Origin of the sequence: Micromonospora sp. A3M-1-15 (assembly GCF_024213425.1) — a bacterium.
In the GTDB taxonomy this organism is placed as follows: domain Bacteria; phylum Actinomycetota; class Actinomycetes; order Mycobacteriales; family Micromonosporaceae; genus Micromonospora; species Micromonospora chersina.
This window is the reverse complement of record NZ_JANAVK010000004.1, coordinates 750,074-804,243: the sequence shown is the minus strand read 5'-3', so window position 1 is coordinate 804,243 and position 54,170 is coordinate 750,074. Positions and strand designations below refer to the sequence as shown.

Genomic DNA, 54,170 nt, shown 5'->3' with positions numbered 1-54,170 from the left:
CGGGCCGGTCGACAAGGCGTCGACCGGCCCGCTCTGGGGTGCTCGCTTCAGGCGTTCGGGTAGCCCTGCTGCTGCGGCTGGCCGTACTGGCCCTGGGGCTGGCCGTACGGCTGCTGCGGCGCCGGGTGGCCGGGCTGCTGCGGGGGCTGGCCGTACTGGCCCTGCGGGGCCTGGCCGTAAGGCGCCTGCGGGGTCTGGCCGTAGGGGGCGGGCTGGCCCTGCGGGGCCGGCCAACCCTGGGCCGGCTGGCCGGGGGCGGACGGGGGGAGCTGACCGGACTGGGGGGCGCCGGCGAACTGGTGCGCCGCGGCCTGCTCGCGGGCCTCCTTGCGCGCCTTCACCGCGCGCACGATCAGCAGGATCGGCAGGATGAAGACGTAGATGAAGATCCGGTACGAGCCGCCCTCGAAGAGGAACATCAGGTAGAAGCCGTAGGCGAAGAAGGCCAGGCCCACGACGACGTTGAGGATCCGGGCACCGGTGCCCTGCTCCTTGATGGCGATGCCGATGGCGACCATCGCGATGCCGCCGAGCAGCAGCAGGAGGTCGTAGATGAGGAAGAACATGCGATTCCTGTCGATCGGTGAAGGTGCCGGCCCACGATAAGGGAGCCCTCAGCGGTCCCGCTGCCCCGTTGCCTGTGGCAACCAACACCTCACTTGAGCTGCCCCGCGGTGAGGCCCGCCTGGATCTGCCGCTGGAAGGCCACGTAGACCACCAGCACCGGCAGCACCGCGATGGTGAGGCCGGCGAAGAGCTGCGCGTAGTCGCCGGCGTAGCCCTGGTTGACGGCCAGCGCGTTGAGCCCCTGGGCGAGCATCCACTTCGACTCGTCGCCCTGCATGAGCACCTGCGGCAGCAGGAACTGGTTCCAGTGGCTGAGGAGGTTGAAGATCCCGACGCTGATCAGTCCCGGACGCGCCATCGGCAGCATCACCCGGAAGAACAGCCGGAAGTGGCCGCAGCCGTCGATCAGCGCCGCCTCGGCGATCGTGGTCGGCAGGGTGCGGAAGAAGGCGGTCAGGAAGAACACCGTGAACGGCAGCGAGTAGGCGGTGTAGACCAGGATCAGGCCGGTCCAGGTGCCGAAGAGGCCGGCGTTGCGGACCACGAAGAAGAGCGGCACCAGGGCGAGGAAGACCGGGAACATCATCCCGCCGACGAACAGGTAGTAGACCACCTGCCGGCCGCGGAAGTCGTAGCGGGCGAAGACGTACGCGGCGGCGGCGCCGAGGAGCATGGTGAGGGTCAGCGAGCCGGCCACCACCACGGCGCTGTTGAGGAAGTAGCGCCCGATGTGTGCCTTGGTCCAGGCCCGCGTCCAGTTGTCCAGGTGCAGCGCCTCGGGCAGCCCCCACGGGTCCGCGAGGATCTCGCCGTTGCTCTTCAGCGAGCTGAGCACCATCCAGGCCAGCGGCAGCACGGTCATGGCCGCCCAGAGGAGCAGGAAGCTGTGCGAGAAGACGTTCGCCACGCCCAGTTCGCGGCGCGGCGGCCGGCCGGTCGTCGGCTCGGCGAGCTCCGCCGGGGCCCGCCGGGTGCCGGAGTCCACACTGGTCATGAGTACTCGATCCGATCGCGCCGGGCGGCCCGCAGCGCCAGCACCGCCACCGAGAGGGTCAGGAAGAACATCACCACGCCGATCGCCGAGGCGTATCCGAACTTGGTCTCGCTGCCGAACGCCGTGTCGTACATCCGGTTGCCGATCACGTCGGAGGAGAAGTTCGGGCCGCCGTTGGTCATGAGCTGGACCAGGATGAACCCGTCCAGGGCGGCGATGGCCAGGTAGATCCAGGCCACCTGGATGGTGTCCCACAGCAGCGGGATGGTGATCTTCCGCAGCATCACGGCCCGGGACGCCCCGTCGAGCATCACGGCCTCGTAGATGTCGCGCGGGATGGCCTGCATGGCGGCGCCGAAGAGCACCACGTAGAAGCCGACGTTGCTCCACACCATCACGGCCAGCACGCACCAGAAGGCGAACCGGGGGTCGCCCAACCACGCCGGGGTGGGCAGGCCGAGCGCGTGCAGGGCGCCGTTGAGCAGGCCGCTGCGCGGGTTGTAGATCTCCTTCCACAGCAGCGCGATGATCACCACCGAGAGCACCTGCGGGAAGAAGTAGACCAGCCGGTAGACCGCCGTGCCCCGGACACCGGTCACGCCGGCCTGGCCCTTGCGGCCGCCCATGGTCAGCATGGTGGCGAAGAACAGGCCGAGCGCGATCGTCAGCACCGGCACCACGAGCAGCAGGACCGCGTTGTTCTCCAACGCGTTCCAGACGTAACCGTCGTGCAGCAGGGTGCGGAAGTTCGCCATGCCCACCGGGTCGGCCTGCGCGGAGTAGCCCAGCCAGTTGGTGGTCGAGATCTGAAAGGCCTGAAGGTACGGCGAGAGCACGAAGACGCCGTACAGCACCAGCGGCGGCAGCAGGAAGCTGACGATCAGCGGGTATCTGCCATGTCGCACCTGGCGACCCCTCCCTGGTTCGATCGGTGGGGGCGGGCGGACCCACCCCCACCGGGGCACGTCACGCGGCGCGCTTGTACTTCTTGATCGAGCTGTCCTGGGCGATCGAGTCGGCGCCCTTCTGGCACTGGTCGAGGAACTCGGCCGGCCCGATCCGGCCGCTGAAGAACTCGCCGCAGGCGGCGTCGACCAGGTTGCGCTCGAGCTTGCGGTAGTAGTTGTTGTAGACCCAGTTGAAGCCGTTGGACCCGGACGCCTCCAGCGACTTGACCACGGTGTTCAGCCCGAACGGCAGCTCGACGCCCTCGGTGGCGCCGGCGACCACGGTGAGGCTGGCGACCTTCTTGGTGAAGTCCTGGGCGCCCTTCTTGGAGAGCATGGTCCGGAAGTACTCCAGCCCACCGGCCACGTTCTTGGCCTTGGCCGGGACCATGAACGGCTCGCCGGCGGTGCCCCGGACCGCCTCGAACGGCAGCTTGTCGCCGCTGCCCAGGCTCGGGGTCGGCTGGACGGTCATGTTGAACCCGGCCGGGGTGACGTCCTTCTGCTCACTCTCCAGCCAGGAGCCGCAGGAGATGAACGCGGCCTTGCCCTGGCACCAGGCGGTCTGCGACTGCTTGTGGTCGAGGCCGGGCGAACCCTCCAGGATGTACTTGTCCTTGACGATCTGGTGCCACGCGTCCGCGGCGGACTTCATGGCGTCGGACTTCCAGGCGTTCGGCTCCAGGTTGTCGATGGCCAGCGCCACCGACGGGCCGCCGAGCTTGATCGCCGTGGAGATCAGCGGCCAGCTCATGTAGCGCGGGTGGATGCCGGCGTACGTCCAGGGGGCGATGCCGGCGGCCTTGATCTGCTTGCAGAGCGCGATGTGCTCGTCCCAGGTCTTGGCGTACTGCCAGCCCCGGTCGGCGAAGAGCTTGGTGGAGTGCCAGATGCCGTACACCGTGTAGGTGTAGTTCATCACGAGGAACTTGCCGTCGTACGAGCCGACCTCGACGGCACCCGGGAGCAGGGTGTCCTTGACCGTCTTGCCGGGGATGTCGAGGCTGGGCGCGGCGAGCAGGTCGCCGAGGTCGGCAAGGGCGTTCTGCGAGACCAGGCCGTTGAAGTCGATCTGCCCGGCGCCGGAGTTGTTCACCACGTCCGGCGGGGTGCCGTCGACGAAGCGCGGCTGGAGGGTCTTGCTGATCTCCTGGGTGGCCGAGTGGTTGATCTTGGCCTTCGGGTACTTCTCCTTGTACATGGCCTCGTGGGACTTGGCGTACTCCTCGCCGAAGCCGCCGTTGAAGATCACCACCTCGAGCGGGGCGTCCTCCTTGACACCGAGCGGGTTCTGCTCGCTCTTGGTGCCCTTGTAGGCGCCGGAGTCGCCCTTGTCGTCGTCGCCACCGGAGGTGGCGCAGCCGGCGAGCAGGCCGGCGGCGGGGGTGGCCAGCAGACCGGCGGCAGCGGTCCGCCGGAGGATCTCACGCCTGTTCATCGCATCTCCTCGGTCCGGGTAAACATCGAGGCTCGGGGGTGCCATCTGTCGCTTGTCTTCAGTTCAGTTGATGTTGCTGAAGAATTTCTACGGCAGCGGGCCCCGGACCACAAGACCTCAGGACCGAACCGTTATCCGTACCTGTCGGCGCCGGCTGGCATAGCCTGGGCCCATGCGCCGCCTGCGGCAGCTCGCCGAGCGCACGCCGGCCGCCCGGGAGCGCTACGTCGACCTGCTCCGGGCGCTCGCCATCACGATGGTCGTGCTCGGCCACTGGGGCGTGACCGTCATCGGGTACGACCGGGCCGGCCGACCCGCCGGCCACTCCGCCCTCGGCGACCTGCCCTGGGCCTGGCCGCTGACCTGGGTGGCTCAGGTGATTCCGGTGTTCTTCCTGGTCGGCGGCTATGCCAACGCGGCCTCGCTGGCCGCCCGCCGCGGGCGGGGAGGAACCCCCACCGGCTGGCTGGTCGATCGCAGCGCGCGGCTGGCCCGGCCCACCACCGCGCTGCTCGTGGTGCTGGCGGCCGGCGCCGCGGTGGCCACGCTGCGCGGCGCCGACCCCACCCAGGTCCGCACGGTGGTCTGGTTCGCCACCATCCCGCTCTGGTTCCTGGTGGCCTACCTCGTGGTGGTGCCGCTGACCCCACCCATGTACGCGCTGCACCGCCGTTTCGGGCTCGCCGTGCCGCTGGTGCTGGTCGCCCTGGTCGCGCTCGGCGACCTGGGCCGGCTGCTCGGCCCGGCCGGGCTGGCCACCGGCAACTACCTGTTCGGCTGGCTGGCCGTGCACCAGCTCGGCTTCGCCTGGTACGACGCCCGCACCGGGCCGCCCGAGAGCCGGCCGGCCGGCCCGGTCACGCCGGAGCCACGCGGTCTGCGCCGGCGCCGGCTGCCGCTCTCCCGCCGGGCCGGGGCGGCCCTGCTCGGCGGCGGGCTGGCCGCGCTGCTGCTGCTCACCGTCGTCGGGCCGTACCCGGTGGTGCTGCTCAACGTGCCCGGCGAGCGGCTGGACAACGCGGCCCCGCCGAGCCTGGCGTTGCTCGCCGCGGCCACCGCGCAGCTCGGCCTGATCCTGCTGCTGCGCGAGCCGGCGCAACGCTGGCTGCGGCGCTCCCGCCCGTGGCAGGCGGTGATCGCGGTGAACGCCGTGGTGCTCACGGTCTTCCTCTGGCACCTGACCGCGGCGGTGCTCCTGGTCGGGCTGCTGGACGCGCTCGGCGTGCTGCCCACTCCCCCGGTCGGCACGGCGGCCTGGTACGCCTGGCGGGTCCCGTGGCTGCTCGCCCTCGCCGTGGTGCTGGCCGCCCTGGTCGCCGTCTTCGGCCCGATCGAGGCCCGCACCCGCCGCCCGCCCGACACCCGTCCGGCCCGCGAGGGCGCCCGCCGGCTCCGCACCGCGCTGGCCGTCCTCGGGTACGTCGGACTCGTCGCCGGGCTGCTGCTGAACAGCCTCACCCGCAAGGCCGCACCCGAGCCGTTGGGGCTGCCCGCCCCGGCGCTGGTGGCGTACCTGGCCGGGGCGGGGGTGCTGCGGCTGCTCAGGTCTGGGTGGGGAAGCCGAGGTTGACCCCGCCGTGGCGCGGGTCGAGCCAGCGGCTGGTGACCACCTTGCCCCGGGTGAAGAAGGCGACCCCGTCGGCGCCGTGCGCGTGCAGGTCGCCGAAGAGGGACGCCTTCCAGCCGCCGAACGAGTAGTAGGCCATCGGCACCGGGATGGGCACGTTGACGCCGACCATGCCGACCTCCACCTCGTGCTGGTAGCGCCGGGCGGCCCCGCCGTCGTTGGTGAAGATCGCCGTGCCGTTGCCGTACGGGTTGGCGTTGACCAGCTCGACCGCCTCGTCGTACGAGCCGACCCGGACCACGCTGAGCACCGGGCCGAAGATCTCGTCGGTGTAGATCGACATCTCCGGGGTGACGTGGTCGAAGAGCGTCGGGCCGAGCCAGAACCCGTCGGCGTCCCCGTCCGGGGTCACCTCGCGCCCGTCCACCACCGGCACGGCGCCGGCCGCGATGCCGGACTCCACGTAGGAGCGGACCCGCTCGGCGTGCGCGGCGGTGACCAGCGGGCCCATGTCGCAGCCCCGCCGGCCGTCCCCGGTGCGCAGCCCGCCCATCCGCTCGGCGATCCGCGCGACCAGGGCGTCGGCCACCGGCTCCACCGCGACCAGCGCGGAGATCGCCATGCACCGCTCACCCGCCGAGCCGAAGCCGGCGTTGACCGCCGCGTCGGCTGCCAGGTCCAGGTCGGCGTCGGGGAGCACCACCATGTGGTTCTTCGCCCCGCCCAGCGCCTGCACGCGCTTGCCGGCCAGCGAGCCGCGCTGGTGCACGTACCGGGCCACCGGGGTGGAGCCGACGAACGACACCGCCTTGACGCCGGGGTGGTCGAGCAGCGCGTCGACCGCCTCCTTGTCGCCGTTGACCACGTTCAGCACGCCGTCCGGCAGCCCGGCCTCGGTGAACCACTCGGCCAGCAGCAGCGCCGCGCTCGGGTCCTTCTCGCTGGGCTTGAGCACCACGGCGTTGCCGCAGGCGACGGCGACCGGCACGAACCAGAGCGGCACCATCACCGGGAAGTTGAACGGGGAGATCACCGCCACCACGCCCAGCGGCTGCCGCAGGCTGTACGAGTCGACCTCGGTGGAGACGTTCTCGCTGAAGCCGCCACGCAGCGCCGAGGGGATGCCGCAGGCGTACTCGATCACCTCCAGGCCACGCTGCACCTCGCCGGCGGCGTCCGCGAGCACCTTGCCGTGCTCGGCGGTGATCACCTCGGCGAGCCGGTCGCGCCGGGCGTTGACCAGCTCGCGGAAGGCGAACATGACCGCCGTCCGCTTGGCCAGCGAGGCGTCCCGCCAGGACCGGGCGGCCCGCTCGGCGGCCTCGACCGCGCCCGCCACGTCGGCGGCGGAGGCCAGCGCCACCCGCCCGGTACGCCGCCCGGTGGCCGGGTCGAAGACGTCCCCGCGCCGCTCGGAGTCCCCGCTGACCCGCTTCCCGTCGACGAAGTGCCCGATCGTGGTCATGCGGTCACCTCCTCGGCGACGGACGAGCGGATGGCCTCGACCAGGATGGCCAGCCCCTCGCGGGCCTCGTCCTCGGTCAGGGTCAGCGGCGGCCCCATCCGCACCACGTTGCCGAGCAGGCCGCCCTTGCCGACCAGCAGGCCGCCCTCCCGGCAGGCCTCGAAGACCCGGGTGGTGAGCGAGGGGTCCGGTTCGGTGGTGCCGGGCCGGACGAACTCGACGCCGAGCATGAGGCCCTTGCCGCGGACCTCGGCGACGCAGTCGAGGTCCGCGGTGGCGGCCCGCAGGCCGTCGCCGAGGATCGCGCCCACCCGCGCCGCGTTCGCCTGGAGGTCGTGGTCGAGCAGGTAGTCGAGAACCGCGTTGCCGGCCGCCGTGGAGACCGGGTTGCCGCCGAAGGTGGAGAAGCTGATCGCCGGCACCGACTCCAGGACGTCGGCCCGGCCGACCACGCCGGCCAGGGCGAAGCCGTTGCCGATGCCCTTGGCGAAGGTGAGCAGGTCCGGGGTGATCCCGTGCGCCTGGTAGCCCCAGAAGTGCTCGCCCGTGCGGCCCCAGCCGGTCTGCACCTCGTCGGAGACGAGCAGGATGCCGTGCTCGTCGAGCACCTTCTTCCAGGCGGCGAAGAGCCCGTCCGGGCCGTGCACGAAGCCGCCGACGCCCTGGATCGGCTCGGCGATCAGGCAGGCCACGTCGCCGGCGGTCTGGGTGGCGAGCACCTCGCGCAGGTCCTCCACGGCGGCGTCGATCCGGTCGCCCTCGTCGAGCCGGGCCAGCAGCCCGCGCAGCCGCTCGCCGGAGTGCAGCCACGCCACCTGGAGCGGGTTGAGCGCGCTGGCCGACCAGCCCCGGTTGCCGGTGACGCCCATGGCCGCGTACGACCGGCCGTGGTAGCTGTTGCGCACCGCGAGGATCTGGTGCGAGCGGCGGTAGTTGGTGGCGACCAGCAGGGCCGCCTCGTTGGCCTCGGTGCCGGAGTTGGTGAAGAAGACCCGGGCGTCCGGGATGCCGGAGACCCGGGTGATCTTCTCGGCCAGCTCGACCTGCTGCCGGATCAGGTAGAGCGTCGAGCTGTGCACGATGCCGGTGCGCAGCTGCCGTTCGACCGCCTCGCGGATCTCCGGGATGTCGTAGCCGATCATGTTGGTCAGCACGCCGCCGAAGAAGTCCAGGTAGCTGCGTCCGGCCGCGTCGGTCACCCGGCGGCCGGAGCCGGCGACCAGTTCCAGCGGTTCGGCGTAGTAGAGCGGCATCCAGGACGGGAGCACGGCCCGGTGCCGGGCCAGCAGGTCGTCGGAGGTCATCGGCGCACCCTTCAGCGGCGGTTGGTCCCCCGCACGCTCTCACCACCGGGTGGCAGGGACAACTGTCACTGTGTAGCGCAGGGGGCCCGTCCGCCTGACACCACGTCAACCATCTCGTTGCGGTTTCCGGAGCAGAACCCGGCCACCGCCCACCCTTCCGCTGCCCGGACGGCTCATCGGCCACTCGATCCGCAGCAGCGGGCCGCGGCGGGGCAGGTGCAGGGCAGCGGCGACCAGCGCGAAGGCGGCCCAGCCGGCGGCCAGGGCGAGGGCCGGCGAGGTGTCCTCCAGGTAGTGGTGGCCGGCGAGGAAGCCGATCAGGGCCAGGCTGTTGCGGGCGAAGTGCCGGCTGAACTCGGCGAGCTGGCGGCGGGCCTCGACGGCGACCAGCACCCCGGAGTACGGGAAGGTGACCACCATGCCGCGCAGCAGCCCGCCGAGCAGCCCGGAGAGCAGCGCGCCGACGAAGATGACCACCAGCTTGACCGGCGCGGCGAGGCCGTCCCGCCGGGCGTCCGCCGGCCCCGGTGGCGGCGCGGCGGCGGGCCGGCGGCGCAACAGCACCATGGCCAGCGCCCAGAGCGCCACGGTGCCGGCCAGCGCCGCCTCGAACGGCACCGGCACCGCCAGCACCCCGGCGCTGAGCGCCACGTAGACCGCGATGCCGGCCAGGTCGGCCAGGAGGATCGGCCAGCGCAGCCGGCGGTGGGTGACCGCCACCGTGAGGAAGAAGAGGTTCAGGCCGACCACGCCGAGCAGCTGCGCCCCCTCCACCGGGTGGCCGGTGGTGACCAGGGCGAGGGTCATCGGCAGCGGCAGGCTGTAGACGAACGCGCGCAGCCGGACCGAGCGGAGCACGCTGACCGCCCAGACCACGGCCGTCACCAGCAGCACGGCGCTCCAGGTCACGGCGGTCAGCCCGCGAAGGTGGCGACGTCGGCGCAGCTCCGGAAGACGCGGGTGAGCCGCTCCACGTCGGCCGGGTGGACGGAGAACTCGTTCTCGCTGATCTCGCCGTGGGCGGTCATCCTCCCCTCCCAGCAGCTCGACCCGTCCCACACCGCCAGGTTGACGTGCAGGTGCGGGCTGACCGCGCCGATCGGCAGCAGACCCACCCGCACGCCGGCCCGCCGTTGCGCCTCCACCAGCTCGGACAGTTCGGGGCTGAGGGTGGCGTAGACGAAGACGCGGGTGATCCGTACGCCCCGGGCCAGGGCGGCCACGTTCGCCTCCCAGTAGCGCCGGCCGACGTCACCGCGCCACCAGCTCAGCTCGCCGCTCACCCGGGGCATCACGTTTGTCAGCCCGAACATCTCCCGCGCGCAGTCCCGGGTGGCCCCGACGAGGTCCTCGCCGTCGTCGCCGGGGCGGATGATCCGGCCGGCCGCGAGCTGCTCCGCCTGCCGGCGGAACTCCTCGAAGCGCCGCTGCGCCTCGGCCGCGACCCGGGTGCCGGCGTGCCGCTCGGCCGCCTCGCGCAGCGCGCCGGCGACCTGCGGGGTGGCGCGGACCAGCCAGGGCGGCCCGTCCAGCAGCGTCCGGAGGTGGAACCGGCGCTCGGCCCGGGCCAGCGAGTCGAGCACCAGCGAGATGGTGATGCCCATCAGCCCGGCCAGCAGCGACTCGACGCCGGTGGCCGCGTTGGTCAGGTCGAGCGTCACGGACAGCAGGATGGAGAGGCTGATGCCGACCAGGGCCACCGGGTCGGTGTGGGCGACCAGCCGCACCAGGTTCTCCGCCGGGCCGGTCCGGCCCCGCGTGCGTCGCCGCATCGCCTCACCCGCCATCGGCCACCCCCGACCACTCGTGCGCTCAGCGTAGCCACGATCCACAACGGTCGGTCGGCGCCCGCCCACCGCCGGTAGCATCCGCCGGGTGCGGACGACGGAGGTGGCGCTGCCGGCCGGCGCGGTGGGGACGACCCGGGCGGAACTCACGGCGGGGGTACGGGCGTGGGTGGACTCGCCGCCCATGCGGGCCCTGGTCGGGCACTTCGGCGGCGACTGGCCGGCCGGCGGCCTGAGCGCGGTGCTGGCCGGGCTGGACGACTTCTCCGCCCGGCACTGGGACTTCCGCGGCGGGCGGGAACGCCCCGAGGCGCGGGAGCCGGCGTTCGACCCGGCCACGGTCGGGCTGGTGCTCGACGCGGCGACGGCGCTGGGCCTGGTCCGGGCCGTCCCGCCGACCCTGCCCCGCTACGCGCACCTGCTGGTCCTGGGCGGCCTGGCGCACGCCTGCCTGCGGCGCACCGCGTACGCCGCGCACCTGGCCCGGACGGTCGCCGGGGTCGACGGCGAGGTGGCGGTGCTGGGCAGCTTCCGGGCCCTCTCCCCGGTCGAGTCGCGGATGCTCGCCGACCTCGGGGTGCGCGGCTGCGCCACCGAGGTCGACGCCCTGGACGCCGGGGTGCGCGTGGCGTTCGGGGTTGACGCGCCGAGCGAGGAGATCGGCGAGAGCGCGGACCACCCGCACCGGGCCTGGTCGTCGCGCACCTACCGGCCCGCCGGGCTGCCTCCGGTCCGGGTGCTCGCCGCCCCGTCCGGCGAGCCGGACCGCCGCCGGGCGCACACCGCCGACACGCAGCGGTTCTGGGCCGGGCACGTCCGGCTGCGGGAGGGGGATCCGGTGCTCATGGTGACCGCCCCCATCTACGTGCCGTTCCAGCACTGCGACGCGCTGCGCACGCTCGCCGTGCCGTTCGGCTGCGGGATCGACACGGTCGGGGTGGACCCGGCGCTGGCCACGCCGGTCCGGGTGCCGGAGCCCACCCTCACGGCGGGGCGCTACCTCCAGGAGGTCCGCTCGGCGGTCCGCTCGATGCGCGCCCTGCACGGGGTGCTGGCGGCCGGCTGACCGGCGCGCGGCGGGGCCGGCGCCCGGCGAATCGCCGCGCACCGGCCCGTGGACGGTGGGTCAGTTGACGTAGACCGCCGGGCTGCCGGTCTTGCTGGTGTCCAGCACCGGCGCGTAACGCGCGGAGAAGTAGGCGGTGGTGAAGCAGGTGCTGGGCCCGGAGGACTTCGTCAGCACCTGGTTGGTGAAGGTGATCGAGTTGGTGCTGTTGACGGCGGCGCCGGTGAGGCTGGTCGTCCGGTAGACGCAGGTGGTCGGGCCGAGCAGGGTGTTCAGCACCACGGTGCTCTGGATCGAGCCGGAGATGGTGACCACGCCGGCGCTGGTCACCGAGGTGGCGTACGGCAGGTTGTTCACCGTGACGCTCTGCACGCCGATGGTGCCGAACACGTTGCTGGTGCAGCTGGTGAAGGTCTGCGCGGTGAGGCTCTCGGTGGCCGTGCCGGGGGCGGCGGGATTGGTCAGGACCTTGGCGCTGAAGGTGGACGCGGCGCACTTCACGCCGGTGGTGCCGGTGGTGGACGAGTAGAAGGTGGCGCTGGTGCCGCTGGCCAGGCTGGCCTTGACGACGTCGCCGACGGTGACGGCGCTACCGCCGACGCTGCCGTAGGTCAGCACCGGGGAGGCGAGCGAGGACGACGGGGAGGCCGCCGCAGGCGCGGCGCCGATCAGGCCGGCGAGCAGTGCCGTGGCGGCGAGGGCCGCGCCGATTCGTCCGTACCTGGGCATGGTTTCTTCCTTCCGTGTGGGGACGGGGATGTGGACCGCGCGCCGCATGGGGTCGGGGGCGCGATCACCGTCCGGACCTGCGGGCCGGACGGTGGGCACCATCCACGAGGGACGGTGGCGGACGTCCCGACGCGAGCCGTCGAGGACCGGGCCGGGCGGTGGCGGGAGCTGCCGCGACGTCAGCGGGCGGGCCGGCGTGGCGCACTGCGGCGAAGCCGCGTCACCTGCGCCTTTCCGGTCTTGGGAGGGCACTCGTGCTCGGCGATAATGGCAGCCATCGAGCCCTCCTTCGACGAGCCAGGGGTGACCATCCGGGGAGATCACCAACGGTGACGGGGCGTCAACTCAGCGTGCAGACAGTTGTAAACCCCGGAGGGTCGTAAAGTCAATGCATCCAGGGAGGTCGATAAGTTGACCACACAGCGCCGCCCGCAACCGGCGCCGGTCCCATTGCCCGGCGCGCGCCCCGGCCGCGACCCGGACCGCGCCATCAAGCGTGGTCCGCGCCGGGTCTCCGCCGAGGTGGTGGCGGCGACGCAGCGCGACCGCCTCTTCGACGGCCTGGTGCAGGAGGTGGCCACGAGGGGCTACGACAACGCCCGGGTCAGCGACATCTGTCACGCCGCCGGCGTGACCCGGCCGGCCTTCTACGCCCTGTTCACCGGCAAGGAGGACGCGTTCCTGGCCGCCTACCGGCACGGCATCGCCGTGGTGTCACAGCTGATGGAGAGCGCCTACCGGGACGCGGGCCCGGCCTGGCCGGACGCCGCCCGCGCCGCGCTGCGCACCCTGCTGGAGGTGCTCGCCAGCGTGCCGGCGTTCGCCCGGATGGCGCTGGTCGAGGTGGACGCCGCCGGCCCGGACGCGCGCCGGGAACGGGACGCGCTGCTGGGCAGCTTCCGCCGGTTCTTCGCCGACGCCGGCCCCGGGCCGGTCGCCGAAGGCGTGGACCGGGAGACGCTGGTGTCCACGGTGGTCGGCGGCATCCACGCGACCATCCGCGGCCGGGTCTCGCAGGGCCGGGCGGAGGAACTGCCGCTGCTGCTTCCGGTGCTCACCTATGCGGCCACGGCCCCCTTCCTGGGCACCGACGGCGCGACCCGGGCGACCCGGCCGGTGCGCCCGGACGACGGCCCCAGCACGGCCGCGCCCTGCGCGCCGACCACCCACCCCTGAGCTGCGCCGCGGTCGAAAACCGCAGCGGTTTTTCACTTTGGCCGCATTTGGCAAATGCCGCCGAACTGGCTGCTACACGCTGTTGACCCGACCTTTACCCAGCGGTAACTTCGGCCTGCACCCCCAGCGCGGGAAACGTCGCGAAGCCAATTCAGATCCATTCCGCATCGTCGCCGATGAATTGATCTCGAAAAGGAGCCGCCATGTCGGAGCAGATCGCACCGCACGAGTCCGAGCCGCCGCGCAGCGGCGTGCGCTGGCGCCGGTTCGCCGTCACGCTGGGCACCGTCGCGGTGGGCGCGGCCGGCATGGTGGTGCTGACCGCACAGGGCGTGCTCGGCGCCCAGTTCGCCATCTCGGGCATGCCGTTCACCGTCACCGCCGACAAGCTCACCGGCACCGGGTTCGAGCAGTTCGCCACGATCGACCAGATGATTCCGGACAGCCCCAACCAGGGTGACACCGGCGGGCAGGTCGTGGTGATCGTCTCGGCGATCGACAAGGCCGAACTGACAAACCTCTGCCAGAGCATCAGCCTGGGCGGGATCAACCTGCGGATCACCGCCGGCGACGAGGGCGAGCCGGTAACCGCCCGGACCCTGGTCGTCGACGGCGACGAGGTCGCCGGCAACGCCTCGTTCAAGAACATCAACGTCGGCCAGGACGCCAGCACCGTCGACCAGGTGCCCGGCGTACGCGGAAACCCGGGCGTCTTCGCCCAGCAGGCCGACACGGTGACCATCACGAACCTGCGGCAGAACAACTACGCCACGACGGCCGCCGTCTTCACCCTGCCCAACCTGCACATGGCGTTCAGCTCCGACGGGTGCTGAGATGACCACCGCGAGACACGAGGCTGCGCCTGCCGCCCGCCGGTCCGGCGGGCGCTGGCGCCGCTGGCGGCGGGGCCGCCCCTTCACCGCCGGGGTGCTGGTCGCGCTCGGCGGCGCGGAGATGCTGGTGACCCTGCGTGCGCCGCTCGGCGTGCTGCTGCACATCGGGCCGCAGGGGCTGGCCGCCTACCTGGTGCCGATCATCCTGGTGATCTGCGGGGCGCTGCTGATCGCCACGCCGCAGCAGCGGGTCTTCTACGCGCTGGTCTCCCTGGTGCTCGGGCTGGTCTCCTGGCTGACGTCGAACCTGGGCGGCTTCCTGGTGGGGATGCTGCTGGCCCTGGTGGGCGGCGCGCTCGCCTTCGCCTGGACCCCGGACCGGCAACGCCGGCCGGCCGCCGCGGAGGCGCCCGGACCGCCGGCGCCCCGGGAGCCGGCGGACGACGCCGACACCGCGCCGCTGCCCGGCGCCGAGACGCCGGACCCGGCCGCGGCCGACCGGGGTTGAGTCAGCGGGCGGTGTCGGCGACCGCCTGCGCGAAGACCTCCGAACGGTGCTCGAAGTTGCGGAACCGGCCGTAGCTGGGCGCGGCCGGCGAGAGCAGCACCACCCCGCCGGCCGGGGTGAGCTTGCGGGCCAGCCCCACGGCGGCCACCAGGTCGTCGGCGAGTTCGGTGCGCACCGCCGGCAGCCCCGCCAGCGCCTCCACGATCCGGGGGCCGCTGTCCGGGATGCCGATCACGGTGATCTCCCGCTCGGCCAGGTGGTCGCGGAGCGGGGTGTAGTCCAGCCCCCGATCCGTGCCGCCGACGATCACGGTCAACGGCCGCCCCTCGTACGCGTCGATCGCGTGCATGGCCGCGTACGGGCTGGTGGCCAGGGTGTCGTCGACGAAGGTGAGCCCGGACGGGTCGGCGATCTCGGTGAGCCGGTGGGCGAGGCCCTGGAACCCGGCCACCGCGATGGCGAGGCTGTCCTTGCGCGCCACCACGTCGACGCCGAGCGCGTCGAGCACGGCGACGGCGACGCAGAGGTTGCCCTCGTTGTGCCGCCCGACCAGGGGCAGCACGGCGCGCGGGAAGAGCGGGGTGTCCCGCAGGTGGAACCAGGGGGTGCCGTCCGGGCCGGTGGCCACGTGGGTGGTGTCCGGCGAGCCGGCCCGGACCGCCGCCCGGTCCCCCAGTTCGAGCGCCAGCCGCGGGTCGGCGCCGTTGACCACCACGGTGTGCGGGCCGTGCGCCAGCAGGTTGAGCTTGTCCCGGTAGTACTCCCGCTCGCCGCCGTGCGCGTCGAGGTGCTCGGGGAACAGCGCCGTCACCACGGCCACCCGCGGCGAGTCGGTCAGGTCGGCGCACTGGTAGCTGGAGAGTTCCAGCACGTACAGCTCCGCCTCGGGCAGGTCGAGCAGCGGCACGCCGATGTTGCCGCCGAAGACGTTCGGCCGGTCCATGGCGGTGAGCAGGTGGCTGATCAGGCTGGAGGTGGTGCTCTTGCCCTTGCTGCCGGTCACCCCGACGGTCCGGTCCGCGTGGTCGGCCATCCACAGCGCGCTGCCCTGCGTGACCGGGACGGCCCGGCGGCGCAGCTCCACCATCCACGGGTGGGTGTTCGGCACCCCGGGGGACCGGACCACCACGTCGGCGGCGGCCAGCCGGGCGAAGCCGTCCTCCCCGGTCACCAGCGGCGCGGCCGCGGCGAGCGGACCCTCCCAGGGCAGGGTGAGGAAGTTCGCGCTGTCGTCGACGGCCACCAGGTCGGCCGGGCCGTGCGCGGCGATCGCGGTCACCGCTGCCCGGCCCTCCCGGCCGGCGCCCCAGACGGCGACATGACGTCCGCGCAGATCAGACAGGCGCACGGGCTCTCCTCGGGGGTCGGGTCGGCGGGTCGGCGGGTGCGGTCCGGCACAGCCGGACACGGCGGACGAACCAGGGCCTAGTATGGCGTGTGCCCAACGAGCAGCTGCGGCGGATGGACGCCTTCACCTTCCCGTCCTACTCGATCGACTTCGCCACCGGCGAGGTGTTGTTCGACTACGCCCTGACCGGCCCCGACGGCGAACAGCGGTTCACCGAGGTGGTCACCCTTCCCCTGCCGGCGGAGCCGGTGTCCGACGAGACCGCGGCCACCCTGGCCCGGGTCCTCGAACTGCTGCACGTGGTCGCCGGGGTCAGCTACTACAAGGCCGCCGCGCCGCCCCGGCTGGTGCTGCCGGCGCCGCTGGGCGCGGCCGCCGCCGACCTCGTGACCGCCGTCTACACCAAGGGCCTCGCCGAGTACGCGTACCGCAACCAGCTGCCGCACGTGCTGGAGCTGCGCCCGGAGGTGCCGGCCGGTTCGGTGGAGGCGGCCGCGCCGCTGGACAACTCCGACCGCCGGCCGCTGTCGGCCGTCGGCGGCGGCAAGGACTCCATCGTCACGCTGGAGGCGCTGCGCCGGGCCGGCTTCGACCCGGTGCCCTTCTCGGTCAACCCGAACCACGTCATCGTCTCGGTCAACGAGGCGTCCGACCTGGTGCCGCTCGCCGCCCGGCGGCGGATCGACCCGGTGCTGTTCGACCTCAACGCGGCCGGCGCGCGCAACGGGCACATCCCGGTCACCGCGGTCAACTCGCTGATCGCGGTCGCCACGGCCGTGCTGCACGGGCTCGGGCCGGTGGTGATGTCCAACGAGCGCTCGGCGTCCGACCCGAACCTGGTCTGGCAGGGCCACGAGATCAACCACCAGTGGTCCAAGGGTGTCGAGGCGGAGGGGCTGCTGCGGGCGGCGCTGGCCGAGCACGCCGGCCTCACCGAGCCGTACTTCTCGCTGCTGCGGTCGCTGTCCGAGCTGCACATCGCGCGGCTGTTCGCCGACACCGACCGCTACGACGCCGTGGTGACCAGCTGCAACGCGGCGTTCAAGCTGCGCGACGCGAGCGAGCGCTGGTGCCGCGACTGCCCGAAGTGCCGGTTCGTCTTCCTGGCCATGGCCCCGTTCATGCCGCGGGAGCGGATCACCGCGATCTTCGGCGGCGACCTGCTGGCCGACGAGTCCCAGATCCCCGGCTACCGGGAGCTGCTTGGGGTGGACGGGCACAAGCCGTTCGAGTGCGTCGGCGAGGTGGAGGAGTCGGTGGTCGCGCTGAGCCTGCTCGCCGAGCAGGAGCAGTGGCGCGACGCCCCGGTGATCCGCGCCCTCGTGGAAGCGGTCCCCGCCACAGCCTGGTCGGCGGCCGCCACCTCAGACGTCTTCACCCCCGGCGGCCCCACCTACATCCCCACCCCCTACGCCAAGGCCCTAACGGCCCTAACCTGACCCCCCGCCCCGCCCCGCCCCGCCCACCCCCGCCCCCCGGGCGGTGATCATGAAGTTATCGCCCCGACACGCCGACGCGGAGGGCGATAACTTCATGATCACCGTGGGCGGTCAGGGGGTGCGGACGGCGTCCAGGGCCAGCAGGGCCACGTGGAGGGACAGGCACTGCTCGACCGAGTCGAGGTCGACGTCGAGGATCCGGCCGATGCGGGCCAGGCGTTCGTAGAAGGCGGGCCTCGACAGGTGGGCGGCGGCGGCCGCCGCGGACTTGTTCCGGCCCTGCTCCAGGTACGCCCGGAGGGTGCCGAGCAGCTGCTCCCGGGGGTGCTGGGCGTCGTACGCCAGCAGCCCGCCCAGCTCCCGCTCGACGAAGGTCTGCAGGCGCGGCTCGTCCCGGAGCAGGTGCAGCAGGCCGGCGAGCCCGACGTGCGGCAGCCGGAAGTAGGGCAGGTCGCGCCGGTCCCGGCGGGCCGCCTCGGCGACCTGCCGCGCCTCGACCAGCGAGCGGCGCGCCTCCCGCAGGCTGCCCACCCCGGAGCCGGCCGCCACGATCACGGCCGGGCCGGCCGGGCGCGGGCGGGAGGCGGGATCCGCGGTGCGCTGGGCGCCGACCGCCACGGTACGGGCGGCCGGGTCGACGGGACGGGCGGCGCGCGGCGCCGGTGGACGGGCCGGGTCGGCGTCGAGGCGTACCCGGCGCAGCGCGGCGGCGAACGCGGCGAGCGCCTTCTCCTCGGCGGCCGGATCGGGCAGCGCGAGCAGCGCCCCGACCGCCTGGTCGTCGACGGCGCTGGTCAGGGCGGTCAGCTTGGCCTCCCGCAGCGCCTGGCCGACCGCCTCGGCGAGGTCGCGCAGCCGGGCCGGGCCGGCCTCCGGGCCGGCGTCGGGGCCCGGCCCGCCGCCCTCGGCCGGATCGTCGGCCCGGTGCCGCACCACCACGCCGACGAGGTGCCGGCGGTCCAGGGTGACGCCGAGGGCCTTGGCGCGCAGCGCCACCTCGTCCACCGGGCGGGAGTGGTCGATCAGGGCGGTGAGCAGGGTGCGGTGGATCTGCCGTTCCAGCCCCTCGGCGTCGCGCCGGATCAGCCGGCCCAGGGCGAGGGTGGAGGCGGCCCGCTCGATCAGGATGGTGAGCCGCGTGGGCGGGGTCGCGCCCGATCCCGCGCCGGGATCCCGACGCGGATGCGGTGGCGCCCAACGGCCGACGGGCGCGCCGTCGACCGGCGTGGCGCCGACGGGCGTGGCGCCGACCGGCGTGGCGGTGCCGGCCGCCCCGCCCTCGTACCCGTCGGACGAGCCGGCGGTCCCTCCGCCGGCGGGGGCGGCGGTCCCTTCGCCGGCAGGGGCGACCGGGACCGCGTCGTCGGGCACCGGCCGGTCCTCCGGGGCGGCCGGCGGCGTCCGGTCGGGACCGCCGGTGGTCAGCCCGCCGTCGGCCGGCCAGCGCAGGAGCAGCCGCCCCCAGTCCTGGCCGCGGGCGCCGACGGTGGTCACCAGCCACCCGCTGTCCGGGTCGTACGCGGTCCGCCCGGCCGGCCGGATCCGCCGCGAGTGCTGCTCCCAGCCGTCCAGCAGCAGCTCGGCGCTCTCCCCCGCCGGGTCGTACGCGAGCACCTGCCGGGACAGGTTCTCCAGCACCACCGGGCAGCCGGCCAGCTCGGCCGCCTGACGGACCACCTCGGCCGGCTCGGCGCCCTCCACGGACAGCTCGGTGAACCGCTGGTGGATCTCCTCGGTGGCGCGCAGCTCGGTGAGCTGGGCGTCCACGATCAGCGCGTGCACCGCCTCGGTGATCCGCACGAACGGGGTGGCCCGGCGCAGCTCGACCAGGGGCAGCCCGCGCCGCTCGGCGGCGGCCGCCATGACCCGGGGCACCCCGCTGACGTAGCGGCGGCCCAGCTCCACCACGAGCCCGGAGACCCCGACGTCGGCCAGGTCGCCGATGAACGCGCGCAGGCCGGCGTCGTCGGCCGGCAGCCCGATCCCGGTGGTGAGCACCAGCTCGCCGCCGCCGAGCAGGGTGGCGATGTCGGGCACCTCGGCCACGTGCACCCAGCGCACCGGACGGTCCAGGCCCGCGTCCCCCGCGACCAGGCGCGGGGCGCCGTGGCGCACCGGCACCAGGGCGAGCACCTCACGGACGGTAGGGAACACGGGCGACACGCTACCCTGCGTCACCGCCGATTCCGAGTGCGCCGGGCGGCCCCTCGCCCGTCGATCACGTCCAGTAGCGTGCCGAAGATCGTGATCAATCGGAAGGGGAGGCATGGACGGGACGACGGTCAGCCGACGGGCGTTCGCGAAGCTGGTCACCGCCGCGGGGGCGGGGGCGCTCGGCGCGGGCGCGGTGGCGGCGCCGGCAACGGCCGCGGTGGACACCTGGACGACCACCGGGACCACGGTGAGCGCCCTCAGCGCGTTCGACGACACGATGAAGAGCTTCATGCAGGCCCGGCACATCGACGCCGGCCAGCTGGCGGTGACCTACCAGGGCCGGCTCGTGCTGGCCCGCGGCTACGGCAACAACTCACCGATGCTCATCCAGCCCACCTCGCTGTTCCGGGTGGCCAGCCTGTCCAAGTCGCTGACCGCGGCGGCGCTGGTCCGGCTGGCCCAGGACGGCAAGCTCAGCCTCGGTGACCCGATCACCAGGTTCCTCGACCTGACCCCGCCGGCCGGGCAGAGCGCCGATCCCCGGCTCGCCAAGGTCACGCTGTGGCGGCTGCTCCAGCACACCGGCGGCTGGGACAAGGACCTCACCGCGTTCGACCCGGTCTTCAAGGACCGGATCATCGCCAACGCGCTGGGCGTGCCGATGGAGCTGACCCACGCCGACGTCATCCGGTTCATGTCGGGCCAGCCGCTCATGCACGAGCCCGGCTCGACGGTCTCCTACAGCAACTAAGCCTACCTGCTCGCCGGCCGGATCGTCGAGAAGGTCAGCGGCCTGCCCTACGAGACGTACGTGAAGCAGAAGCTGTTCGCCCCGCTCGGCATCACCCGGATGGGGCTGGGGTGGACGGTCAGCCGGCACGCCGGCGAGGTCGGCTACCGGTCGCAGTACACCGGCCCCACGGTGCTGGACAACTCCGGCACCGTCGTGGACGCCCCGTACGGCACGTTCAGCATGCGCATCCACGACGCCAACGGCGGCTGGCTGGCCTCGGCCGTGGACCTGGTCCGCTGGGCGACCGCGTTCGACAGCGGCAGCCCGGTGCTGAACAGCACCTCGACCGGCCGGGTCTTCGCGGTGCCGAACCCGACCGGGGTCAACGCCGACGGCTGGTACTACGGCCTCGGCTGGGCGGTCCGCCCGGTCACCGGCGGCACCGGCCGCAACACCTGGCACACCGGCAGCTTCGCCGGGACGTACAGCATCCTGGTGCGCACCTACCAGGGGATGAGCTGGGCGGCGGTGTTCAACCAGCGCGACGACGAGTCCGGGCTGAGCTACGCCCCGATCGACTCCGCGCTCTGGACCGCGTCCCGCGCGGTGAGCAGCTGGCCGACGCACAACCTCTGGTCGAAGTACTTCGCCTGATCGCGCTGCGCCGGGGCGGCACGGGCCGCCCCGGCGTCACAGCGGGTCGTCGCGGCCCAGCTCCCAGCAGGCCACCGCGGTGGCGGCGGCCACGTTGAGCGAGTCCACCCCGCGCCGCATGGGGATCACCACCCGGACGTCGCTGGCGTCCATGGCGGCCCGGGTCAGGCCGGCGCCCTCGGCGCCCATGAGCAGGGCGGCGCGGGCCCGCTGCCCGGCGTCCAGCCGCTGGATCGGCACCGCGTCCGGCGCGGGCGTCATGGCCAGCACCGTGAAGCCCGCCGCCCGGACCTGGCCGACCGCGTCCGGCCAGGGCTCCAGCTTCGCGTACGGGATGGCGAACACCTCGCCCATGCTGACCCGGACGCTGCGCCGGTAGAGCGGGTCGGCGCAGGTCGGTGAGAGCAGCACGGCGTCCACCCCGAGCGCCGCCACGGCCCGGAAGATCGCGCCCAGGTTGGTGTGGTTGTTGACGTCCTCCAGGATCACCACCCGCCGCGCGGTGGCCAGCACCTCGGCGGCGGACGGCAGCGGCTTGCGGCGGAACGAGGCGAGCACGCCCCGGTGCACGTGGAAGCCGGTGGCCCGCTGGAGCACGTCCGGGGTGGCCGCGTAGACCGGGGTGTCGCCGGTGTCGAGGTCGGCGAGCTGGTCCACGCGCTTGGCGTCGACCAGGTACGACCGGGCCGGGTAGCCGGCCCGCAGCGCCCGCCGCAGCACCAGCTCCCCCTCGGCGATGAACAGCCCGTGCGGGGGCTCCCAGCGGGTCCGCAGCTCCACGTCGGTCAGCGCGCGGTAGTCGGCGATCCGGTCGTCGTCGGGGTCGGTGATCTCGTGGACGGGCACCGGACGATTCTGCCTGGTCCGTCCGGCCGGTCCGGCGCGGCCCGGGTTTCCGCCGGCCGGGGCGGGGAACGGAGCCCGGGAAAGCGGACAGCGACGAAGGGACCACCCTGATGAGCGCGGACCCCAGCGGCGACGGCCGGCTGCCCCGGAACGCCACGGTCGCCGACTTCATCGTGGCCCGGCTGGCCGAGTGGGGCGTGCACCGCTACTACGGCTATCCCGGTGACGGCATCAACGGGATGACCTCCGCGCTGCAACGGGCCGCCGACCGGACGCAGTTCGTCCAGGTCCGGCACGAGGAGACGGCCGGCTTCGCGGCCAGCGCCCACGTCAAGTACGGCGGCGGCCCGCTCGGCTGCGTGGTGGTGACCAGCGGCCCCGGCGCGATCCACGTGCTCAACGGCCTGTACGACGCCAAGCTCGACCACCAGCCGGTGGTGGCGCTGCTCGGGCACACCGCGCTGCCCGCCGAGGGCGGCGGCTACTACCAGGAGGTCGACCTGCTCGCCCTGTACAAGGACGTGGCGTCGGCCTTCCTCGCCCAGCTCGACGACCCGTCCCAGGCGCGGCACCTGGTCGACCGGGCCTGCCGGACCGCGCTGGCCCGGCGTACGGTGACCGCCCTGGTGCTCCCCTCCGACGTGCAGGACGAGCCGGCGGTGCCGGAGCCCCCGCACGCGCACGGCTACTACCACACCAGCGCGGTGCCGAGCAGCATGCCGACCGTGCCGCCGGATGAGGAGGTACGCCGGGCGGCCGAGGTGCTGCGCGGCGGCGAGAAGGTCGCCATGCTCGTCGGTCAGGGCGCCCTCGGCGCGGAGGACGAGGTCCGCCGCGTCGCCGACCGGCTCGGCGCCGGGGTGTCCACGGCCCTGCTCGGCTTCGCCGCCGTCGACCACCGGGAGCCCTGGGTGACCGGCGCGATCGGCCTGCTGGGCAGCCGCCCGAGCTGGCAGCTCATGCAGGAGTGCGACCGGCTGCTGATCGTGGGCAGCAACATGCCGTACTCGGAGTTCTACCCGCCGCAGGGGCGGGCCCGGGCGGTGCAGGTCGACCTGGACGGCAGCCGGATGGGGCTGCGCTACCCCACCGAGGTGAACCTGACCGGGGACGCCGCGCCGACCCTGCGGGCGCTGCTGCGGGAGCTGGGCACCGGACCGGCGCCGGCCGCCTGGCGGGCCACCCTGGCCGACGCCACCGGGAAGTGGCGGCGGGCCCAGCGGGAGCTGGCGGAGCAGCCGGCCGACCCGGTGAACCCGCAGCTGCTCTTCGCCACCCTGGACGACGCCCTGCCCGACGACGCGATGCTGGCCGTGGACTGCGGCACCGCGACCGCCTGGTACGCCCGCCACGTCCGGGTCCGCCCCGGCATGCTGGCCAGCCTCTCCGGCACCCTGCTCTCGATGGGCGGGGCCATGCCGTACGCGATCGCCGCGAAGTTCGCCCACCCGGACCGTCCGCTGGTCGCGCTGATCGGCGACGGCGCCATGCAGATGAACGGTGTCAACGAGCTGATCACCGTGGCGAAGTACTGGCGGGAGTGGGCCGACCCGCGGTTCGTGGTGCTGGTGCTCAACAACCGCGACCTGTCCTTCGTGAGCTGGGAGCAGCGCTCCGGCGAGGGGACGCCCATGTTCCCGGCCAGCCAGGACCTGCCGGACGTGGCGTACGACAAGTGGGCCGAGGTGCTGGGGCTCGACGGCGTGCTGGTCGACTCCCCCGACCAGGTGCCCGACCTGTGGCGGCGGGCGCTGAGCGCCGACCGGCCGGTGGTGGTGAACGCGGTCGTCGACCCGGCGGAGCTGATGCTGCCGCCGCACTTCACCGTCGAGCAGGCCCGCAAGACCGCCGCCGCGGTGCTGCGCGGGGACAGCGACCGGACCGAGATCCTCCGACGCGGGCTGCCGTCGGTCGTCGCCACGTACCGTCCCCGCCGCCGCGGGCGGTGAGGCGTCACGCCCGCTCGTAGCGCAGCTGCACCGAGCGGCCGTCGAAGCCGCGGGTCCCGGTCAGCCGCAGGTCGAGGCGGTCCTTGCCGGGGAAGACCGGCGTGCCGCCGCCCAGCACCACCGGGTGCACCACCACCTGGTACTCGTCGACCAGCCCCAGCTCGGTCAGCGCCGCCGCCGCGCCGGAGCCGCCGGTGAGCAGCAGGTCCTTGCCCGGCTGCGCCTTCAGCTCCGCGACCTCGGCGGCCAGGTCGCGGCCGATCACCCGAGCGCCGTACTCGGCGCTCTCCAGCGTGCGGGAGATGACGATCTTCGGGGTGCGGGCCCAGATCGGGGCGAACTGCAGGTCGTGCTGGTCCTGGGACATCTGCTCCGCCCGCGGCCAGTACCAGGACATCAACCCCCACACCTTGCGGCCGTAGAGGAAGGCGTCGGCCCGGTCGGTCAGCTCGATGGAGTACGCGGACAGCTCCGGCCCCATCTCCGCCCAGTCGAACTCCCCGTTCGGCCCCTCGATGAAGCCGTCGACCGACTGGTGCACCCAGTAGACGAGCTTGCGCATGGTGTCCTCCGCTTCCGGCGGCGCCCCCGGCGGGCGCGCTCACCGGTGGGTCGGAGCCGGCCGACCCGATCCGACACCCGGCCGGACTTTTTCTCCGGGAGATTTGCGCGGGGCGGCTAGCGTCCGGATCCATGGCCCGCTCCGTGATGATCGCTCTGGTCGGTGTCGACGGCTCCGGCAAGAGCACCCAGGCCCGCGCCCTCGCGCGCCGGCTGACGGCCCGGGGCGTCCCGGCGACCTACTTCGAGAACGCCGGTGGGCGGCCGCTGTGGAACCGGCTGGCGCGGGCGCTCGGCCGGGCGGACGGGCCGGCGCTGTTCGGCCGTACCCTCTATCCGGCGCTGGAGGCGACGGTCCGCGCGCTGGCGATGGCCCGCACCGTGCTGGTGGCGCGGTTGACCGGACGCACGGCGGTGCTGGACCGGTGGACCTGGTGCCAGGAGGTCGTCATGGCCGCCCGCGGCGACCGGGGCCGGCGGGCGGTCCGGGCGGGGTACGCGATCTTCCCGCGCCCCGCGGTGGTCTGCTTCCTGGCGACCTCGCCCGAGGTCGCGCAGCGGCGGGTCGCCGCACGGGGCATCGACACCGAGGAGTTGGCGCACCTGCGCGCGCTGGACGCCGCCTACCGGGCGCTGCCCGACTTCCCCTCGTTCGTGCTCCTCGACGGCAACGCCGACCCCGACGAGGTGGCCGCCGCCCTGGACCGCGCGGTGTCACCCCTCGTGGCGGGGTGACCGCCCGGTCGGGGTCAGCCGCGGTGTCACCCGGTCACCCCGGGTGTGGCGGGGTGACACCGCGGATCGGGGTCAGCCGCGGCCGCGGCCCTGGAGCCAGCGGAGCAGGTCCGAGGGGAGGTTGTCGCGCTCCTGCCGGCGCTGCTCGGGCTGCGGGGTGGGTCGGGGCTGCGGGCGCTGCGGGTCGCCGGCCAGCTCACGGCTCGGCGCGGTGAAGTCCTTCACGGGCTTGCCGTCCACCGCCGTCCTGATCACCCGGGCGACCGCGTCGATCACCTTGGCCTGCACCGCCGAGCCGACCAGGTCGGTCGAGTCGTCGGGGTTGGCCGCGATGCCGGCCACGGCCACCTGCGGGGTGAACCCCACGAAGGTCTCGGTGGCGTTCTGCTCGGAGCTGCCGGTCTTGCCGGCGACCGGGCGGCCGACGATCCGGTTCACCGAGGTGGCGGTGCCGCCGTTGCACTGCCCGTACGCCGACTGCTGGCCGACCGGGCAGCGGGCCGCGTCGGTGGCCGCCCGGGCCACGTCGGCGTCCAGCACCTTCCGGCAGGAGGGCTGGCCGACGTCGACCTTCTCCCCGTTGGCCGCGGTCACCGAGACCACCGGCAGCGGCGTGCAGTACGTCCCCTCGGCGGCCACGGTGGCGTACGCGTTGGCCAGGTCGAGCGGGGTGGTGGCGGCCACCCCGAGGGTGAACGCGCCCCAGTTCTCCGCGTCGTCCTTGGCGAAGGCGGCGTCGGATTCGGCCCGGAAGGTGATGCCGAGCCGCTGCGCCATCTCCACCACCTTGTCCTCGCCGACCTGCTCGGCCAGCCAGACGAAGTAGGTGTTCACGGAGCGGCCGAAGCCGTCCCACATCATCCGGTAGCCGTCCATCCACTCCGGGTTGGCGTTGCCCGGGCACCACTTGCCGGCGCAGTTGCCCTCGTCGTCGGAGGCGTACCGGGTCGGCAGCTTGGCCGGGGCGTCGAAGCCGGTGGCGAGCGGCTTGCCGGCCTCCAGCGCGGCGAGCATGGTGAACAGCTTGAACGTGGAGCCGGCCTGGTAGCCGTCGACGCTCGCCCCGCCGGAGATCAGCGGGTTGACGGTGTTCGGGTGGTTGGCCTGTCCGGCCGGGTTGTCGGCGAGGCTGTAGTGCCGGTTGACCGCCATGGCGAGCACCCGGCCGGTGCCCGGCTCGACCGCGGCGATCGGCAGGGCGCGCTTGTTGCCGTAGCCGTAGACGCTGGTGGCCTGCTTCTGGGCGGTCTGCTGGATCTTCGGGTCCAGCGTGGTGACGACGCTGTAGCCGCCCCGGCGCAGCGCCTGCTCGCGCTCCTTGACGGTGTTGCCGAAGGCGGGCTGGGCGAGCCACCACTGGCGCAGGTAGTCGCAGAAGAAGCCCCAGTCGTCGTGCCCCTGGGCGACCGAGGTGCAGCCGTTGGGCTGGGCGGTCGGGTGCAGGGTGAGCGGCGTCGCCTTGGCCGCGGCCGCCTGCTGCGCGGTGATCGCGCCGGTCTCGGCCATCGAGTCGAGCACGTACCCCCGGCGGGCGAGCGCCTGGTCCTTGTCGCCGTCGATCGGGCTGTACTCGTCGGGCGACTGGACCAGGCCGGCGAGCAGCGCCGCCTCGCCCAGGGACAGGTCGGCCGGGGCCTTGCCGAAGTAGCGCTGGCTGGCCGCGGCGACGCCGTACGCGCCGGACCCGAAGTACGCGATGTTGAGGTAGCGGTTGAGGATCTCGTCCTTGCTGAGCGTCTCTTCCAGCGCGTTCGCGTACCGGATCTCCTGGAGCTTGCGCCCCACGGTCTGCTCGGTGGCGGCCTGCCGCTCCTCGGCGGTGCGGGTCGGGTCGGTCTTGAGCACGTTGCGGACGTACTGCATGGTCAGCGTCGAACCGCCCTGCTCGGTGCCGCCGCCCCTGACGTTGGCGACCAGGGCGCGGGCGATGCCGCGCAGGTCGGCCCCGCCGTGCGAGTAGAAGCGGCGGTCCTCGGCGGCGATGATCGCCTGCCGCATCACCGGGGCGATCTCGGCGAGGGGCACGTCGGAGCGGTTGACGTCGTAGAACGTGGTGATGAGGGTCCTGCCGTCGTTGGCGTAGAGGTAGGACCGCTGTGGCTGCGCGGGGGTGCGCAGCGCGTCGGGCAGCTCCGCGTACGCGCCCAGGCTGGCCTTCGCGGCGAGCCCGCCGAGCAGGCCGCCGGGGAGCGCGGCGACCGCGAGGACGAGCCCGGCGAGGACGCCGGCGAGCAGCACGATGAGGAGCCGCGACAGCGGCGACCGGGGAGACGGCATGGACTCCAGGATTACCGCGAATGCGGCGATTCGGCCACCCCGCCAGGCAACTGTCAGTTACCTCACGGCGACCTCTCAGCCACTCCGCCCCAGTTGATCAAGAACTTTGCGTCACTCCGCAGCGGTCGTCAGACGCAAACTTCTTGATCGACGCGGCCGGGCGCGGCGCGGCCGGGCGCGGCGCGGCCGGGCCCGGGGCGGGGGCCGGGGCGGGGCCTCACGTGGGGCGAGGGCCGGTGGCGGGTGGGGCGGGGGTGGCCGTCATGCTGGCGGCCAGGGCGTCCTGGGCGATCGCCGCGGGGACGAGGCGCCCGGAGCGGTAGCCGATGCCGATGCCGGAGACCAGCACGAAGATCGCGCCGAAGGTCTGCAGCGAGCCGATCAGCGCGCCACCCAGGCCGACCAGCGGGGCGGCGATCATCAGCATGATCCCGTCGCCGTAGGAGAACATGCCGGACCGGGCCACCGACCAGCCGGTGAGGAACCAGCCCAGGCTGTAGAAGGTGGCGCCGACCAGGACGATGCTGCGCGCGGTGGTGCCGAAGACCGGCGCCTGTTCCTCCAGCCCTGCGAAGGGCAGCATGAGCACCATCCCGCCGATGCTGGCCAGCAGGCCGACGAGGGCGATCCGCCGGCACCGGGTGGCGGCGAGCAGGCCGGCGAGCGCCAGCAGCGCGAGCAGCCCGAGCCAGACCGCGGCCACCCAGCCGACCAGGTAGAGCGGCTGGCCGTCGGCCGGGTAGGGGTCGTTGCCCACCCCGCCGTCGCTGGCCATGGCCACCAGGCCGTAGAGGACCGCGTACGCGGGCAGCAGCCAGACCGCCGCGCGGGCGAACCGGCGGACCGACCAGGCCCAGCTCGCGTCGGTGGCCGGGGCGGCGGGCCCGGGCTCGGAGACGAACGGCAGCACCCCGAACCCGCCCCCGGTACGCCGGGTGCCGAGCGGCCCGGCCGGGTCGTGCGCGCCGGGGACCGGGGTCCTGGAGAACAGCCGGTTGGCCGGATCCTTCATGCGTCACCTCGCTCCGCGTGCGGGAGGCGCGGGACGCGCGACGGCGCCCCGGTCCTGCTCACCACCCGTCCTCAGACCGATCGTGGCAGGCGCCGGGGCGCCGTATGAGTGATTCTCGGATTTGCCGGCGGCGTGCCCGTCAGCCCCGTTCGCGCTGGTCCGACGGGTCGTTGAGCAGGCTCTGCGGGGAGACCGGCTCGGGCGCCGGCAGCCCCTGCGGGGCGTTGCCGCCGGTGGCCTGCGCCTCGGCCACGCGTACCTCGTCGTGGATCTCCTGGGCCGCGGTGGCGGCGGCGTGCGCGGCCTCGGCGGCCTCCCGCTCCACCTCGACGGCGCTCTTCGTGGCCTCCGGCGACGGCACGTCGCCGACCATGTTGGCCAGGCCGCCGAGCGCGCCACCCATGCCCTCGAGGGCCTTGGTCAGCTCGGTCGGGACGATCCAGACCTTGTTGGCGGTGCCGTTGGCGATCTGCGGCAGGGCCTGGAGGTACTGGTAGGCGAGCACCTTCTGGCTCGGGTTGGCCTGGTGGATCGCGTCGAAGACGGTGCGGATCGCCTTGGCCTGGCCCTCCGCCTGGAGGATCCGGGCCTGCCGGTCACCGTCGGCGCGCAGCACGGCGGCCTGCTTCTCACCCTCGGCCGTGAGGATCTGCGACTGCTTGTGCCCCTCGGCGTTGAGGATGGCGGCGCGGCGGTCCCGCTCGGCGCGCATCTGCTTCTCCATCGAGTCGCGGATGCTCGGCGGCGGCTCGATCGCCTTGATCTCGACCCGGGTCACCTTGATGCCCCACCGGCCGGTGGTCTCGTCCAGCACGCCGGAGAGGTGCCGGTTGATCTCCTCGCGGCTGGTGAGCGCCCGCTCCAGGTCCAGCGAGCCGATCACGTTGCGCAGCGTGGTGACGGTGAGCTGCTCGATGGCCTGGAGGAAGTTGGAGATCTCGTAGGTGGCGCGGACCGAGTCGACCACCTTGAAGTAGAGCACCGTGTCGATCGAGACGACGAGGTTGTCCGAGGTGATCACCGGCTGCGGCGGGAAGCTGACCACCTGCTCCCGCATGTCGACCTTGGTGCGCACCGCGTCGATGTACGGCACCAGCAGGTTCAGCCCCGGGTTCAGGGTCCGCTTGTACTTGCCCAGCCGCTCCACCACGTCCTGGCGCTGCTGCGGCACGATCCGCACCGCCTTCACCAGCGTCACCACGACGATCACGGCGACGGCGATCAACAGGATCGCTGCAAACTCCATAACTTCACCTTTTCCCTTCGGGCAGCCCGCCCGGGGTGGAAATCTCGTCCTGCCAGACCAGGGCGGTCGCGCCCCGGACCTTTATCACCTGCACCCGCTCGCCCACCGCGTAGCTGCGCGTCGCGTCGTACGACCGGGCCGTCCACAGCTCACCGTCGATCTTGACGAGGCCGCGCTCGGCGTCCACCGGCTCCAGCACCATGGCGCTGGACCCCTCGATCGCCTCGACCCCGAACGGCTGGTCGCCGCTCTGCAGCGCCGGCATGGCGTGCCGTTTGATCACCGGCCGGACCAGGGCCACCGACAGCGCGGACACCACCGCGAAGACCAGTGCCTGGAGCGCGACCGGCGCACCGAGCGCCGCGGCGCCGGCGGCAGCGAACGCCCCGGCGGCGAACATGATCAGGAAGAGCGTCGTCGTAAAGATCTCGGCGACCGCCAGCAGCACACCCAGCACGATCCAGAACACGGCGTCCACCCTTAGATCGTGACACGCCGACGCACCTCACAACGACCCGCATGATCACCTAAGCTCGGCACCGCGCCGACGACCGCCGAGGAGGACGCCATGGCTTTGTTGCCCGAGACCGCCCGACAGGTCGACCTGCTGGTCGCCCGGGCCCAGGCGGAGGGGCGCGGCCCCTCGCTCGCCCTCGGCGTGGTCCGGGACGGCGGCCTGGCGCACGTCGCCCTCGCCGGTGAGCAGCCCCGCCCCGACGCGGACCTCCAGTACCGGATCGGCTCGATCAGCAAGACCATGACGGCCGTGCTGGTCATGCAGCAGCGCGACGCCGGCCGGCTGGCCCTCGACGACCCGCTGGACAAGCACCTGCCCGGCACCCCGGTCGGCGCGCTCACCCTGCGCCAGCTCCTCGGGCACGCCAGCGGCCTGCAACGGGAGCCGGACGGGCAGTGGTGGGAGCGGGCCGCGGGCGCCGACCTGGCGACCCTGCTCGCCGGGCTCACCCCCGCGAAGATCGCCCACCCGCCGCACCACGTCTACCACTACTCGAACCTGGCGTACGGGCTGCTCGGCGGGGTGCTGGAGCGGATCACCGGCACGCCCTGGGCCGACCTGCTCCGCGAGCGGCTCCTCGAACCGCTGGGCATGCGCCGCACCACCTACCACCCGACCGAGCCCTACGCCCCCGGCTACGTGGTGCACCCCTGGCACGACACGCTGCGGGAGGAGCCGCGCACCGACACCGGTGCGATGGCGCCGGCCGGGCAGCTCTGGTCGACGGTCGAGGACCTGGCCCGCTGGGCAGCCTTCCTGGCCGACCCGGCCCCGGACCTGCTCGCCCCGGCCACGCTCACCGAGATGTGCGCGCCCGTGGTGATCAGCGACCTGGACGCCTGGACGGGCGGGCACGGCCTCGGCGTGGAGCTCTACCGGGTCGGCGAGCGGGTGTACGTGGGCCACGGCGGCTCGATGCCCGGCTACGTCGCCGGCCTGGCCGTGCACCGGCCCACCCGCACCGCGGTGGTCGACTTCGCCAACTCGTACGGGCTGCGTGCCGGCCACCACGTCGTCGGCCTGGCCCGCGACATCCTCACCCTGGTGCTGGACGCCGAGCCGGCCGCGCCCGCCCCGTGGCGCCCGGCCGAGGCGCCGCCCGCCGACCTGGCCGAGCTGACCGGCCGCTGGTGGTGGATGGGCGGCGAGTACGAGTTCCGCATCGACCCGGCCGGCGACCTGGTGGGTGGCCAGGTCGGCCGCCCACTGCTCCGCTTCACCCCGGAGGCCCCGGACCGCTGGCGCGGCCGCTCCGGCTCCCAGGACGGGGAACTCCTCACGGTCGTCCGCGACGAGAAGGGCCGCGCCGTGGCCCTCGACATCGCCACCTTCGTCTTCACCAGAACCCCCGACCAGGAGCCCTGACCGGCCACTAGTCAGGCGACGTGACGAAGTCGATCATCCGCTCCACCGCGTTGATCAACGGCGTCTCCACGTCCGCGAAACTGTCCACCCGGGACAGGATGTGCCGCCACATGTCCGCCGGCTCCGCCACCCCGAGGGCCGCGCACACGCCCTCCTTCCAGGGCCGCCCCGGCGGCACCACCGGCCAGGCCGGGATGCCCAGCGCCCGCGGCTTCACGGCCTGCCACACGTCGACGTACGGGTGCCCGGTGATCAGCACGTGCGGCGAGGTGACCTGCGCGACGATCCGGCTCTCCTTGGAGCCCGGCACCAGGTGGTCGACAAGCACGCCGAGCCGGCGGCCCGGGCCCGGGTCGAAGGCGCGCACCTCGGCGGCGAGCGCGTCGATGCCGTCGAGCGGCTCCACCACGACGCCCTCGATCCGCAGGTCGTCGCCCCAGATCCGCTCGACCAGGGCCGCGTCGTGCACGCCCTCGACCCAGATCCGGCTGGCCTTGGCGACCTGGGCCCGGACGTTGTCGACCGCGATCGAGCCGGAGGCGGTGCGCCGCCGGGCGGCTTGCGCCGGGGCGCGGACCGGGCGGCGCAGCGTCACCGGCGAGCCGTCGAGCAGGAACGCGGCGGGCAGCAGCGGGAAGTTGCGCCGCCGGCCGTGCCGGTCCTCCAGCACCACCGCACCGGACTCGAAGCCGACGACCGCGCCGCAGAACCCGGAGTCGGCGTCCTCGACCACCAGGTCGGGTTCGGCGTCGACCTCGGGGATCACCTTCCGCCGCCGCCAGTCGCCCGCCAGCACGTCGCCGTCGTATCGCCCCGCCATGTCGATCACGCTAGCCACCGGGCCGGCGTGTCGCCCGGCGACGCGCCGACCAGGCGTTCCACCGGCGACACAGAAAGGGGCGAAGGGGGTAGTTGGGGGCAGGTCACGCCGCCGGAGCGGCAGCCGAGACAGCGACGGCGGCGAGCACGTACCCTTTCGGCATGTCCTCCCCCGCAACGGGCGCGGCCACGCTGGCACCGCGCCGGTCGAGCCGGTTCGTCGCCTGGGTTCGCGCCTGGCGCGCCGGCCTGGTGCCCTTCGACGAGGTCGCCGACGAGATCGCCGGCGACGAGGAGCACCTGGTCGCCGACGCCCCCGGCACCTGGACCGACGTGTCCCTGCGGGAGGCGCTGCCCAGCCTGGCCAAGCTCTCCCCGGACGAGATCCGCCTGGTGCTGCCCGCCCCGGGTGACCCGCGGGGGCTGCCCGGTCCCGGCGACTTCGCCGGGGCGGCGCTGCTGGCCGGGGAGGCCGTGGTGGCCAGCGGGCTCGGGTTCGTCCCGGAGGTACGCACGCACACCTCGGGCTCGGGGATGACCTGGGAGACCGTGCTCTGGCGGGTCCACCCGCTGCCGGTCGACGCACCGAAGGCGTCCCTGACCACGCCCGGCGCGGCCGAGGCGGAGGCCGAACTGGCCGTCGCGCTGGCCGAGACGACGGCCGCGCTGACCCGGCTCGACGTGGCCCAGTGGCGGCCGGAGCTGGCCGGCGCGCTCGCCGCGCTGCGCCGCCCGGACTGCGGGACCGACCTGCCGCCCGGCTTCGACCCGCGGTCGCGCCGGCTGTTCGCCCGCGCGGCCGTGCTGGACCGGGTGCTCGCCCTGGCCGGGGAGAGCGCCCCGGGCGGGGCGGTGAACACCTACGAGGCGCAGCAGCGGGACGCGGCGCTGCGGCCGTTGACCACCGCCTGCCGGCAGGCCCTGGTGGCCGCCTGCAACGCCCCGCTGCGCCCCTGAGCCCGAGGCTCAGACCTCGTCGATGAGGTCGGCCACCGAGTCGACGATCCGGGACGGCCGGTAGGGGTAGCGCTCGGCCTCGGCGCGGCTGCTGATCCCGGTGAGCACCAGGATGGTCTCCAGCCCCGCCTCCAGGCCGCAGAGGATGTCGGTGTCCATCCGGTCGCCGATCATCGCGGTCGACTCGGAGTGCGCGTCGATGGTGTTCAACGCCGAGCGCATCATCATGGGGTTCGGCTTGCCGACGAAGTACGGCTCCACCCCGGTCGCCTTGGAGATCATCGCGGCCACCGAGCCGGCGGCCGGCAGCGCGCCCTCCACCGACGGGCCGGTCGCGTCGGGGTTGGTGCAGATGAACCGGGCCCCGTCGTTGATGAGCCGGATCGCCTTGGTGATCGCCTCGAAGCTGTAGGTGCGGGTCTCCCCCAGCACCACGTAGTCGGGGGCGAAGTCGCTGAGCACGTAGCCCACGGCGTGCAGCGCCGTGGTGAGCCCGGCCTCGCCGATCACGTACGCCGTGCCGCCCGGCCGCTGGTCGGCCAGGAACTGGGCGGTGGCCAGCGCCGACGACCAGATCGCCTCCTCCGGCACGTCCAGCCCCATCCGGGCCAGCCGGGCCTGGAGGTCGCGCGGCGTGTAGATCGAGTTGTTGGTGAGCACCAGGAACGGCTTGCCGGAGGCGCGCAGCCGCTTGACGAACTCGGGCGCGCCGGGCACCGGCTGGCCCTCGTGCACCAGCACGCCGTCCATGTCGGTGAGCCAGCTCTGCACCGGCTTGCGGTCATGCATGTGTCGTCCCCAGGGGGTGTCGGAGGTGGTCGGGCTCAGGGTCGGCGGGCCGGGGGCACGCAGCACAGCGCCGGGCAGGTGTCCCAGGCGGGCAGCTCGCCGAGGCGGCGGAAGTATCGTTCGCCGTCCGGGGCGTGCCGTTCCAGCACCAGCTCGCGGACCATCGCCACGAACCGCGGGTCGGTGCCGGGCGTGCCGGCGCGGACGAAGTCCAGGCCGAGCTGCTTGGCCGTGTCGAGGGCCTCGGTGTCCAGGTCCCAGACCACCTCGAGGTGGTCGGAGACGAACCCGATCGGGCTGACCACCACGCCGGTGACGCCCTGCCCGGCGAGCGTGGCCAGGTGGTCGTTGACGTCCGGCTCCAGCCACGGCACCTGCGGCGGCCCGGAGCGGCTCTGCCAGACCAGGTCGTAGGGCAGGTCGGGCGCGGCGGCCGCGTGCACCAGGCGGGCGGCCTCGGCGAGCTGGGCGGTGTACCGGCCGCCGTGCGGGCCGGCGGTGGCGGCCGCCGACACCGGCACCGAGTGCGCGGTGAACACCAGCCGGGTGCTGTCCCGCCGGGCCGGGTCGAGCTGCGCCAGCGCGGCCCGGACCGCCTCGGCGTGCGGCTCGACGAAACCCGGGTGGTCCCAGAACTGGCGCAGCTTCTCGATCAGCGGGGCGTCCGGGCCGACGGCGGCCCGGGCCGCGGCGATGTCCTCCTGGTACTGCCGGCAGGAGGAGTAGCCGCCGTACGCGCTGGTGACGAAGGCGAGGGCGCGCTGGATGCCGTCGTCGCGCATCTGCGCCACCGTGTCGGCGAGCATCGGGTCCCAGTTCCGGTTGCCCCAGTAGACCGGCAGGTCGACGCCGTGCGCGGCGAAGTCCTCCCGGATCGCCGCGAGCAGGTCACGGCACTGCTGGTTGATCGGGGACACCCCGCCGAAGTGCAGGTAGTGCTCGGCGACCTCGGCGAGCCGCTCCGGCGGCACGCCCCGCCCCCGGGTCACGTTCTGCAGGAAGGGCAGCACGTCCTCGGGCCGCTCGGGGCCGCCGAAGGAGACCAGCACCAATGCGTCGTACGCCATGGTCCCATTCTCCCCCGACGGCCGTGCCGGTCCGGCGACCACCCCGGGTCGAGCGGGTTTCGCGCCCGGTGTCAGGCGCCGATCGCGTGGTAGCCGCCGTCGACGTGGACGATCTCGCCGGTGGTGGCCGGGAACCAGTCGGAGAGCAGCGCCAGGCAGGCCCGGGCGGCCGGCTCCTGGTCGGTGAGGTTCCAGCCCAGCGGGGCGCGCTCGGTCCAGGCGTCCTCGAACTGGTCGAAGCCGGGGATGGACTTGGCGGCGATGGTGCGCAGCGGCCCGGCGGCGACCAGGTTGCTGCGGATGCCCTGCTTGCCCAGGTGCAGCGCCAGGTAGCGGGAGGCGGACTCCAGCCCGGCCTTGGCCACGCCCATCCAGTCGTAGACCGGCCACGCCTTGGTGGCGTCGAAGGTGAGGCCCACCACGGCGCCGCCCGCCGACATGAGCGGCAGCGCCGCCATGGCCAGGGACTTGTAGGAGTAGGTGGAGACCTGGAGGGCGGTCGCCACGTCCTCCCAGGGCGCGTCGAGGAAGCCGCCGCCGAGGCAGCTCTGCGGGGCGAAGCCGATCGAGTGCACCACGCCGTCGAGGCCGTCGACGTGCTCGCGCACCCGGTCGGCCAGGCCGGCCAGGTGCTCGGTGCTGGTGACGTCCAGCTCGATCACCGGCGCCGGCTCGGGCAGCCGCTTGGCGATCCGCTCGACGAGGGAGAGCCGGCCGTAGCCGGTGAGCACGACCTGCGCGCCGTTCTCCTGGGCGAGCTTCGCCACCGAGAAGGCGATCGAGGCGTCGGTGATGACGCCGGTGACCAGCAGCCGCTTACCGGCCAGGAGTCCGGACATTGTGCTATCTCCTCCGTACTTTCTCAGTGGCCCATGCCCAGGCCGCCGTCGACCGGGACGACGGCGCCGGAGATGTATCCGGACGCGTCCGAGGCGAGCCAGGTGACGGCGGCGGCGACCTCCTCCGGGCTGGCCATCCGGCCCGCCGGGATCTGCTTGCGGATCTCCGCCCGGCGCTCCTCGGACAGCGCCGCGGTCATGTCGGTGTCGATGAAGCCGGGCGCCACCACGTTCGCGGTGATGTTGCGGCTGCCCAGCTCGCGGGTGATCGAGCGGGCCACCCCGACCAGGCCGGCCTTGCTGGCCGCGTAGTTGACCTGGCCGGCGCCGCCGGCCAGGCCGACCACCGAGGAAATGAAGATCATCCGGCCCCACTTCGCACGGAGCATCTTCGTCGAGGCCCGCTTGGCGACCCGGAACGCGCCGGTCAGGTTGGTGTCGAGCACCCGGGTGAACTGCTCCTCAGACATCCGCAGGAGCAGCGTGTCGTCGGTGATGCCGGCGTTGGCGACCAGCACCTCGACCGGGCCCAGCTCGGCTTCGACAGCGGCGAACGCGGCGTCCACCGACTCGGCGTCGGTCACGTCACACTTCACGCCGAACAGACCCGCCGGGGCCTCGCCGCTGCGGTGGGTCACCGCCACCCGGTCGCCCTGCTTGGCGAAGGCCTGCGCGATGGCCAGGCCGATTCCCCGGTTTCCGCCGGTCACCAGCACGGTACGGGCCACGGTTCCCCCTCTGCTCAGCTGATCTCCCATCGGTGGCGAGCCTAGGGGTTACCGGCAGGTAAGCGCTAACGCGGGCGGCCCGCCGGGAAGCCCGCCGACCCGGTCGGGCCGGGGTGCGTGGACCGGTCGGCCGAGTGCGTGCCGCCGGCGCGCCGGGTGTACGATGATCGACGTTTGCGGGCAGTGGATTCGCCCGCCGTCGAGCCCCGCCGACCGCAGGAGGTGATCGCTGTGCGAGATAGCGATCCTCCCAGTCGTGGCCGGGCCGACCGTCAGCCCCGCTGAGCCACGACTCAGTCGGCGCGGCTGACCCCGCTCCCCGCCCTCCGCACCGCCCCGCTCTCCTCGGCCGTCCGCCGGGGCGACCCTGGCGCGCGGCGCCGGCGGAGCACCCCGGTCACGACTTCGTGTGCGTACGTCCTGATCCACACCCGCGGTCCGTCCCGCCGGACCGTCCGTCGCCACGGAGCAGTCCCATGAGCCGTTACGTCGCCCCGCTGGGCTTCACCCTCGCCGCCGTCTGGGTGGCCGTCCTCTTCGTCCTGGCCGGCGGCGGTCACTGACCACCACCGGCCAGGCCCCGGCCGTCCCGCCTCAGATCAGGCGGGACGACCAGAGCAGGCTCAGCCCTCCCGCGCAGAGCGCGAGGAGCAGCGCGATGCCCGCGTACCACTGGGTGATCTCCCGCGGCTCGGTCCGGAAACCGATCGAGCTGCCCATGTCCTGGTAGACCTGCTTCAGCTCGCTGACCGAGGCCGCCTCGTAGAAGTAGCCCTGGGTGGTCTCGGCGAGCTGCGACAGCGCCATCCGGTCCACCGGCACCCGCTGGAGCTGGCCGCCGATGTCGACCTGCCCGGAGTCGGTGCCGAACGCGATCGTCGAGACCGGCACGTTGGCCGCCTGCGCCGCCGCGGCCGCCTCCTCCACCGACCGGCCCGAAGTGCGGTAGCCGTCGGAGAGCAGCACGATCCGCGCCGGCGGGACGCCGGCCGCGCCGTCCGCCGGCACCGAGCGGATCGCCTCCAGGCAGGTGAAGACCGCCTCGCCGGTGGCGGTCGCCTCCGCCAGCACCAGGCCGTCGATGGCGGTGGTCACGGCGCCCCGGTCCTTGGTCGGCGGGACCAGCACGTTCGCCGACTTGGCGAACGAGACAAGCCCCAGGTTGTAGCTCTCCGGCAGCTCGCCGACGAACTGCTTGGCCGCCTCCTGCGCGGCCTCCAGCCGGTTCGGCGCCACGTCGTCGGCCTGCATCGACAGCGACACGTCGATGGCGAGCATCACGGTCGCCCGTTCGAGGGGCTCCTTGGTGTCGATCGCCGGCCTTGCCAGCCCGGTGGCGAGCACCAGCAGGCAGAGCAGGAAGGCGGTGGCCGCCGCGTGCCGCCGCCAGCCCAGCCCCTTCGGCGCCAGGGTGCGCAGCAGGTCCACGTTGGTGAACCGCATGGCGTACTGCCGGCGGTGCAGCTGCCGCCAGACGTACGCGGCGGCCAGGGCGAGCACCGGCAGCACGGCCAGCAGCCACCACGGTTGCAGAAAACGGATCATCGGGTCGTCCCTCGGGTGCGGGCGTGCCGCTGCGCGGCCACGAAACGCACCATGTCCAGCAGCCAGTCTCGGTCGGTACGCAGTCGCAGGTGGGCCGCGCCGGCGGTGCGCAGCTCGGCGGCGATCGCCGCGCGCTGGGCGGCCGCCGACTCGGCGTACCGGCGGCGCAGGCCCGGATCGGCGGTCTGCACCTCGTGCAGCTCGCCCGTCTCCGGGTCGACCACCGGCAGCACCCCCACGTCGGGCAGTTCCAGCTCGCGCGGGTCGACGACCTCGACGGCCAGCACGTCGTGCCGGACCCGCAGCTTACGGAGCGGCCGGCCCCACTGCTGCGGCGGCGCGAGGAAGTCGGAGATCACCACCGCCACGCCCCGCCGGCGCGGCGGGCGGTTGAGCATGTCGACGAGGACGCCCAGGTCGCTGCGGCCGGGCCGGATCTCGGTGCCCGCGATGGCCCGCAGCAGCCCCTGCGCCTCCTTGCGCCCGGCCCGGGCGGGCAGCCGGTGCAGCGAGCCCGGCCCGGCGGGCGGGGAGCCACCCCGCCACCGGCCGGCCGGCGCCGGTGCGCCCGTGCCGACCACCGCGCCGATCCGGTTGCCGCCCCGGACGGTCAGGTGGGCCAGGGCGGCCGCGGCGGCGACCACCACGTCCCGCTTGAGCCACCGACCGGTGCCGAAGTCCAGGCTGGCCGAGAGGTCGACCGCCAGCCAGGTCTCCAGCTCCCGGTCGGCGACCGTGCGCCGGACGTGCGGCATGGTGGTGCGGGCCGTGACCGGCCAGTCCATCCGGCGCACGTCGTCGCCGGGGCGGTACTCGCGGGACTCCCCCGCCTCGCTGCCCGGGCCGGGCAGCAGCCCCGCGTAGTCGCCCTGGAGCAGCCCGTCCAGCTTCCGGGTGACCATGAGCTGCAACCGGGCGAGGACGGCGCCGGAACGGTCACCGCTGGCCGGCGGTCGGGTGGGTGGGGTCACGGCCGCTGCCCGGGCCAGCCGTTGTGCGGGACGGCCGGTGGCGGCGGCGTGGCCTGCTGCCGGGGTGCGACCGCGGGCAGCGGGATGGTCGACATGACCCGGTGCACGATGTGGTCGGCGGGCACGTCGTCGGCGAGCGCGTCGTAGCTGAGCACCAGCCGGTGCCGCAGGATGTCCGGGGCGATGTCCTGCACGTCCTGCGGCAGGGCGTAGTCCCGGCCGCGCAGCAGGGCCAGCGCCCGGGTGGCCCGGACCAGGCCGAGCGAGGCGCGCGGGCTCGCGCCGTACTGGATGAGCTGCGCGACGTCCGGCATGCCGTGCTCGGCGGGGGCCCGGGTGGCGAGGACCAGCCGGACCGCGTAGTCGACAAGCGCGTTGTGCACGAAGACCTGGTCGGCCTTGTGCTGGAGCGCGATGAGGTCCGGGGTGTCGAAGACCCGGGCCGGCTCGGGCGGCGCGACGCCCATCCGGTAGACGATCTCGCGCTCCTCGGCGTCGGTCGGGTAGCCCACCACGATCTTCATGAGGAACCGGTCCCGCTGCGCCTCGGGCAGCGGGTAGACGCCCTCCTGCTCGATCGGGTTCTGGGTGGCCATCACCAGGAACGGATCGGGCACCCGGTGGGTCTCGCCGCCGATCGACACCTGGCGCTCGCTCATCACCTCCAGCAGCGCCGACTGCACCTTCGCCGGGGCCCGGTTGATCTCGTCGGCCAGCAGGAAGTTGACGAAGACCGGGCCCAGCTCGACGTCGAACTTCTCGCTGGACTGCCGGTAGATCCGGGTGCCCATGATGTCGGCCGGCACCAGGTCGGGAGTGAACTGGACCCGGGCGAACGACCCGCCGACCACCTTGGCCAGGGTCTCCACGGCGAGCGTCTTGGCGACGCCGGGCACCCCCTCCAGCAGGCAGTGCCCGCGGGCGAGCAGGGCCACGAACATCCGCTCGACCATCCGGTCCTGGCCGACGATCACCCGCTTGATCTCGAACAGCGCCCGCTCCAGCAGGGTGGCGTCCTGCGCCGGGGTGGTGGTCGCCGGGGGCGGCGCGTCCGGCACGGCCTCGGTCGGGGTCGGGGCGTCGGGCGTGGTCGGCTGGGCCACCGGTCCTCCACAGCTTGGTCGTCGTCGCGGGATGGTGCGTGTCAAGACTGTCATGCCTCGCTGAGAGGCGAGGGCGGGAGAGGGACGATTTTCGCCGCGCCGTCCCACGGCCCGGAAAACCCTGAACACGGGTGGACAACGAGGGGTCCGGCGTGTGTACGATTCATCCCGTCGCCGGGCGGCTCCCCCCGTGGCCGCCCGGCGCTAAAGCTTCCGGCGTGCGGCCCTAGACTCGCCCCGGTGACCACTCCCGCTCCCCCCGACGAGCCGCTGATCTGTTCGGCGCGGGGATGCCGCGCTCCCGCGATCTGGGAGCTGCGCTGGAACAATCCCCGCCTGCACCCGCCGGAGCGGCGCAAGACCTGGCTGGCCTGCGCCGCACACCGCGGGTCGCTGGGCGACTTCCTCGACGCACGCGGCTTCCTGCGCGAGGTCGTACCGGTGCCCGGATCGCCTACGCTCGAAGGGTGATTGAGCGCAGCGGATCACCCGGGTGAACAGTGACGACCTCGCCGGCCGGCCGCCGACCCCGACCGGCCCCCTGGAGCCCTGGCCGGACACCGTCCGGTGGCAGCCGATCTCCCGCGACCTGATCTGGGTGGAGCTGATCCGGCTCGGCATCGGCCTCGCCGTGGCGCTGGTGGTGCTCGGCGTGGCCTGGGCGCTCGCCGGGCACTGGCTGTTCGGCGCCGCCATGGGCGTGGCACTGCTGCTGGCCGCCTGGCGGGCGGTCACCATCGTCCGCGCCGTGCGCGCCTGGGGCTACGCCGAGCGGGCGGACGACCTGCTGGTCCGGCACGGGCTGCTGGTGCGGCGGCTGTCCATCGTGCCCTACTCCCGGATGCAGTTCGTCGACGTGAGCGCGGGTCCGCTGGAGCGCGCCTTCGACCTGGCCACCGTGCAGCTGCACACCGCCGCGGCGGCCAGCGACGCCCGGGTGCCGGGCCTGCGACCGGCCGAGGCGTCCCGGCTGCGGGACCGGCTCACCGCGCTGGGCGAGGACCGGGCGGAGGGGCTGTGAGCTCCGGCCCGGCCGAGCCGGAGCCCGACGGCCCGCCGCCGCACCCACCCGCCGACGGCCCTCCCGCCGGCACGCCGCCGCCTGCCGCACCGCCGCCCGCCGGCGCCGAGCCGGCACGGAACGGCCACCCGTGGCCACCGCAGCCCGGCCACGCCCACCCGCCCGGACCCGCCGCCCCGGACGGACCGTGGCCCGGGTACGGCCACCCCGCCCCGCCACCCGGCTACGGCCACGCCACGCCCCCACCTGGCTACGGCCACCCCGCGCCCCCGCCCGGCTACGGCTACCCCGCGCCGCCCTGGTCCGGACCGGGTCATCCCGCGCCGGCCGGACCCGGTCCCTGGGGACCGGGCGGGCCGGGCGGGCCAGGCGGGCCGGGCTGGCCGGGCGCACCGGCACCCGCGGGCGAGGAGCCGCGGCAGCGGCTGCACCCGCTGAGCCCGGCGCTGCACGGCGCGAAGTCGCTGGTCGTGGTGATCGCCGGGCTCTCCTGGTCGACGCTGTCCCGGGTCGGCTTCGGCTGGTTCGCCGTGCTGGTCGCGGTCTTCGCCCTCGGCGCCACCGTCCTCTCGGTGGTCAGCTGGTGGAACACCGGATACCACGTGGTGGGCCGCGAGCTGCGGGTGCACGAGGGGCTGCTCTGGCGGCGTACCCGGGCGATCCCGCTGGAGCGGTTGCAGGCCGTGGAGGTGGTCCGGCCGCTGCTCGCGCAGCTCACCGGGCTGGCCGAGCTGCGGCTGGAGGTGGTCGGCGGGGGCAAGACCGAGGCGCCGCTGGCGTACCTGAGCGTGGCCGAGGCCACCGCGCTGCGGCACCGGCTGCTCGCCGTGGCCGGCCGCGCCCCCGCGACCGGCCGCGCACCCGAGGCCGCCCCGCCCGCCGCCGGCGCACCGCCCGCGCCGGCCCCGGCCGCGGCCGGGCGAGCGCTGCACGCCGTACGCAACCAGGACCTGCTGGTCAGCCAGCTGCTCACCCCGCAGGCGTTCCTGCTCCCGTTCGGCCTGGCGTTCGTGGTGGCCCAGTTCGTCTCCGAGGGATCCTGGTCGTTCATCGCGGTGGCCAGCACGCTGACCGCGATGGCCGGCGTGGTGCTGCAACCGGTCCGCCGGGTGCTCGACGACTGGGGCTTCCGGCTCGACCGCGACGGCGACGCGCTGCGGGTGCGCAACGGGCTGCTGGAGACCCGGGTGCAGACCGTGCCGCTGCACCGGGTGCAGACCGTCGGGGTGACCTGGCCGCTGCTCTGGCGGATGAAGGGCTGGCTGCGGCTGCGGCTGGAGGTGGCCGGCTACTCCGCCGCCGAGCCGGACGACCGGAACCGCCCGGACCGGCTGCTGCCGGTCGGCGACGCGCCCACCGCCGAGCTGGTCGTGGCGGAGGTGCTCCCCGGCGTACGGCTGGGGGCGCTGCCCGACACGCTGCCGCCCCGGCGGGCCCGCTGGCTGCGCCCGCTGAGCCGGGCGAGAGTCGGCGCCGGCCTCGACGAGCAGGTCTTCATAACCCGGTCCGGGCTGCTCACCCGGCGGTTGACGCTGGTGCCGTACGCCCGGATCCAGAGCGTGCGGGTGACCCAGGGGCCGGCGCAGCGGCGGCTGCGGCTGGCCACCGTGCACGCCGACACTGCCGGCGGTTCGGGTGCGGCGGCACCGGACCGGGACCTGGCCGAGGCGTGGGAGCTGGCGGCGGAACTGACCGCGCGGGGGCACGCCGCCCGCCGGAGCGACCGGGGCCGGCCGGGCTGACCCGGGCCGAGCGACCGGACGGTCAGCGCTCGACCGGGCTGAGCAACCGGCCGGTCACCGCTCGCACGTGAGCCGCGCTGACCCGGCCGGGCATCAGCGCTCGACCGGCACCGTGGCCGGGTCGGCGGCGGGAGCGGGATCGGCCCGGTCGGCGGCGGGCGTGGCCGGGCCCGCGGGCGCGGGGTCGGCCGCCCGGGCCGGCTCGGCGGCGGTCGCCGCTCCGGCCGGGGCCAACGCGGCGCGGCGGGCCCGGCGGGCCGCCCACCAGCGCTCGGCCAGCCCCACCACCAGGAAGGTCAGCCCGACGTACGCCCAGCCGACGAGCACGTCGATCAGGTAGTGCTCGCCGCTGTAGATCAGCGTGAAGGTCATGGCCAGCGGGTACGCCAGCAGCAGCGGCCACCAGCGCTTCCGGGTGCCGCGCAGGAAGAACAGGACCACGAACAGGGCGAACGCGGTGTGCAGCGACGGCATGGCGGCCACCGGGTTGGAGGCGATCTGCCCGGCGTTGAGCAGGTTGCCCGCGCCGTGCATGCCGATCTCCTTCCACCCCCGGGTGGAGATCCGCGCGACGTCGGTGAGCAGCCCGTTCTGGGCCGCCCACCACGGCGGGGCGGCCGGGTAGAGGAAGTAGGTGGCCAGCCCGGCCGCGCAGAGGAAGCCCCACCGCCGCATGTACGCGCCCCAGCGCGCGCGGTCGCGCAGCCAGAGCACCGCGGCGGCGGCGAGCGTCGCCACGAAGTGCGAGAAGTAGATCCAGCTGACCGCCACGTCCCACCAGTGCACCTGGTCGGGCCGGTAGAGGTGCTGCTGGAGCCAGATCGTGGGCACCTCGCCGCCGGTGGCCCAGCCGGTCAGGAACCGGTCGGCGACGATCAGCTCCATGGCGTGCGGTGTCGCGCCGTTGTCGGCGAACCCCCGGGACAGGTTGTACGCGGCCAGCAGCAGCACCACCGGGATCCAGTCCCGGGCGAAGCGCAGGTGGCTGCGCCACGGGCGGGACGAGTGCCAGGCGATGGTGCCGGCCCAGATCCAGAGGAACGCGTACGCCGGGTCGGTCGGCAGGCCGATGGCGAGCCAGGCGGCCACGAAGGCGATCCCCCAGATCGCCATCGCTACCACGCGACGGCGCCCGCCGTCGGGGGACGCGGTCGGTCCGGCGGGGGCGGGGGGCGGGGGATCAGTCAGCACGGCCATCGCGGACAAGGTTAACGGCGGGCGACGGGGCCGCCGACGCCGACCGCCCGCCACCGGGGCAGGTCGCCCCCCGGTCCGGGCCCGGGAGGGCCGGGGTGGCGGTGTGGACGCCGCCCGGGCCCGGGGCGGCTGCACTAGGCTCGGCCCATGCAGGAGCAGCCGGAGCCGCCCCTCGCCCCGGGCCTGACCGCCCGGGTCGAGCTGACCGTCGCCGACACGGACACCGCGCTGGCGGTGGGCTCGGGCGACGTGCCCGTGCTGGGCACGCCCCGGGTGCTCGCGCTGGCCGAGGCGGCGACCGTGGCGGCCACCGCGGCCCGGCTGCCGTCCGGGTCGACGACCGTCGGCACCCGGGTCGAGCTGGAGCACCGCGCGGCCACCCCGGTCGGGCGGACCGTGGCGGCCCGGGCCGAGCTGGTCAAGGTCGACGGCCGGCGGCTGACCTTCGAGGTGATCGTGACCGACGGCAACGAGGTCGTGGCCACGGGGCGGGTCGAGCGGGCGCTTGTCGACCGGCAACGCTTCGTCGAGCGCGCCGTGCGGGCGTCATGACCGCCCGGTTCGTCGAGGTCGCCGACCGCGTGCACGTGCTGCGCGACCCGCTGCTGCACGTCAACGTGACGCTGGTGGTGGGCGACGGCGCGGCGCTGCTGGTGGACACCCTCTCCACCGCCGGGCAGGCCCGGGAGCTGGCCGAGGCGGCCCGCGCGGTCACCCCGCACCCGTGGACGATCGTCAACACCCACCACCACTTCGACCACTGCTTCGGCAACGCCACGCTGGCCGCTGACCCGCCCCGCCCGGTGTACGCGCACGCCCAGGCCGCGGCCGTGCTCCGCGACCATCCCGACGAGCTGCGCCGGGCCGCGGCCGAGGAGATGCGCGCGGAGCAGCCGGACCTGGCCGCCGAGCTGGCCCGGACCGAGCTGCTGGCACCGACCCACCCGGTGCAGGGCGAGGCGGTGCTGGACATCGGGGGGCGGCGGGTGGTGCTGCACCACCCCGGGCACGGGCACACCGACGCCGACCTGGTGGTGCACGTGCCGGACGCGGACGTGCTGGTCGCGGGGGACCTGGTGGAGCAGAGCGGGCCGCCGGCCTTCGAGGAGTCGTACCCGGTGCAGTGGCCGGACGCGGTGGCCGGGCTGCTCCGGCTGACCACGCCGGCCACCGTGGTGGTGCCGGGGCACGGCGCGCCGGTCGACGTGGCGTTCGTGCGGGCCCAGCACGCCCAGCTCGCCCAGCAGGCCTGGCTCATCCGGGCCGGCCACACCGGCAGCGCCCCGCCCGAGCGGGTGGCCGCCGAGTCGCCGTTCGGCGCCCGTCCGGGTCTCATCGCGGCCCGCCGCGGCTACGCCGAGCTCGACGGCGCCGCCTGACCGCCCGCAGCGGGTCAGGGGCGGGCGCGCAGGGCGGCGAGCAGGGCGTCGAGGTGCGGGGCGGCGGCGACGATCGCGTCGCGGGCCGGCGGGTCGAGGGTGGCCAGCGCCTCGGTGAGCAGGGCGCTGCGGTGGGCCGCGTAGTCGGCCATTCGGGCGCGGGCGGCGTCGGTGAGGGTGAGCCGCGCCACCCGGCGGTCGTCCGGGTCGCGGTCGCGCGCCAGCAGACCGGCGCCGGTGAGCTCGCGGACCAGGGTGCTGACCGTGTTCGGCGCCGTGCCCAGCCGGCGTGCGACCTCCTTGCCGCTGATCCCCGGCTCGGCGCGGACCAGGTGCAGCAGTTCCACCTGCGCCTCGGGCAGGGAGTCCCGGTTGGCCCGGGTGACGACCTTGCGGCGCAGCAGCCGGTGCAGCTCCCCCACGACGGCGCCGAACCGCGCGACGGGCTCTTCACTCGCCACGGAGTCACCTGCTTCACATCGCAATAGTTCTGAGTACAGAGCTAAGGTTACTCGGCGATCACCGATCCCAGGGGGAACCTCGTGAGCCAGACCGTGCGGACCGCCGCGCGTCCGACCGTCCACCCGCCCGCCGCCGGGGGTGGCGCGACGCTGCTGGTGCTGCTCGGCACGCTCACCGCGATCGGCCCACTCTCGCTGGACATGTACCTCCCGGCGTTCCCGGCGATGACCCGCGACCTCGGCGCCGACCAGGCCGGCATCCAACTCTCCCTCACCACCTGCCTGATCGGCCTCGCCGTCGGCCAGTTCGTCACCGGCCCGCTCAGCGACCGGTGGGGGCGGCGGCGCCCGGTGCTGATCGGCGTCGCGGCGTACACCGTCCTGGCGCTCGCCTGCGCGGCAGCGCCGAGCGCCCCGGTGCTGGCCGCCGCACGGTTCGCCCAGGGTCTGGCCGGCGGCATGGGGGTGGTGGTCGCCCGGGCCGTGGTCCGCGACCTCTACGCCGGCCGCGACGCCGCGAAGTACTTCTCCCGCCTCACCCTGGTCTTCGGGGTCGCGCCGGTCGCCGCGCCGAGCGTCGGCAGCCTGGTGCTGCGCTTCGGCGACTGGCGGGCGGTCTTCCTCACCCTGGCCGCCATCGGGTTGCTGCTCTCCGTCGCGGTCGCCCGGCGCCTGCCGGAGACGCTGCCGCCCGAGCGCCGCAGCACCGGCGGCTTGGCCGCCACCGCCCGGACCATGCGGTCGCTGGCCGCCGACCGCGTCTACCTCGGGTACGCGCTGACCCAGGGCTTCGCGTTCGCCGGGCTGTTCGCGTACATCTCCGGGTCGTCGTTCGTGTTCCAGGACGTCTTCGGCGTCTCCGCGGTGGCGTTCAGCCTGGTCTTCGGGCTCAACGCGCTCGCCCTGGTGGCCACCGGGCAGGCGAACGCCCGCCTGCTCGACCGGTTCAGCCCGCGCCGGCTGCTGTCCACCGCGCTCGTGGTCGGCGTGGTCGCCGCGGCCGGCGTGCTCGCCGGGGCGCTCGCCGGCAGCCTCGCCGTGGTCGCGGTGGCGCTGTTCGCCTTCGTCGGCTCGCTGGGCATGGTGACGCCGAACAGCACGGCGCTGGCGCTGGACGCGCACGCCCGGCACGCCGGCACGGCCGCCGCGCTCATGGGCGGCATCCAGTCGGTGGTCGGCGCGCTGGCCGCACCCCTGGTCGGCCTGGGCGGCGAGGGCAGCGCCGTGCCGATGGCCGTCGTGCTGGCGGTCGCCGCCGCCCTCTCCCTCACCGCCGTGCTCACCCTCGCCCGCCCGCGCTGACCTCAGCGGAAACGCTCGGCCACCGCCTCCCGGGTGGGCATGGCGGTGGCCCCGCCGGGTGACTCGCAGACCAGGCCGGCCACCCGCAGGGCGAAGGCCACCCGGTCCCGCCAGCCAATCGGGTCCACCGGCTCGCCGGCGTGCAGCAGGTCGGCGATGAGCGCACCCATCACCGAGTCCCCCGCGCCGGTGGCGTCCACCGCGTCGACCTTCGGCGCGGGGACGCGTACCACGTCGTCCGCGGCGGCGACCAGGGCGCCGTCCGCGCCGAGGGTGACCACCACGGTCGCCGCGCCCAGTTCCCGCAGGTACGCGGCGACGCCCTCGACCGGCTCGTGCGGGTAGAGCAGGCGCGCGTCGGCGGCGCTCAGCTTGACCAGGTGGGCGCTCGCGGCGAACTCGGCGACCACCCCGCGCAGGTCGTCCAGCGCGCCGGGGCCGGTGAGCAGGCGGGGCCGCACGTTCGGGTCGAACACCCGCAGCGCCCCGGCCATCGACCAGGCCCGGCGGGCGGCGGCCAGCACCGGCGGGTCGAGCAGCACGATCGAGCCGCAGTAGAGCACCTGCGCGCCCTCGACCAGGGCCACGTCGAGGTCGTCGGCGGTGAGCAGGGCGTACGACCGGGGTTCGCCGTAGAAGCGGAAGTCCGGTTCCGGGCCGGCGAAGGTGGCCACCGCCAGCGCGGTCGGCGCCGGCACGGTGACCGCCCCGGCCAGTCCGACACCCGCGTCGCCCAGGAAGGCGCGGATCCGCGCGGCGAGCGCGTCGTCGCCGAGCGACCCGACGAACTGGACGTCCCCGCCGAGCCGGGCCACCGCCACGGCCACGTTGAGCGGCCCGCCCCCGATCGCCTGCCGGTAGACGGGTTCCCCGTCGTGCTCGGCGTCGAGCAGGTCGACAAGCGCCTCGCCGAGCACCACCGCGTACCCCATCCTGGCTCCCTCCGTCCGTCGTACCTCCGATCCTGGCGCATGGCGCGTCCCGGCGCGACGAGACGCCCGCATCGACGGGCGGCTATTGCGCGGGATGCCCGGACGTGATGGGATTGCGCGTGCCGGGAGGGCGCGGGGGCTGCCGCGCCGCCGGCCGCCGGGTCGAGCCGACGCGAGGGCACTCACCGGTCCGTGGCACGGACCGCAGGCGGTGCGCGTCCCCCGACGGCCCCGGCCGCACTCCGACCGCCGGGCGTGGCACCGCGATCGTCGCATCCGCTCGTCGCAGCGGGGCGGCCCGTGCGGGTCGCGCCCCGCGAGTCAGGAGATCCCGTGCACCGATCCCGTACGGCCGCGCTGCTCACCGCGGCCGCCACCCTGGCCCTGGGCGCGTTCGCCCTGGTCACCGGCCCCGACCCGGCCGCCGCGCACGGCGCGGCGATGACCCCGGGCGCCCGGACCTACCTGTGCTGGAAGGACGGCCTCACCGCGACCGGGGAGATCCGCCCGAACAACCCCGCCTGCGCGGCGGCGGTCGCCCAGAGCGGGGCCAACTCGCTCTACAACTGGTTCAGCGTGCTGCGCTCGGACGCCGGCGGCCGGACCGTCGGGTTCATTCCCGACGGCAAGCTGTGCAGCGGCGGCAACCCGAACTTCAGCGGCTACGACCTGGCCCGCACCGACTGGCCGGTCACCCACCTGACGGCCGGGCGGTCGATGGAGTTCCGCTACAGCAACTGGGCCCACCACCCGGGCACCTTCTACTTCTACGTGACCAAGGACAGTTGGAGCCCGACCCGCCCGCTGGCCTGGAGCGACCTGGAGGAGCAGCCGTTCCTCCAGGTGACCAACCCGCCGGCGATCGGCTCGCCCGGCACGAACGACGGGCACTACTACTTCAACGGCACCCTGCCGGCCAACAAGAGCGGCCGGCACATCATCTACTCCCGCTGGGTCCGCTCGGACAGCCAGGAGAACTTCTTCGGCTGCTCCGACGTGACCTTCGACGGCGGCAACGGCGAGGTGACCGGGATCGGCAACGGCGGCACGCCCTCGCCGGACCCCACCACGCCGACGCCGGGCCCGACCAGCCCGACCCCCACGCCCACCTCGCCGAGCCCGACGCCGACCCCGACCATGCCGGGCGGGGCCTGCATGGCGGTCTACAAGGTGGTCAGCGCCTGGCAGGGCGGCTTCCAGGGCGAGGTCATGATCATGAACCACAGCACCCGTACCTACAGCGGCTGGACCGCGAACTGGACCTGGCCCAGCGGCCAGACCATCACCCAGCTCTGGAACGGCACGGTGAGCACCAGCGGGGCGGCCGTGACGGTCACCAACGCCCCCTACAACGGGAGCGTGCCACCGGAGGGCACCACCACGTTCGGCTTCACGGCGAACTTCTCCGGCACCAACACCCTGCCCACGGTCACCTGCACCGGCCGGTGACCCCGAGTTGAGAAGGGCCCCCGGGGCGTACCCCGGGGGCCCTTCGTCACGCCTGCGTCAGCGGACCATGCTGCCGACCACCGGCTTCGTGAGCAGGGCCGACTGGTTGCGCTGGATGCCCGGGTCGAGGGTCTTCGCCACGAAGATGGCGTGCCAGATGCAGAAGATCAGCACGGTCCACACCTTGCGGGAGTGGTCCGCCTCCTCCCGCTTGTGCTCGTCCAGCAGCCGCATGGCGTACGACAGGTCGATGAGGTCGCCCGCGCCGGAGGTGGCCAGCACGTGCCGGGCCCACTCGTACATCTCGCCGCGCAGCCAGACCCGGGTCGGGGTCGGGAAGCCCAGCTTCTTGCGGTTGACGATGGCCGGCGGCACCACGCCCTGCAACGCCTGGCGCATGGCGTACTTGGTGGCCTCGGAGCGCGGCGGCAGCTTCAGGTCGACCGGGATCCCGGCCGCCACGTTGAACACCTCGCGGTCCAGGAAGGGCACCCGGACCTCCAGCGAGTGCGCCATCGAGATCCGGTCGGCCTTGACCAGGATGTCGCCGCGCAGCCACGTGTAGAGGTCGACGTACTGCATCTTGGTGACGTCGTCCAGCTCGGTGCACTCGGCGTAGATGGGCGAGGTGACGTCGGTGTAGCGGACCGAGGGGTCGTAGCGGCGCAGCAGGTGCTGCTTCTCCTCCTCGGTGAACATCCGGGCGTTGCCGTAGTAGCGCTCCTCGATCGGGGTGGTGCCCCGCTCCAGGAAGCTCTTGCCCTTGACGCCCTGCGGGATGGCCTTGGAGACCGCCCGCAGGCCCTTCTGCACCCCGCCCGGCAGGCTGTTGACCGCGTTGAGCGACAGCGGCTCCCGATAGATCGTGTAGCCGCCGAAGAACTCGTCCGCGCCCTCACCGGAGAGCACCACGGTGACGTGCTCGGCGGCCTTCTTCGCCACGAAGTAGAGCGGCACCAGGGCCGGGTCGGCCACCGGGTCGTCCAGGTGCCAGACGATCTTCGGCAGCGCCTCGATCATGTCCTGCGGCCCGATCTTGGTCGGGATGGTGGTCACGTCGAGGTGGCGGGCCGAGTCCTGGGCCACGTCGATCTCGGAGTAGCCCGGCACGTCGTAGCCGACCGTGAAGGTCAGGATGTTCGGGTTGAACTCCCGGGCGAGGGCCACCACCGCGGTGGAGTCGATGCCGCTGGAGAGGAACGAGCCGACCGGCACGTCGGACCGCATGTGCATCCGGACGCTCTCCCGCAGCGTCTCCCGGATCTCGTGGTAGAGCTTCTGCTCGTCGGAGACCGGGGCCGGGCGGAACACCGGCCGGTACCAGCGGCGCACCTCGATCCGGCCGCCCGGCGTCCAGGTCAGGTACTCCCCCGACCCGATCCGGCTGATCCCCCGGTGCAGGGTGCCCGGCTCCGGCACGTACTGGAGGGTCAGGTAGTGGCTCAGGTTGGCGGTGTCGATCCCCGCGTCGCCCTGGTACGCCGAGTGCGCGAAGGGCAGCAGCGCCTTCTTCTCCGAGGCCAGGTAGAGCCCGTCCTGGGTCTCCAGGTAGTGCAGCGGCTTGATGCCGAAGTAGTCCCGGGCGCCGAAGGCCCGCCGCTCCTGCCGGTCCCAGATCACGAAGGCGAACATGCCGCGCAGCTTGGTGAGCACCTGCTCACCCCAGTAGTGGTAGCCGGCGACGATCACCTCGCCGTCGCCGTTGGTGGCGAACTGGGCGCCGTAGTCGCGGATCAGCTCGTCCCGCAGCTCGATGTAGTTGTAGATCTCGCCGTTGAAGGTGAGCAGGTAGCGGCCGTTCGCGTAGGGCAGCGGCTCGTGGCTCAGCGCCACGTCGATGATCGCCAGCCGCTTGTGGGCGAACACTCCGTCCGCGTACCGGCCGGAGGCGTCGCCGACCACCTCGACCCCGGTCTCGTCCGGGCCGCGGTGGTGCAGGCACTCCAGTGCTCCGGCGATGTGGTCGCGGTGAGCGGCGGCGTCACCGCGCGCGCTGAAAAAGGCCAGGAGTCCGCACATGGGGGCCATCTTTCCACGCGCCGGAAGCCACCGTCGCGGCACCGCAGGCACTCCCCGCTCCCGCGCGCGCGGTACCGTCTGGACCAGCGACGAGGCGCAAGGAGGCGGACATGGCCGAGGAGCGGACGCAGCAGAGAAAGCCGGCGGACGGCACCGAATCGCACGACCCGGACTTCCCGGAGGCGTTCCTGTCCTTCATGCGGCAGGGCTGGCGGGACACGGAGCTGCCGGTCGGTCCCCGACCGGAGGTGCCCAACCACGCCAAGCGGCGGGCCGCGTTGGCCGAGGCGTTCCCGGGCGAGACGCTGGTCATCCCGACCGGCACCGAGAAGGTACGCGCCAACGACACCGACCACCGGTTCCGGCCGGGCAGCGACTTCGCCTACCTGACGGGCGACCTGGAGCCGGACAGCGTGCTCGTGCTCCGGCCGGGCGGCGAGGCCACGCTGTTCATGCGGCCCCGGTCGTCCCGGGCGACCGACGAGTTCTTCCGCAGCCGCCACGGCGAGCTGTGGGTGGGCCGGCGGCCGACGCTGAAGGAGAAGTCGACCGAGCTGGGCCTGCCCACCGCCGACCTGACCGAGCTGGACGCGGCGCTGGCCGAGCTGGCGCCGGGGCGGACCCGGGTGCTGCGCGGTTTCGACGCCCGGGTGGACGCGGCGGTGCGGCCGTACGACGGCGCGCGGGACGAGGGGCAGCCGGGCCGGGACCGGGAGCTGGCCATCGCCATCTCGGAACTGAAGCTGGTCAAGGACGAGTGGGAGATCGCCCAGCTCCAGGAGGCGTGCGACGCGACCGTCCGCGGCTTCGAGGACGTGGCCCGGGCGCTCCCGGCCGACCGGGCGGTCTCCGAGCGACTGCTGGAGGGCGTCTTCGCGCTGCGCGCCCGGCACGACGGCAACGACGTCGGCTACGGCTCGATCGTGGGCGCCGGCGAGCACGCCACGATCCTGCACTGGGTGCACAACCACGGGGCCACCCGCCCGGGCGAGCTGCTGCTCATGGACATGGGCGTGGAGAACCGCAACCTGTACACGGCCGACGTCACCCGGGTGCTCCCGGTCGACGGCCGGTTCACCCCGCTCCAGCGCCAGGTCTACGACGCCGTCTACGCCGCCCAGCAGGCCGGCATCGACGTGATCAAGCCGGGCGTGGCGTTCCGCGACGTGCACCTGACCGCCATGCGGGTGCTCGCCGAGGCGCTGAAGGACCTGGGCCTGCTGCCGGTGAGCGTCGACGAGGCCATGGACCCGGCGTCGACGGTCTACCGCCGGTGGACGCTGCACGGCACCAGCCACATGCTCGGCATCGACGTGCACGACTGCGCCAACGCCCGCAAGGAGACCTACCGGGACGGGCCGCTCGGCGAGGGCTACGTGCTCACCGTCGAGCCGGGGCTCTACTTCCAGCCGGAGGACGAGCTGGTCCCCGAGGAGCTGCGCGGCATCGGCGTGCGGATCGAGGACGACATCCTGGTCACCGCCGACGGTTCGGTGAACCTCTCGGCCGGGCTGCCGCGCCGCTCGGACGAGGTGGAGACCTGGCTGGCCGAGCAGCGCGAGGCCGGCCCCCGCCTGCCCGGCTGATCCGACCGGCACGACCCCCGGCGGGCCCGCCGCCGGCGTCTGCGAGGTTTCTCGCGGTAACGACGCCGACGCCGGGCCCGTCGTCGTTTGCGCTGCTCACGGTGCTCCTGGCGTCGCTCCGCCCCGCTGCACCGCCCGGCCGCATGTGAGCCAAATGCGCGATTTCTTCGGATACGTCCGCGTCGCGAGGATCCTTCTCATACGGTGGCGATCAGAGGCTGCAACCGATTTGTAGCTGGTCGCGCGGCTGAGACCGGTGCGACCCCTTTGGTAGAAACCGAAAGGGCGGAAGGCTCTGATGTCCAACGACGTAACGACTTCCGACGGCGGGGCGCCGACGCCCCCGCCGACGAGCAGGCGACGGGCACTCTGGGTCGCCACCGGCGTGGCCGGGCTGACCGGCGTCGTCGGCCTGGCGGCCCTCGGTGGCCTCGCCGCTCGCGACGACAAGTCCGGCGAACCGCAGCGGGTCGCGGAGAACCACGCGGCGCCCCAGAACGCCGGCGACTCCGGCAAGAGCGCCGACGAGGAGCACAAGGACAAGGACAAGAAGGGTGAGGAGGGCCGGGACCGTGGGGAGTGGGACCCGGACGGCGCGGATCACGGGACGGTCCGGGAGGTGCCGTGTGACGACGAGGAGCTGGTCGAGGCGGTCGATCTGGCGAACCGGGATCACGGCGGCACGCTGAAGCTGGCGGAGAACTGCACGTACGAGCTGAACGTGAAGGACCGCAAGAACGGTGCGGCCCTGCCGGAGATCAAGCAGGACATCACGATCAAGGGCAACGGCTCGACGATCAAGCGGGACTCCGAGGACACGTTCCGGATCTTCCGGGTCGCCGACGGCGGCGAGCTGACCCTGAAGGACCTCACCGTCAAGGGCGGCAACGCCACCGAGTTCAAGTACGGCGGCGGCGGACCCCAGATCCCCACCCCGCCGGCGGTCATGGGCGCGGCGCCGGGCTCGCAGGGCCCGGGGTCGTGGGACCAGGACAAGGACAAGGACAAGGACAAGAAGCAGGGCGAGGGTGACGGTGGCGCGCTCCT

General features: G+C 73.9%; 46 protein-coding genes and 4 pseudogenes. 20 read left to right on the top strand and 30 right to left on the bottom strand.

Annotated features, from left to right (window positions below):
• Window positions 1-47: 47 nt before the first annotated feature.
• From NLX85_RS24180 to ngcE, 4 genes are all read right to left on the bottom strand, one after another.
• A complete protein-coding gene (locus NLX85_RS24180) occupies window positions 48-566 on the bottom strand; it encodes a hypothetical protein (protein WP_254338756.1) in 519 nt (172 codons plus the stop codon).
• An 89-nt stretch (window positions 567-655) separates the two neighbouring features.
• Window positions 656-1,561 carry a carbohydrate ABC transporter permease gene (locus tag NLX85_RS24175; protein ID WP_254338754.1) on the bottom strand — a complete coding sequence of 302 codons (906 nt, stop codon included), beginning with the start codon at window positions 1,559-1,561 and terminating at the stop codon, window positions 656-658.
• Window positions 1,558-2,466, bottom strand: a complete 909-nt coding sequence (locus NLX85_RS24170) for a carbohydrate ABC transporter permease (RefSeq protein ID WP_254338752.1) — start codon at window positions 2,464-2,466, stop codon at window positions 1,558-1,560. Before NLX85_RS24170 ends, NLX85_RS24175 begins: the two co-directional genes overlap by 4 nt.
• Window positions 2,467-2,527: 61 nt before the next feature.
• Complete coding sequence (gene ngcE / locus NLX85_RS24165; protein WP_254338750.1) at window positions 2,528-3,946, bottom strand: N-acetylglucosamine/diacetylchitobiose ABC transporter substrate-binding protein; 1,419 nt, start codon at window positions 3,944-3,946, stop codon at window positions 2,528-2,530.
• Between the two features lie 172 nt (window positions 3,947-4,118).
• On the opposite strand from ngcE, the gene NLX85_RS24160 reads away from it, so the two are divergent.
• Window positions 4,119-5,516, top strand: coding sequence for an acyltransferase (locus NLX85_RS24160; protein ID WP_254338748.1), 1,398 nt, complete (start codon window positions 4,119-4,121; stop codon window positions 5,514-5,516).
• Here NLX85_RS24160 and NLX85_RS24155 read toward each other — a convergent pair.
• The 4 genes from NLX85_RS24155 to NLX85_RS24140 all read right to left on the bottom strand — a co-directional run bounded on the left by NLX85_RS24155 (window position 5,488) and on the right by NLX85_RS24140 (window position 10,054).
• Window positions 5,488-6,978 carry a CoA-acylating methylmalonate-semialdehyde dehydrogenase gene (locus NLX85_RS24155; RefSeq protein WP_254338746.1) on the bottom strand — a complete coding sequence of 497 codons (1,491 nt, stop codon included), beginning with the start codon at window positions 6,976-6,978 and terminating at the stop codon, window positions 5,488-5,490. The genes NLX85_RS24160 and NLX85_RS24155 overlap by 29 nt on opposite strands.
• Window positions 6,975-8,282 carry an aspartate aminotransferase family protein gene (locus tag NLX85_RS24150; RefSeq protein WP_254338743.1) on the bottom strand — a complete coding sequence of 436 codons (1,308 nt, stop codon included), beginning with the start codon at window positions 8,280-8,282 and terminating at the stop codon, window positions 6,975-6,977. Before NLX85_RS24150 ends, NLX85_RS24155 begins: the two co-directional genes overlap by 4 nt.
• A gap of 105 nt (window positions 8,283-8,387) precedes the next feature.
• Window positions 8,388-9,191, bottom strand: coding sequence for a hypothetical protein (locus tag NLX85_RS24145; RefSeq protein ID WP_254338742.1), 804 nt, complete (start codon window positions 9,189-9,191; stop codon window positions 8,388-8,390).
• A gap of 5 nt (window positions 9,192-9,196) precedes the next feature.
• On the bottom strand, window positions 9,197-10,054 hold the full coding sequence (locus NLX85_RS24140) for a hypothetical protein (protein WP_254338740.1): 858 nt from the start codon (window positions 10,052-10,054) through the stop codon (window positions 9,197-9,199).
• A 103-nt stretch (window positions 10,055-10,157) separates the two neighbouring features.
• Here NLX85_RS24140 and NLX85_RS24135 point away from each other — a divergent pair, with 103 nt between their 5' ends.
• Window positions 10,158-11,135 (top strand): hypothetical protein, encoded by a 978-nt coding sequence (locus NLX85_RS24135; RefSeq protein WP_254338738.1) that lies wholly within the window; start codon window positions 10,158-10,160, stop codon window positions 11,133-11,135.
• Between the two features lie 60 nt (window positions 11,136-11,195).
• On the opposite strand, the gene NLX85_RS24130 is transcribed toward NLX85_RS24135, so the two are convergent.
• Complete coding sequence (locus NLX85_RS24130; protein ID WP_254338736.1) at window positions 11,196-11,864, bottom strand: Tat pathway signal sequence domain protein; 669 nt, start codon at window positions 11,862-11,864, stop codon at window positions 11,196-11,198.
• A gap of 411 nt (window positions 11,865-12,275) precedes the next feature.
• Here NLX85_RS24130 and NLX85_RS24125 point away from each other — a divergent pair, with 411 nt between their 5' ends.
• From NLX85_RS24125 to NLX85_RS24115, 3 genes are all read left to right on the top strand, one after another.
• The gene (locus NLX85_RS24125) at window positions 12,276-13,040 is read left to right on the top strand and encodes a TetR/AcrR family transcriptional regulator (protein WP_254338734.1); all 765 of its coding nucleotides are present in this window, start codon (window positions 12,276-12,278) and stop codon (window positions 13,038-13,040) included.
• A gap of 203 nt (window positions 13,041-13,243) precedes the next feature.
• Window positions 13,244-13,873, top strand: a complete 630-nt coding sequence (locus NLX85_RS24120) for a DUF6230 family protein (RefSeq protein WP_254338732.1) — start codon at window positions 13,244-13,246, stop codon at window positions 13,871-13,873.
• Window position 13,874: 1 nt separating this feature from the next.
• Window positions 13,875-14,381: a DUF6114 domain-containing protein gene (locus NLX85_RS24115; protein WP_254338730.1), complete on the top strand. Its 507-nt coding sequence runs from the start codon at window positions 13,875-13,877 to the stop codon at window positions 14,379-14,381.
• 1 nt (window position 14,382) lies between these two features.
• Here NLX85_RS24115 and murD read toward each other — a convergent pair whose 3' ends face one another.
• Window positions 14,383-15,729, bottom strand: coding sequence for a UDP-N-acetylmuramoyl-L-alanine--D-glutamate ligase (gene murD / locus NLX85_RS24110; RefSeq protein ID WP_254338728.1), 1,347 nt, complete (start codon window positions 15,727-15,729; stop codon window positions 14,383-14,385).
• Window positions 15,730-15,818: 89 nt separating this feature from the next.
• Here murD and NLX85_RS24105 point away from each other — a divergent pair, with 89 nt between their 5' ends.
• Entirely contained in the window at window positions 15,819-17,168 is a 1,350-nt protein-coding gene (locus NLX85_RS24105; protein WP_254338726.1) for a hypothetical protein, read from the top strand.
• Between the two features lie 111 nt (window positions 17,169-17,279).
• On the opposite strand, the pseudogene NLX85_RS33525 reads toward NLX85_RS24105, so the two are convergent.
• Both NLX85_RS33525 and NLX85_RS33520 read right to left on the bottom strand, forming a co-directional pair.
• A pseudogene (locus NLX85_RS33525) lies at window positions 17,280-18,317 on the bottom strand (PucR family transcriptional regulator); the annotation flags it as partial.
• Between the two features lie 222 nt (window positions 18,318-18,539).
• Window positions 18,540-19,322 (bottom strand): annotated as a pseudogene (locus tag NLX85_RS33520) (PucR family transcriptional regulator ligand-binding domain-containing protein); the annotation flags it as partial.
• Between the two features lie 112 nt (window positions 19,323-19,434).
• Between NLX85_RS33520 and NLX85_RS24095 the strand changes: the two are divergent.
• A pseudogene (locus NLX85_RS24095) lies at window positions 19,435-20,709 on the top strand (serine hydrolase domain-containing protein).
• Between the two features lie 36 nt (window positions 20,710-20,745).
• Here the strand turns inward: NLX85_RS24095 and NLX85_RS24090 are convergent.
• Window positions 20,746-21,555 carry an RNA methyltransferase gene (locus NLX85_RS24090; RefSeq protein ID WP_254338722.1) on the bottom strand — a complete coding sequence of 270 codons (810 nt, stop codon included), beginning with the start codon at window positions 21,553-21,555 and terminating at the stop codon, window positions 20,746-20,748.
• 110 nt (window positions 21,556-21,665) lie between these two features.
• Between NLX85_RS24090 and NLX85_RS24085 the strand changes: the two genes are divergently transcribed.
• Entirely contained in the window at window positions 21,666-23,504 is a 1,839-nt protein-coding gene (locus NLX85_RS24085) for a thiamine pyrophosphate-requiring protein (RefSeq protein WP_254338720.1), read from the top strand.
• A 4-nt stretch (window positions 23,505-23,508) separates the two neighbouring features.
• Here NLX85_RS24085 and NLX85_RS24080 read toward each other — a convergent pair whose 3' ends face one another.
• Window positions 23,509-24,066 carry a dihydrofolate reductase family protein gene (locus NLX85_RS24080; protein ID WP_254338718.1) on the bottom strand — a complete coding sequence of 186 codons (558 nt, stop codon included), beginning with the start codon at window positions 24,064-24,066 and terminating at the stop codon, window positions 23,509-23,511.
• A 131-nt stretch (window positions 24,067-24,197) separates the two neighbouring features.
• On the opposite strand from NLX85_RS24080, the gene NLX85_RS24075 reads away from it, so the two are divergent.
• Entirely contained in the window at window positions 24,198-24,800 is a 603-nt protein-coding gene (locus NLX85_RS24075) for a dTMP kinase (protein ID WP_254338716.1), read from the top strand.
• Window positions 24,801-24,872: 72 nt separating this feature from the next.
• On the opposite strand, the gene NLX85_RS24070 is transcribed toward NLX85_RS24075, so the two are convergent.
• The 4 genes from NLX85_RS24070 to NLX85_RS24055 all read right to left on the bottom strand — a co-directional run bounded on the left by NLX85_RS24070 (window position 24,873) and on the right by NLX85_RS24055 (window position 29,813).
• Window positions 24,873-27,077 carry a transglycosylase domain-containing protein gene (locus NLX85_RS24070; protein WP_254338714.1) on the bottom strand — a complete coding sequence of 735 codons (2,205 nt, stop codon included), beginning with the start codon at window positions 27,075-27,077 and terminating at the stop codon, window positions 24,873-24,875.
• Between the two features lie 217 nt (window positions 27,078-27,294).
• Complete coding sequence (locus NLX85_RS24065; protein ID WP_254338712.1) at window positions 27,295-28,089, bottom strand: hypothetical protein; 795 nt, start codon at window positions 28,087-28,089, stop codon at window positions 27,295-27,297.
• Between the two features lie 139 nt (window positions 28,090-28,228).
• Window positions 28,229-29,335, bottom strand: coding sequence for an SPFH domain-containing protein (locus NLX85_RS24060; protein WP_254338711.1), 1,107 nt, complete (start codon window positions 29,333-29,335; stop codon window positions 28,229-28,231).
• Between the two features lie 4 nt (window positions 29,336-29,339).
• Window positions 29,340-29,813 carry an NfeD family protein gene (locus NLX85_RS24055; protein ID WP_254338709.1) on the bottom strand — a complete coding sequence of 158 codons (474 nt, stop codon included), beginning with the start codon at window positions 29,811-29,813 and terminating at the stop codon, window positions 29,340-29,342.
• Between the two features lie 90 nt (window positions 29,814-29,903).
• Here NLX85_RS24055 and NLX85_RS24050 point away from each other — a divergent pair, with 90 nt between their 5' ends.
• Complete coding sequence (locus NLX85_RS24050; protein ID WP_254338707.1) at window positions 29,904-31,217, top strand: serine hydrolase; 1,314 nt, start codon at window positions 29,904-29,906, stop codon at window positions 31,215-31,217.
• Window positions 31,218-31,224: 7 nt separating this feature from the next.
• Here NLX85_RS24050 and NLX85_RS24045 read toward each other — a convergent pair whose 3' ends face one another.
• Entirely contained in the window at window positions 31,225-32,037 is an 813-nt protein-coding gene (locus NLX85_RS24045) for a DUF3097 domain-containing protein (protein ID WP_254338705.1), read from the bottom strand.
• Between the two features lie 161 nt (window positions 32,038-32,198).
• On the opposite strand from NLX85_RS24045, the gene NLX85_RS24040 reads away from it, so the two are divergent.
• A complete protein-coding gene (locus tag NLX85_RS24040) occupies window positions 32,199-32,993 on the top strand; it encodes a hypothetical protein (protein WP_254338703.1) in 795 nt (264 codons plus the stop codon).
• Between the two features lie 9 nt (window positions 32,994-33,002).
• Here NLX85_RS24040 and NLX85_RS24035 read toward each other — a convergent pair whose 3' ends face one another.
• The 7 genes from NLX85_RS24035 to NLX85_RS24005 form a co-directional block, all read right to left on the bottom strand.
• Window positions 33,003-33,869, bottom strand: coding sequence for an HAD-IIA family hydrolase (locus NLX85_RS24035; protein WP_254338822.1), 867 nt, complete (start codon window positions 33,867-33,869; stop codon window positions 33,003-33,005).
• A complete protein-coding gene (locus NLX85_RS24030; protein WP_254338701.1) occupies window positions 33,818-34,849 on the bottom strand; it encodes a ferrochelatase in 1,032 nt (343 codons plus the stop codon). The genes NLX85_RS24035 and NLX85_RS24030 overlap by 52 nt, the downstream gene beginning before the upstream one ends.
• A 71-nt stretch (window positions 34,850-34,920) precedes the next feature.
• Window positions 34,921-35,688 (bottom strand): enoyl-ACP reductase FabI, encoded by a 768-nt coding sequence (fabI, locus tag NLX85_RS24025; protein WP_091320911.1) that lies wholly within the window; start codon window positions 35,686-35,688, stop codon window positions 34,921-34,923.
• A 23-nt stretch (window positions 35,689-35,711) separates the two neighbouring features.
• Window positions 35,712-36,416, bottom strand: a complete 705-nt coding sequence (fabG, locus tag NLX85_RS24020; protein WP_254338699.1) for a beta-ketoacyl-ACP reductase — start codon at window positions 36,414-36,416, stop codon at window positions 35,712-35,714.
• A gap of 594 nt (window positions 36,417-37,010) precedes the next feature.
• Window positions 37,011-37,961, bottom strand: a complete 951-nt coding sequence (locus NLX85_RS24015) for a VWA domain-containing protein (protein ID WP_254338697.1) — start codon at window positions 37,959-37,961, stop codon at window positions 37,011-37,013.
• Entirely contained in the window at window positions 37,958-38,950 is a 993-nt protein-coding gene (locus tag NLX85_RS24010; protein ID WP_254338820.1) for a DUF58 domain-containing protein, read from the bottom strand. Before NLX85_RS24010 ends, NLX85_RS24015 begins: the two co-directional genes overlap by 4 nt.
• Window positions 38,929-40,035: a MoxR family ATPase gene (locus tag NLX85_RS24005; protein ID WP_254338695.1), complete on the bottom strand. Its 1,107-nt coding sequence runs from the start codon at window positions 40,033-40,035 to the stop codon at window positions 38,929-38,931. The genes NLX85_RS24010 and NLX85_RS24005 overlap by 22 nt, the downstream gene beginning before the upstream one ends.
• A 240-nt stretch (window positions 40,036-40,275) precedes the next feature.
• On the opposite strand from NLX85_RS24005, the gene NLX85_RS24000 reads away from it, so the two are divergent.
• From NLX85_RS24000 to NLX85_RS23990, 3 genes are all read left to right on the top strand, one after another.
• Window positions 40,276-40,506: a hypothetical protein gene (locus tag NLX85_RS24000; RefSeq protein ID WP_212834388.1), complete on the top strand. Its 231-nt coding sequence runs from the start codon at window positions 40,276-40,278 to the stop codon at window positions 40,504-40,506.
• Between the two features lie 22 nt (window positions 40,507-40,528).
• Window positions 40,529-41,056: a PH domain-containing protein gene (locus NLX85_RS23995; protein ID WP_254338692.1), complete on the top strand. Its 528-nt coding sequence runs from the start codon at window positions 40,529-40,531 to the stop codon at window positions 41,054-41,056.
• A gap of 425 nt (window positions 41,057-41,481) precedes the next feature.
• Window positions 41,482-42,798, top strand: a complete 1,317-nt coding sequence (locus NLX85_RS23990) for a PH domain-containing protein (RefSeq protein WP_254338818.1) — start codon at window positions 41,482-41,484, stop codon at window positions 42,796-42,798.
• A gap of 93 nt (window positions 42,799-42,891) precedes the next feature.
• Here the strand turns inward: NLX85_RS23990 and NLX85_RS23985 are convergent, their stop codons facing one another.
• A complete protein-coding gene (locus NLX85_RS23985) occupies window positions 42,892-43,995 on the bottom strand; it encodes a phosphatase PAP2 family protein (protein ID WP_254338690.1) in 1,104 nt (367 codons plus the stop codon).
• Between the two features lie 147 nt (window positions 43,996-44,142).
• On the opposite strand from NLX85_RS23985, the gene NLX85_RS23980 reads away from it, so the two are divergent.
• Together NLX85_RS23980 and NLX85_RS23975 are read left to right on the top strand one after the other, a co-directional pair.
• Complete coding sequence (locus NLX85_RS23980; protein WP_254338688.1) at window positions 44,143-44,547, top strand: thioesterase family protein; 405 nt, start codon at window positions 44,143-44,145, stop codon at window positions 44,545-44,547.
• Window positions 44,544-45,374 (top strand): MBL fold metallo-hydrolase, encoded by an 831-nt coding sequence (locus NLX85_RS23975; protein ID WP_254338686.1) that lies wholly within the window; start codon window positions 44,544-44,546, stop codon window positions 45,372-45,374. The genes NLX85_RS23980 and NLX85_RS23975 overlap by 4 nt, the downstream gene beginning before the upstream one ends.
• Window positions 45,375-45,388: 14 nt before the next feature.
• On the opposite strand, the gene NLX85_RS23970 is transcribed toward NLX85_RS23975, so the two are convergent.
• The gene (locus tag NLX85_RS23970) at window positions 45,389-45,835 is read right to left on the bottom strand and encodes a MarR family transcriptional regulator (RefSeq protein WP_254338684.1); all 447 of its coding nucleotides are present in this window, start codon (window positions 45,833-45,835) and stop codon (window positions 45,389-45,391) included.
• Between the two features lie 81 nt (window positions 45,836-45,916).
• Between NLX85_RS23970 and NLX85_RS23965 the strand changes: the two genes are divergently transcribed.
• The gene (locus NLX85_RS23965) at window positions 45,917-47,137 is read left to right on the top strand and encodes a multidrug effflux MFS transporter (RefSeq protein ID WP_254338682.1); all 1,221 of its coding nucleotides are present in this window, start codon (window positions 45,917-45,919) and stop codon (window positions 47,135-47,137) included.
• Window positions 47,138-47,139: 2 nt separating this feature from the next.
• On the opposite strand, the gene NLX85_RS23960 is transcribed toward NLX85_RS23965, so the two are convergent.
• The gene (locus NLX85_RS23960) at window positions 47,140-48,069 is read right to left on the bottom strand and encodes a carbohydrate kinase (protein ID WP_254338680.1); all 930 of its coding nucleotides are present in this window, start codon (window positions 48,067-48,069) and stop codon (window positions 47,140-47,142) included.
• Between the two features lie 333 nt (window positions 48,070-48,402).
• Between NLX85_RS23960 and NLX85_RS23955 the strand changes: the two genes are divergently transcribed.
• A complete protein-coding gene (locus tag NLX85_RS23955) occupies window positions 48,403-49,518 on the top strand; it encodes a lytic polysaccharide monooxygenase (protein ID WP_254338678.1) in 1,116 nt (371 codons plus the stop codon).
• 57 nt (window positions 49,519-49,575) lie between these two features.
• Here NLX85_RS23955 and asnB read toward each other — a convergent pair whose 3' ends face one another.
• Window positions 49,576-51,537: an asparagine synthase (glutamine-hydrolyzing) gene (gene asnB / locus NLX85_RS23950; RefSeq protein ID WP_189197928.1), complete on the bottom strand. Its 1,962-nt coding sequence runs from the start codon at window positions 51,535-51,537 to the stop codon at window positions 49,576-49,578.
• A 110-nt stretch (window positions 51,538-51,647) separates the two neighbouring features.
• Here asnB and NLX85_RS23945 point away from each other — a divergent pair, with 110 nt between their 5' ends.
• Together NLX85_RS23945 and NLX85_RS23940 are read left to right on the top strand one after the other, a co-directional pair.
• Complete coding sequence (locus tag NLX85_RS23945) at window positions 51,648-53,123, top strand: aminopeptidase P family protein (RefSeq protein ID WP_254338676.1); 1,476 nt, start codon at window positions 51,648-51,650, stop codon at window positions 53,121-53,123.
• 298 nt (window positions 53,124-53,421) lie between these two features.
• Window positions 53,422-54,170, top strand: a pseudogene (locus NLX85_RS23940) (hypothetical protein); the annotation flags it as partial.

Coding starts and splice junctions, on each gene's coding strand:
- NLX85_RS24070 (WP_254338714.1), bottom strand. CDS start 27,077: ATGCCGTCTCCCCGGTCGCCGCTGTCGCGGCTCCTCATCGTGCTGCTC.
- NLX85_RS24080 (WP_254338718.1), bottom strand. CDS start 24,066: ATGCGCAAGCTCGTCTACTGGGTGCACCAGTCGGTCGACGGCTTCATC.
- NLX85_RS24065 (WP_254338712.1), bottom strand. CDS start 28,089: ATGAAGGATCCGGCCAACCGGCTGTTCTCCAGGACCCCGGTCCCCGGC.
- NLX85_RS24050 (WP_254338707.1), top strand. CDS start 29,904: ATGGCTTTGTTGCCCGAGACCGCCCGACAGGTCGACCTGCTGGTCGCC.
- NLX85_RS24130 (WP_254338736.1), bottom strand. CDS start 11,864: ATGCCCAGGTACGGACGAATCGGCGCGGCCCTCGCCGCCACGGCACTG.
- NLX85_RS23975 (WP_254338686.1), top strand. CDS start 44,544: ATGACCGCCCGGTTCGTCGAGGTCGCCGACCGCGTGCACGTGCTGCGC.
- NLX85_RS24040 (WP_254338703.1), top strand. CDS start 32,199: ATGTCCTCCCCCGCAACGGGCGCGGCCACGCTGGCACCGCGCCGGTCG.
- NLX85_RS24175 (WP_254338754.1), bottom strand. CDS start 1,561: ATGACCAGTGTGGACTCCGGCACCCGGCGGGCCCCGGCGGAGCTCGCC.
- NLX85_RS24075 (WP_254338716.1), top strand. CDS start 24,198: ATGGCCCGCTCCGTGATGATCGCTCTGGTCGGTGTCGACGGCTCCGGC.
- NLX85_RS23980 (WP_254338688.1), top strand. CDS start 44,143: ATGCAGGAGCAGCCGGAGCCGCCCCTCGCCCCGGGCCTGACCGCCCGG.
- NLX85_RS23945 (WP_254338676.1), top strand. CDS start 51,648: ATGGCCGAGGAGCGGACGCAGCAGAGAAAGCCGGCGGACGGCACCGAA.
- NLX85_RS24015 (WP_254338697.1), bottom strand. CDS start 37,961: ATGATCCGTTTTCTGCAACCGTGGTGGCTGCTGGCCGTGCTGCCGGTG.
- fabI (WP_091320911.1), bottom strand. CDS start 35,688: ATGTCCGGACTCCTGGCCGGTAAGCGGCTGCTGGTCACCGGCGTCATC.
- NLX85_RS24160 (WP_254338748.1), top strand. CDS start 4,119: ATGCGCCGCCTGCGGCAGCTCGCCGAGCGCACGCCGGCCGCCCGGGAG.
- NLX85_RS24155 (WP_254338746.1), bottom strand. CDS start 6,978: ATGACCACGATCGGGCACTTCGTCGACGGGAAGCGGGTCAGCGGGGAC.
- NLX85_RS24140 (WP_254338740.1), bottom strand. CDS start 10,054: ATGCGGCGACGCACGCGGGGCCGGACCGGCCCGGCGGAGAACCTGGTG.
- NLX85_RS23985 (WP_254338690.1), bottom strand. CDS start 43,995: ATGGCCGTGCTGACTGATCCCCCGCCCCCCGCCCCCGCCGGACCGACC.
- NLX85_RS24030 (WP_254338701.1), bottom strand. CDS start 34,849: ATGGCGTACGACGCATTGGTGCTGGTCTCCTTCGGCGGCCCCGAGCGG.
- NLX85_RS23960 (WP_254338680.1), bottom strand. CDS start 48,069: ATGGGGTACGCGGTGGTGCTCGGCGAGGCGCTTGTCGACCTGCTCGAC.
- NLX85_RS24150 (WP_254338743.1), bottom strand. CDS start 8,282: ATGACCTCCGACGACCTGCTGGCCCGGCACCGGGCCGTGCTCCCGTCC.
- ngcE (WP_254338750.1), bottom strand. CDS start 3,946: ATGAACAGGCGTGAGATCCTCCGGCGGACCGCTGCCGCCGGTCTGCTG.
- NLX85_RS24120 (WP_254338732.1), top strand. CDS start 13,244: ATGTCGGAGCAGATCGCACCGCACGAGTCCGAGCCGCCGCGCAGCGGC.
- asnB (WP_189197928.1), bottom strand. CDS start 51,537: ATGTGCGGACTCCTGGCCTTTTTCAGCGCGCGCGGTGACGCCGCCGCT.
- NLX85_RS24060 (WP_254338711.1), bottom strand. CDS start 29,335: ATGGAGTTTGCAGCGATCCTGTTGATCGCCGTCGCCGTGATCGTCGTG.
- NLX85_RS24115 (WP_254338730.1), top strand. CDS start 13,875: ATGACCACCGCGAGACACGAGGCTGCGCCTGCCGCCCGCCGGTCCGGC.
- NLX85_RS24045 (WP_254338705.1), bottom strand. CDS start 32,037: ATGGCGGGGCGATACGACGGCGACGTGCTGGCGGGCGACTGGCGGCGG.
- NLX85_RS24085 (WP_254338720.1), top strand. CDS start 21,666: ATGAGCGCGGACCCCAGCGGCGACGGCCGGCTGCCCCGGAACGCCACG.
- NLX85_RS24180 (WP_254338756.1), bottom strand. CDS start 566: ATGTTCTTCCTCATCTACGACCTCCTGCTGCTGCTCGGCGGCATCGCG.